The 56,226-nt window shown below is 68.9% G+C and carries 52 protein-coding genes (1 of these 52 only partly in view); 14 read left to right on the forward strand and 38 right to left on the reverse strand.

Annotated elements, in window-relative coordinates; translation table 11 throughout:
- The 7 genes from ACWDOP_RS09405 to hppD form a co-directional block, all read right to left on the reverse strand.
- Positions 1 to 369: GTP-binding protein (locus ACWDOP_RS09405; RefSeq protein WP_456344691.1), on the reverse strand; the 369-nt coding region annotated here is incomplete at its 3' end.
- A 119-nt stretch (positions 370 to 488) separates the two neighbouring features.
- Positions 489 to 2,594: an elongation factor G gene (gene fusA, locus ACWDOP_RS09410; RefSeq protein ID WP_456344692.1), complete on the reverse strand. Its 2,106-nt coding sequence runs from the start codon at positions 2,592 to 2,594 to the stop codon at positions 489 to 491.
- Positions 2,595 to 2,757: 163 nt separating this feature from the next.
- Positions 2,758 to 3,228 (reverse strand): 30S ribosomal protein S7, encoded by a 471-nt coding sequence (gene rpsG / locus ACWDOP_RS09415; RefSeq protein WP_030525248.1) that lies wholly within the window; start codon positions 3,226 to 3,228, stop codon positions 2,758 to 2,760.
- Position 3,229: 1 nt separating this feature from the next.
- The gene (rpsL, locus tag ACWDOP_RS09420; protein ID WP_019049359.1) at positions 3,230 to 3,604 is read right to left on the reverse strand and encodes a 30S ribosomal protein S12; all 375 of its coding nucleotides are present in this window, start codon (positions 3,602 to 3,604) and stop codon (positions 3,230 to 3,232) included.
- A 310-nt stretch (positions 3,605 to 3,914) separates the two neighbouring features.
- A complete protein-coding gene (locus ACWDOP_RS09425) occupies positions 3,915 to 4,493 on the reverse strand; it encodes a DUF3558 domain-containing protein (RefSeq protein WP_454201650.1) in 579 nt (192 codons plus the stop codon).
- An 11-nt stretch (positions 4,494 to 4,504) separates the two neighbouring features.
- Entirely contained in the window at positions 4,505 to 5,035 is a 531-nt protein-coding gene (locus ACWDOP_RS09430) for a DUF3558 domain-containing protein (RefSeq protein WP_454201649.1), read from the reverse strand.
- Positions 5,036 to 5,136: 101 nt separating this feature from the next.
- Positions 5,137 to 6,345, reverse strand: a complete 1,209-nt coding sequence (gene hppD, locus ACWDOP_RS09435; protein WP_456344693.1) for a 4-hydroxyphenylpyruvate dioxygenase — start codon at positions 6,343 to 6,345, stop codon at positions 5,137 to 5,139.
- Between the two features lie 139 nt (positions 6,346 to 6,484).
- On the opposite strand from hppD, the gene ACWDOP_RS09440 reads away from it, so the two are divergent.
- On the forward strand, positions 6,485 to 7,003 hold the full coding sequence (locus ACWDOP_RS09440) for an Lrp/AsnC family transcriptional regulator (RefSeq protein WP_454201647.1): 519 nt from the start codon (positions 6,485 to 6,487) through the stop codon (positions 7,001 to 7,003).
- A 102-nt stretch (positions 7,004 to 7,105) separates the two neighbouring features.
- Here ACWDOP_RS09440 and ACWDOP_RS09445 read toward each other — a convergent pair whose 3' ends face one another.
- The 9 genes from ACWDOP_RS09445 to ACWDOP_RS09485 all read right to left on the reverse strand — a co-directional run bounded on the left by ACWDOP_RS09445 (position 7,106) and on the right by ACWDOP_RS09485 (position 17,934).
- On the reverse strand, positions 7,106 to 7,750 hold the full coding sequence (locus tag ACWDOP_RS09445; protein WP_456344694.1) for a GntR family transcriptional regulator: 645 nt from the start codon (positions 7,748 to 7,750) through the stop codon (positions 7,106 to 7,108).
- A gap of 26 nt (positions 7,751 to 7,776) precedes the next feature.
- Positions 7,777 to 8,763, reverse strand: a complete 987-nt coding sequence (locus ACWDOP_RS09450) for an isopenicillin N synthase family dioxygenase (RefSeq protein WP_456344695.1) — start codon at positions 8,761 to 8,763, stop codon at positions 7,777 to 7,779.
- 24 nt (positions 8,764 to 8,787) lie between these two features.
- Complete coding sequence (locus tag ACWDOP_RS09455) at positions 8,788 to 9,951, reverse strand: nitrate ABC transporter substrate-binding protein (RefSeq protein ID WP_456344696.1); 1,164 nt, start codon at positions 9,949 to 9,951, stop codon at positions 8,788 to 8,790.
- A gap of 57 nt (positions 9,952 to 10,008) precedes the next feature.
- Positions 10,009 to 10,851, reverse strand: a complete 843-nt coding sequence (locus ACWDOP_RS09460) for an ABC transporter permease (RefSeq protein ID WP_456344697.1) — start codon at positions 10,849 to 10,851, stop codon at positions 10,009 to 10,011.
- The gene (locus ACWDOP_RS09465) at positions 10,851 to 11,633 is read right to left on the reverse strand and encodes an ABC transporter ATP-binding protein (RefSeq protein WP_454201837.1); all 783 of its coding nucleotides are present in this window, start codon (positions 11,631 to 11,633) and stop codon (positions 10,851 to 10,853) included. Before ACWDOP_RS09465 ends, ACWDOP_RS09460 begins: the two co-directional genes overlap by 1 nt.
- Positions 11,634 to 11,753: 120 nt before the next feature.
- Positions 11,754 to 13,217, reverse strand: coding sequence for an amidohydrolase family protein (locus ACWDOP_RS09470; protein ID WP_456344698.1), 1,464 nt, complete (start codon positions 13,215 to 13,217; stop codon positions 11,754 to 11,756).
- 450 nt (positions 13,218 to 13,667) lie between these two features.
- Positions 13,668 to 14,780, reverse strand: coding sequence for a winged helix DNA-binding domain-containing protein (locus ACWDOP_RS09475; protein ID WP_456344699.1), 1,113 nt, complete (start codon positions 14,778 to 14,780; stop codon positions 13,668 to 13,670).
- 50 nt (positions 14,781 to 14,830) lie between these two features.
- A complete protein-coding gene (locus ACWDOP_RS09480) occupies positions 14,831 to 15,805 on the reverse strand; it encodes an NADPH:quinone oxidoreductase family protein (protein ID WP_456344700.1) in 975 nt (324 codons plus the stop codon).
- 194 nt (positions 15,806 to 15,999) lie between these two features.
- Positions 16,000 to 17,934: a protein kinase domain-containing protein gene (locus tag ACWDOP_RS09485; protein WP_456344701.1), complete on the reverse strand. Its 1,935-nt coding sequence runs from the start codon at positions 17,932 to 17,934 to the stop codon at positions 16,000 to 16,002.
- A gap of 160 nt (positions 17,935 to 18,094) precedes the next feature.
- On the opposite strand from ACWDOP_RS09485, the gene ACWDOP_RS09490 reads away from it, so the two are divergent.
- Positions 18,095 to 18,868 (forward strand): acyl-[acyl-carrier-protein] thioesterase, encoded by a 774-nt coding sequence (locus ACWDOP_RS09490; protein WP_454201638.1) that lies wholly within the window; start codon positions 18,095 to 18,097, stop codon positions 18,866 to 18,868.
- Positions 18,869 to 19,030: 162 nt separating this feature from the next.
- On the forward strand, positions 19,031 to 19,576 hold the full coding sequence (locus tag ACWDOP_RS09495) for a hypothetical protein (protein ID WP_456344702.1): 546 nt from the start codon (positions 19,031 to 19,033) through the stop codon (positions 19,574 to 19,576).
- A 95-nt stretch (positions 19,577 to 19,671) separates the two neighbouring features.
- On the opposite strand, the gene ACWDOP_RS09500 is transcribed toward ACWDOP_RS09495, so the two are convergent.
- Positions 19,672 to 21,342: an FAD-dependent oxidoreductase gene (locus ACWDOP_RS09500; protein WP_454201636.1), complete on the reverse strand. Its 1,671-nt coding sequence runs from the start codon at positions 21,340 to 21,342 to the stop codon at positions 19,672 to 19,674.
- A gap of 228 nt (positions 21,343 to 21,570) precedes the next feature.
- Here ACWDOP_RS09500 and ACWDOP_RS09505 point away from each other — a divergent pair, with 228 nt between their 5' ends.
- Positions 21,571 to 22,062 carry a SixA phosphatase family protein gene (locus ACWDOP_RS09505; protein ID WP_456344703.1) on the forward strand — a complete coding sequence of 164 codons (492 nt, stop codon included), beginning with the start codon at positions 21,571 to 21,573 and terminating at the stop codon, positions 22,060 to 22,062.
- 92 nt (positions 22,063 to 22,154) lie between these two features.
- On the opposite strand, the gene ACWDOP_RS09510 is transcribed toward ACWDOP_RS09505, so the two are convergent.
- A complete protein-coding gene (locus ACWDOP_RS09510) occupies positions 22,155 to 22,355 on the reverse strand; it encodes a hypothetical protein (protein WP_354987532.1) in 201 nt (66 codons plus the stop codon).
- Positions 22,356 to 22,526: 171 nt separating this feature from the next.
- On the opposite strand from ACWDOP_RS09510, the gene ACWDOP_RS09515 reads away from it, so the two are divergent.
- Together ACWDOP_RS09515 and ACWDOP_RS09520 are read left to right on the forward strand one after the other, a co-directional pair.
- A complete protein-coding gene (locus ACWDOP_RS09515; RefSeq protein WP_454201634.1) occupies positions 22,527 to 22,976 on the forward strand; it encodes a MerR family transcriptional regulator in 450 nt (149 codons plus the stop codon).
- Positions 22,973 to 23,983, forward strand: coding sequence for an aldo/keto reductase (locus ACWDOP_RS09520; RefSeq protein WP_456344704.1), 1,011 nt, complete (start codon positions 22,973 to 22,975; stop codon positions 23,981 to 23,983). The genes ACWDOP_RS09515 and ACWDOP_RS09520 overlap by 4 nt, the downstream gene beginning before the upstream one ends.
- Positions 23,984 to 24,145: 162 nt before the next feature.
- Here ACWDOP_RS09520 and ACWDOP_RS09525 read toward each other — a convergent pair whose 3' ends face one another.
- Positions 24,146 to 24,766, reverse strand: a complete 621-nt coding sequence (locus ACWDOP_RS09525; protein WP_456344705.1) for a GTP cyclohydrolase II — start codon at positions 24,764 to 24,766, stop codon at positions 24,146 to 24,148.
- A 142-nt stretch (positions 24,767 to 24,908) separates the two neighbouring features.
- Here ACWDOP_RS09525 and ACWDOP_RS09530 point away from each other — a divergent pair, with 142 nt between their 5' ends.
- Genes ACWDOP_RS09530 through ACWDOP_RS09540 form a run of 3 tightly spaced genes read left to right on the forward strand, consistent with a single transcriptional unit; the run spans position 24,909 to position 26,692 of the window.
- On the forward strand, positions 24,909 to 25,379 hold the full coding sequence (locus ACWDOP_RS09530) for a carboxymuconolactone decarboxylase family protein (RefSeq protein ID WP_456344834.1): 471 nt from the start codon (positions 24,909 to 24,911) through the stop codon (positions 25,377 to 25,379).
- Positions 25,380 to 25,382: 3 nt separating this feature from the next.
- Positions 25,383 to 25,694, forward strand: coding sequence for a GNAT family N-acetyltransferase (locus ACWDOP_RS09535; protein ID WP_354987537.1), 312 nt, complete (start codon positions 25,383 to 25,385; stop codon positions 25,692 to 25,694).
- Positions 25,691 to 26,692, forward strand: coding sequence for a pirin family protein (locus tag ACWDOP_RS09540; RefSeq protein ID WP_456344706.1), 1,002 nt, complete (start codon positions 25,691 to 25,693; stop codon positions 26,690 to 26,692). Before ACWDOP_RS09535 ends, ACWDOP_RS09540 begins: the two co-directional genes overlap by 4 nt.
- A gap of 68 nt (positions 26,693 to 26,760) precedes the next feature.
- Here the strand turns inward: ACWDOP_RS09540 and ACWDOP_RS09545 are convergent, their stop codons facing one another.
- A complete protein-coding gene (locus ACWDOP_RS09545; RefSeq protein WP_454201630.1) occupies positions 26,761 to 27,603 on the reverse strand; it encodes a helix-turn-helix transcriptional regulator in 843 nt (280 codons plus the stop codon).
- Between the two features lie 102 nt (positions 27,604 to 27,705).
- Between ACWDOP_RS09545 and ACWDOP_RS09550 the strand changes: the two genes are divergently transcribed.
- Positions 27,706 to 28,713: an aldo/keto reductase gene (locus tag ACWDOP_RS09550; protein WP_456344707.1), complete on the forward strand. Its 1,008-nt coding sequence runs from the start codon at positions 27,706 to 27,708 to the stop codon at positions 28,711 to 28,713.
- A 195-nt stretch (positions 28,714 to 28,908) separates the two neighbouring features.
- Here ACWDOP_RS09550 and ACWDOP_RS09555 read toward each other — a convergent pair whose 3' ends face one another.
- The 3 genes from ACWDOP_RS09555 to ACWDOP_RS09565 form a co-directional block, all read right to left on the reverse strand.
- Positions 28,909 to 29,379: a PaaI family thioesterase gene (locus tag ACWDOP_RS09555; protein ID WP_456344708.1), complete on the reverse strand. Its 471-nt coding sequence runs from the start codon at positions 29,377 to 29,379 to the stop codon at positions 28,909 to 28,911.
- A 119-nt stretch (positions 29,380 to 29,498) separates the two neighbouring features.
- Positions 29,499 to 31,007 (reverse strand): malate dehydrogenase (quinone), encoded by a 1,509-nt coding sequence (gene mqo / locus ACWDOP_RS09560; protein ID WP_456344709.1) that lies wholly within the window; start codon positions 31,005 to 31,007, stop codon positions 29,499 to 29,501.
- A gap of 135 nt (positions 31,008 to 31,142) precedes the next feature.
- Positions 31,143 to 31,661: a hypothetical protein gene (locus ACWDOP_RS09565; RefSeq protein ID WP_456344710.1), complete on the reverse strand. Its 519-nt coding sequence runs from the start codon at positions 31,659 to 31,661 to the stop codon at positions 31,143 to 31,145.
- A gap of 146 nt (positions 31,662 to 31,807) precedes the next feature.
- Here ACWDOP_RS09565 and ACWDOP_RS09570 point away from each other — a divergent pair, with 146 nt between their 5' ends.
- Complete coding sequence (locus ACWDOP_RS09570) at positions 31,808 to 32,494, forward strand: TetR/AcrR family transcriptional regulator (protein ID WP_456344711.1); 687 nt, start codon at positions 31,808 to 31,810, stop codon at positions 32,492 to 32,494.
- A gap of 37 nt (positions 32,495 to 32,531) precedes the next feature.
- Here the strand turns inward: ACWDOP_RS09570 and ACWDOP_RS09575 are convergent, their stop codons facing one another.
- Complete coding sequence (locus ACWDOP_RS09575; protein WP_454201624.1) at positions 32,532 to 33,062, reverse strand: CGNR zinc finger domain-containing protein; 531 nt, start codon at positions 33,060 to 33,062, stop codon at positions 32,532 to 32,534.
- Between the two features lie 38 nt (positions 33,063 to 33,100).
- Between ACWDOP_RS09575 and ACWDOP_RS09580 the strand changes: the two genes are divergently transcribed.
- Complete coding sequence (locus ACWDOP_RS09580; protein ID WP_456344712.1) at positions 33,101 to 34,081, forward strand: EamA family transporter; 981 nt, start codon at positions 33,101 to 33,103, stop codon at positions 34,079 to 34,081.
- 283 nt (positions 34,082 to 34,364) lie between these two features.
- Here the strand turns inward: ACWDOP_RS09580 and ACWDOP_RS09585 are convergent, their stop codons facing one another.
- A complete protein-coding gene (locus tag ACWDOP_RS09585) occupies positions 34,365 to 35,531 on the reverse strand; it encodes an epoxide hydrolase family protein (protein ID WP_456344713.1) in 1,167 nt (388 codons plus the stop codon).
- 93 nt (positions 35,532 to 35,624) lie between these two features.
- On the opposite strand from ACWDOP_RS09585, the gene ACWDOP_RS09590 reads away from it, so the two are divergent.
- Together ACWDOP_RS09590 and ACWDOP_RS09595 are read left to right on the forward strand one after the other, a co-directional pair.
- A complete protein-coding gene (locus ACWDOP_RS09590; RefSeq protein WP_456344714.1) occupies positions 35,625 to 36,584 on the forward strand; it encodes a helix-turn-helix transcriptional regulator in 960 nt (319 codons plus the stop codon).
- A gap of 110 nt (positions 36,585 to 36,694) precedes the next feature.
- Positions 36,695 to 37,375, forward strand: coding sequence for a hypothetical protein (locus ACWDOP_RS09595; protein ID WP_456344715.1), 681 nt, complete (start codon positions 36,695 to 36,697; stop codon positions 37,373 to 37,375).
- A gap of 38 nt (positions 37,376 to 37,413) precedes the next feature.
- On the opposite strand, the gene ACWDOP_RS09600 is transcribed toward ACWDOP_RS09595, so the two are convergent.
- The 13 genes from ACWDOP_RS09600 to ACWDOP_RS09660 form a co-directional block, all read right to left on the reverse strand.
- Positions 37,414 to 37,668 (reverse strand): hypothetical protein, encoded by a 255-nt coding sequence (locus ACWDOP_RS09600; RefSeq protein ID WP_456344716.1) that lies wholly within the window; start codon positions 37,666 to 37,668, stop codon positions 37,414 to 37,416.
- A 551-nt stretch (positions 37,669 to 38,219) separates the two neighbouring features.
- Positions 38,220 to 42,173: a DNA-directed RNA polymerase subunit beta' gene (locus tag ACWDOP_RS09605; protein ID WP_454201618.1), complete on the reverse strand. Its 3,954-nt coding sequence runs from the start codon at positions 42,171 to 42,173 to the stop codon at positions 38,220 to 38,222.
- Between the two features lie 137 nt (positions 42,174 to 42,310).
- On the reverse strand, positions 42,311 to 45,796 hold the full coding sequence (gene rpoB, locus ACWDOP_RS09610) for a DNA-directed RNA polymerase subunit beta (RefSeq protein WP_454201617.1): 3,486 nt from the start codon (positions 45,794 to 45,796) through the stop codon (positions 42,311 to 42,313).
- A 723-nt stretch (positions 45,797 to 46,519) separates the two neighbouring features.
- On the reverse strand, positions 46,520 to 47,230 hold the full coding sequence (locus ACWDOP_RS09615) for a hypothetical protein (protein WP_456344717.1): 711 nt from the start codon (positions 47,228 to 47,230) through the stop codon (positions 46,520 to 46,522).
- An 11-nt stretch (positions 47,231 to 47,241) separates the two neighbouring features.
- Positions 47,242 to 48,030 (reverse strand): hypothetical protein, encoded by a 789-nt coding sequence (locus tag ACWDOP_RS09620; RefSeq protein WP_456344718.1) that lies wholly within the window; start codon positions 48,028 to 48,030, stop codon positions 47,242 to 47,244.
- A gap of 70 nt (positions 48,031 to 48,100) precedes the next feature.
- Positions 48,101 to 49,342, reverse strand: a complete 1,242-nt coding sequence (locus tag ACWDOP_RS09625; protein ID WP_456344719.1) for an MCE family protein — start codon at positions 49,340 to 49,342, stop codon at positions 48,101 to 48,103.
- The gene (locus tag ACWDOP_RS09630) at positions 49,339 to 50,586 is read right to left on the reverse strand and encodes an MCE family protein (RefSeq protein ID WP_456344720.1); all 1,248 of its coding nucleotides are present in this window, start codon (positions 50,584 to 50,586) and stop codon (positions 49,339 to 49,341) included. The genes ACWDOP_RS09625 and ACWDOP_RS09630 overlap by 4 nt, the downstream gene beginning before the upstream one ends.
- Entirely contained in the window at positions 50,583 to 51,839 is a 1,257-nt protein-coding gene (locus ACWDOP_RS09635; protein ID WP_456344721.1) for an MCE family protein, read from the reverse strand. The genes ACWDOP_RS09630 and ACWDOP_RS09635 overlap by 4 nt, the downstream gene beginning before the upstream one ends.
- Positions 51,840 to 51,841: 2 nt before the next feature.
- Positions 51,842 to 52,849, reverse strand: coding sequence for an MCE family protein (locus tag ACWDOP_RS09640; RefSeq protein ID WP_454201611.1), 1,008 nt, complete (start codon positions 52,847 to 52,849; stop codon positions 51,842 to 51,844).
- On the reverse strand, positions 52,849 to 53,937 hold the full coding sequence (locus ACWDOP_RS09645; RefSeq protein WP_456344722.1) for an MCE family protein: 1,089 nt from the start codon (positions 53,935 to 53,937) through the stop codon (positions 52,849 to 52,851). The genes ACWDOP_RS09640 and ACWDOP_RS09645 overlap by 1 nt, the downstream gene beginning before the upstream one ends.
- Entirely contained in the window at positions 53,934 to 55,286 is a 1,353-nt protein-coding gene (locus ACWDOP_RS09650; RefSeq protein WP_454201609.1) for an MCE family protein, read from the reverse strand. The genes ACWDOP_RS09645 and ACWDOP_RS09650 overlap by 4 nt, the downstream gene beginning before the upstream one ends.
- Positions 55,283 to 56,149, reverse strand: a complete 867-nt coding sequence (locus tag ACWDOP_RS09655; protein WP_454201608.1) for an MlaE family ABC transporter permease — start codon at positions 56,147 to 56,149, stop codon at positions 55,283 to 55,285. The genes ACWDOP_RS09650 and ACWDOP_RS09655 overlap by 4 nt, the downstream gene beginning before the upstream one ends.
- Before the next feature lie 3 nt (positions 56,150 to 56,152).
- On the reverse strand, positions 56,153 to 56,226 hold the end of the coding sequence (locus tag ACWDOP_RS09660) for an MlaE family ABC transporter permease (RefSeq protein WP_354987578.1). The gene runs 634 nt beyond the window's last position; 74 of the gene's 708 nt are visible here — the last part of the coding sequence; its start codon lies off the right edge, out of view — the gene reads right to left on this strand; it ends in the stop codon at positions 56,153 to 56,155.

The following is a 56,226-nucleotide window of genomic DNA, read 5'->3' on the forward strand; positions in this document are numbered from 1 at the left end:
CCTATCTGCTGCGCTGAGCCCGGGGATGTGATCGAGATGAGGTTCCTGCGTGCGCCCGCTCTGCTGCTCGGCGCGGTAGTGGCGGCAACCCTGCTTGATGTAGTCGGCGTGGCCGGGGGCGTCGACGTGGGCGTAGTGACGCTTCTCGGTCTGGTACTCGACGTGGGAGATGTTGATCGTGATACCACGAGCCTTCTCCTCCGGCGCCTTGTCGATCTGGTCGAACGCGAACGCAGCGTTCACGTCCGGGTAGGTGTCAGCCAGCACCTTGGTGATCGCCGCGGTCAGCGTGGTCTTGCCATGGTCGACGTGACCAATGGTGCCGATGTTGACGTGGGGCTTCGTCCGCTCGAACTTCGCCTTCGCCACTGTTGTCCTCCTGGACTAGTTAGTGCGTGCTTTTTTTGCAGCAGTGCGGTTTGTATTACAGGGGGTCGTTCGACGACCGATCGGGGCGGCTTCGGGAGAACCCGCCCCGGGGCAGCGAATTACTCGCCGGTCGCCTTGGCGATGATCTCCTTCGACACGTTGGCCGGAACCTCCGCGTACGAATTGAACACCATCGAGAAGTTCGCCCGGCCCTGGGTCTTGGACCGCAGGTCACCGATGTAACCGAACATCTCAGAGAGCGGAACCAGCGCCTTGACGACACGGGCACCACTGCGTTCCTCCATGGCCTGGATCTGGCCACGGCGGGAGTTCAGGTCGCCGATCACTTCGCCCATGTAATCCTCGGGCGTGGTGACCTCCACCGCCATGAGCGGCTCGAGGATCACCGGACCGGCCTTGCGAGCCGCTTCCTTGAGGGCCATGGCGCCCGCGATCTTGAACGCCATTTCCGAGGAGTCGACCTCGTGGTAGGCGCCGTCGAGCAGCGAGGCCTTCACGTTCACCAGCGGGAAGCCGGCGAGCACGCCGTACTGCATGGCGTCCTGGATGCCCGCGTCGACCGAGGGGATGTACTCACGCGGAACGCGGCCACCGGTGACCTTGTTCTCGAACTCGTAAGTAGCGCCGTCCTCGGCGTCGACCAGCGGCGCGAGAGCGATGATGACACGGGCGAACTGGCCCGAACCACCGGTCTGCTTCTTGTGGGTGTACTCGTACTTCTCCACCGTCTTGGTGAGGGTCTCACGGTAGGCCACCTGCGGCTTACCGATGTTCGCCTCGACCTTGAACTCGCGCTTCATGCGGTCGACGTAGATGTCGAGCTGGAGCTCGCCCATACCGCCGATGACGGTCTGGCCGGTCTCCTGATCCAGCTTCACGTTGAAGGTCGGATCCTCTTCGGCGAACTTCTGGATCGCGGTGCCCAGCTTCTCCTGGTCGGCCTTGGTCTTCGGCTCGATGGCCACCTCGATGACCGGATCCGGGAAGGTCATGGACTCCAGGACGATCTGGTTCTGCGGATCGCACAGGGTGTCACCCGTGGTGGTGTCCTTCAGACCGATGACCGCGTAGATGTGGCCGGCCACGGCCTCGGGAACCGGGTTCTCCTTGTTGGAGTGCATCTGGAACAGCTTGCCCAGACGCTCCTTCTTGCCCTTGGTCGCGTTCATGACCTGGGCGCCGGAGTCGACCTTGCCCGAGTACACGCGCACGTAGGTCAGCTTGCCGAAGAACGGGTGCGTGGCGATCTTGAACGCCAGCGCCGCGAACGGCTCGTCCGAAGACGGCTTGCGGGTGAGGACTTCCTCTTCCTTGTTGGGCACGTGGCCCTGCACGGACTCGACGTCCAGCGGGGTCGGAAGGTAGTCCACGACGGCGTCGAGCATGGGCTGAACGCCCTTGTTCTTGAACGCCGAACCACACAGCACCGGGTAGAGCTCGGAGCTGACGGTCATCTTGCGGATGGCGCCCTTGATCTCCTCGATCGAGAGCTCCTCACCACCGAAGAACTTCTCCAGCAGCGCCTCGTCCGACTCCGCGATGGTCTCGAGCAGTTCCTGGCGGTAGATCTCCGCGTTGTCCTTGAGATCCTCCGGGATCTCGATGACCTCGTAGGACTCGCCGAGCTTGGTCTCGCCCTTCCAGACCTTCGCGTTCATCTCGACCAGGTCGACGATGCCCTCGAAGGAGTCCTCGGCGCCGATCGGCAGCTGGATGACCAGCGGCTTGGCACCCAGGCGGTCCTTGATGGTCTGCACGGTGAAGTAGAAGTCCGCGCCGAGCTTGTCCATCTTGTTCACGAAACAGATGCGCGGCACGTCGTACTTGTCGGCCTGACGCCACACCTGCTCGGACTGCGGCTCGACGCCCTCTTTACCGTCGAACACCGCGACGGCGCCGTCGAGGACGCGGAGCGAACGCTCCACCTCGACGGTGAAGTCGACGTGCCCGGGGGTGTCGATGATGTTGATCTGGTTGTTGTTCCAGTAGCAGGTCGTCGCGGCCGACGTGATGGTGATGCCGCGTTCCTGCTCCTGCGCCATCCAGTCCATCGTGGCGGCGCCGTCGTGCACCTCACCGATCTTGTACGTGATGCCGGTGTAGAAGAGGATGCGTTCGGTCGTGGTCGTCTTACCCGCATCGATGTGGGCCATGATGCCGATGTTGCGGACCTTGTTCAGGTCTGTGAGCACTTCCTGTGCCACGGAAATCTTCCCCGCTCGTAGCTAGTTGGGATCTTCGGGAACGACCCTGGCTTCTCCAGCGGTCATCACTGTGTCAACGCCCGGCGCGGCAGGTGGGTGCCTACCGCGCCGAACTGCGACTCGATTCCCGGCACGTCCACGAACGGAGTAGCCGGGAGCCGAATCACCAGCGGTAGTGCGCGAACGCCCGGTTGGACTCGGCCATCTTGTGGGTGTCCTCGCGACGCTTCACCGAAGCGCCCAGACCGTTGCTGGCGTCGAGCAGCTCGTTCGCCAGACGCTCGATCATGGTCTTCTCACGACGCGCGCGGGAGTAGTTGACCAGCCAGCGCAGCGCGAGGGTGTTGGAGCGGCCCGGACGGACCTCGACCGGCACCTGGTAGGTGGCGCCACCGACGCGGCGGGGCTTCACCTCGAGGGCGGGCTTGACGTTGTCCAGCGCGCGCTTGAGGGTGACGACCGGATCGGTGCCGGTCTTCTCGCGCGCCTGCTCGAGGGCGCCGTAGACGATGCGCTCGGCGGTGGACTTCTTGCCGTCCAGCAGGATCTTGTTGACCAGCTGAGTGACCAGCGGGGACCCGTAGACCGGGTCGTTGATCAGCGGACGCTTGGGTGCGGGGCCCTTGCGTGGCATATCAGCTCTTCTCCTTCTTGGCGCCGTAACGGCTGCGAGCCTGCTTGCGGTTCTTCACGCCCTGGGTGTCGAGCGAGCCGCGGATGATCTTGTAGCGCACACCCGGGAGGTCCTTCACACGACCGCCGCGAACGAGCACCATCGAGTGCTCCTGCAGGTTGTGGCCCTCACCGGGGATGTACGCCGTGACCTCGACCGCGCTGGTCAGGCGAACACGCGCGACCTTACGCAGCGCGGAGTTCGGCTTCTTCGGGGTCGTGGTGTACACGCGAGTGCACACGCCACGACGCTGCGGGCTCCCCTTCAGGGCCGCAGTCTTGGTCTTGGAGACCTTGTCGCGGCGACCCTTGCGGACCAGCTGGTTGATGGTTGGCATAGACCGGCTTTCCTTTTAGTAACCAGGTGTCTGGAACTTCATGTCTGTAATTCGGTTGCGGCGCCGTTGTTCACGCCGCTGTCATTCGAGCTTTCCGCCCAGTTCCCACGGCATTTCCTTGCCACGAGGTCGGGCGTGTCATACGCAGCGTGTGCACCGAATTACGGGCACGCTGGAACGGTCAGCCGCTCTCGCTGGCCTACGTACTGCGCACAAACCTGCCCGAATGCTTCCGGGCACAGCGGTCCACGATACCCGCACCCTTTACAGGGGGCAAAAAGGGGTCCCCGCAGCGGGGCTGGTAGAGACGCTAACGAGCAAGGTTGAGGGTCAACTCGACCAGCTTGCGGGCCGCTTCGCAGGGATCCGGATGGCTCGAGCCCGGCCGGAAGTTCACCCACCACCCGACGATTCCGGTGTCCGCGGCCGGTGCGCTGACCCCGCAGGAATCGGCGTCGCCGGGACGGCGGGTCTCCAGTGATCGCCGGCCCTGCACCGAGATGTCGTTCGTCACATATCCGAGGCGGTCGTTGTTCGCCTTCTCGTTCTTGAGCGAACCCAGTTCGTACCAGCTGAGCGTCACCATGCCGCTGCCGGACGCGCCGCCGTCCAGATCCCACATGCAGACCGCGCCGTTGAAGGAGGGCTCGACGTAGGTGCCCTCCCCGACCGCCTTGCCGATGTCCTCGAGCGTGACCACGTCGCATTCGCGCAGCAGCTTGTCGAAGTTGGTGTTGAGCCGGCCGCCGCCGTCGTCGGTGGTGCCGCCCGCGGGCAGCGCGGTGCCGGGGATGGTCTTGCCGCAGCCACCGATCGCGGCCGTCACCGCGACGGCGGCGAGCAGGGCCGCCGCGGCGCGGGTGCGCCGCCGGGGGGACGGGGTCCGCATGGTCGTCGCTTTCATCCGAGCCGCTGCACTGTCAGTTCGGCCATGCGGCGGGTGCGGTCGCACGGGTTGCCCTGGTTGGCGCTGCCGAAGGCGCCGAAGGACATGGACCATTCGAAGAAGTCGTCGTCGAGCTGGATGGCCAGATCGCACACCCGATTGCTCGGGTCCAGGGCCTGGAAGCCCTTGCGGCCGCCGACCTCGATGGTCTCGGGCTCGCGGCCGACGCTGGCCACCCACGCCTTCTCGCGATCGATGGGGCTGCCGCGGTAGGAGGCGAAAGTCACGCTCGCCGAGCCGATCCCGCCGCCCTGCCAGTTGCATCCGGTCGAGTTCTTGAAGACCCGGGAGATGGCGCCCAGTCCCCCGATGTCGCGCACCTCGTCGTCGGTGAGGTGACCGCACTCGCCGACGAACGGGCCCAGCGTCGCCACCTTCGGGGGTGGTCGCAGCGGCCCGGTCGGGGCGTCCTCGTCGCTCCCCCCACACGCCGACAGCAGCAGCGCGAGGCTCAACCCCGTGACGATCGCCGACGTCATACGCATGCCCAGAACTCTACTGTGCGGCCGGGAGTCGAGCCCGTCACAGCGTTTGCCGCGCGTTCGAATTCCCGATGACACGGGCGGGAACGGAGTCCCGGTCCGGCTCACAGGTTTCCGCGGGACTCCTGTTCGCGCTCGATCGCCTGGAACAGGGCCTTGAAGTTGCCCTTGCCGAAGCCGAGCGAGCCGTGGCGCTCGATGAGCTCGAAGAAGACGGTGGGGCGGTCGGTGACGGGTTTGCAGAAGATCTGCAGCAGGTAGCCGTCCTCGTCGCGGTCGACCAGGATGCCGCGGGCGCGCAGTTCGGCGACGGGCACGCGGACGTGGCCGATGCGGGCGCGCAGTTCCGGGTCGTCGTAGTAGGTGCCGGGGGTGTCCAGGAATTCGATGCCCTCGCGGCGCAGGGCGTCGACGGCGCCGAGGATGTCGCCGGTGGCCAGGGCGATGTGCTGGACGCCGGGGCCGCGATAGAACTCGAGGTACTCGTCGATCTGGGAGCGTTTGCGGCTCGGCGCGGGTTCGTTGAGCGGGAATTTGACCCGGTGGTTGCCGCTGGCCACGACCTTGCTCATGAGGGCGGAGTAGTCGGTGGCGATGTCGTCGCCGACGAATTCGGCCATGTTCTCGAATCCCATGACGCGGCGGTAGAACTCGACCCAGTGGTCCATGCGGCCCAGTTCGACGTTGCCGACGACGTGGTCGATGGCCTGGAATATCCGCTTCGGCGCGCCGGGCCGGGGTTCGTGGGCCGAGCGGCGGGGAACGAAGCCCGGGAGGTAGGGGCCGTCGTAGCGGGAGCGGTCGACGAGGGTGTGCCGGGTGTCGCCGTAGGTGGCCAGGGCGGCCGAGCGCACGGTGCCGAAGTCGTCGGTGTCGTCGTGCGGTTCGGCCAGGACGGTGGCGCCGTGCGTGCGGGCCCAGGCGACACAGCGGTCGACGTCGGGGACCTCGAGGGCGATGTCGATGATGCCGTCGCCGTGCAGATCATGGTGTGCGACAAGGGAACTGGCGGGATCGACGGCGCCCTTGACGACGAATCTGGCGCCGCCGCTGCGCAGGACGAACGCTTTGTGGTCGCGATTGCCGGTCTCGGGCCCGGAGTACGCCTCGAGCCGCATGCCGAAGGCCGATTCCAGGAAGTGGGCGGTCTGGGTGGCGTTGCCGACCGCCCAGACCAGTGCGTCCCAGCCGATGACGGGGAAGGGATCGGCGGTGGCGTCGTGATCGACGAGTCCGACGAGCCGGCGCAGCTCGTCGTCCTCGGCGGGGTCGGAGGGTTCGGCGGGCCACGTCGGAGCAACCTCGATGGTCATTCTGTAAGGGAACGGCGCGGGGCCCCAGCTGGGCAATATCGGCGATTCCGAATAGACACCCTGGCGAATTGCGCCACCATCGCCCGCTCGGTGCTGGACAATTTGAATAGCAGCATCACTCCCGAGCGGAGGTCCCGTCATGGCTCGCACGCCCGCCAAGTTGGATGAACTCGATCTGGCCATCCTCGCCGCCATGCACGAGTACCAGAAGGCCGGAATTCTGGAACTGTCGCGGCGCACCCGGGTCGCGCGGGCCACGGTGCAGTCGCGGATCGCACGGATGGAGGAGGCGGGGGTCATCTCCTCCTACGACCCGCACGTGGATGTCACGGCGGCGGGGTTCGACGTGCAGGCGTTCGTGACGCTGGAGATCGCGCAGGGTCAGCTGGACGCGGTGGCCGCGGATCTGGAGGCGATACCCGGGGTGCTGGAGGCGTACGCCACGACCGGGTCCGGGGATGTGCTGTGCCGGATCGGCGCGGATTCGCACGCGGGGTTGCAGCACGTGCTGCTGAGTATCGACCGCAGTGCGACGGTGGTGCGCTCGCACAGTGTGATCGTGCTGTCGACGGTGGTGGCCCAGCGCACGCTGCCGCTGTTGCGGACGCTGAGCCCGTCCACCTCGAGCAAGGCGCCGGCGTACCGCAACGCGCACTGAGTCCGCGGGCTGATCGAGGCTCGTCGTCGCGGCCGTTGCCGGTCGGCCGCGGCAAAAGGACGCATCCCCGCGGGGCGGTACGCGAGGGTCGGGCGGGTGCCGTCAATCGCGGCCCATGCGGGTGATCAATCCGCAGACGTGGGCCTCGGCCGCGGCGCGGGCGTCGGGTGCGTGGCCGGACTCGAGGGCGTCCAGGATGCGGCGGTGCTCGCGCAGGGCGATGCTGCGGTTGCGGGGGTGCCGCCACAGATCGCCGCGATAGAGGTGGGCCTGGGCGTCCAGGCGCGCGAGTTCGTCTGCGAGCGTGCGGTTTCCGGAACGCTCACGGATGAAGGTGTGGAACTCGAGGTCGAGTTCGGAGTCGCGGGCGGGGTCCGCGGGCTCGCGCAGGTGATCTTCCTGGGTGGCGAGCAGGGCGGTGAGCTTGCTCAGATCGGCTTCGGTGAGGCGGGTCGCGGCCGTGGCGGCGGCCAGGCCGTCCAGCACGGTGCGCACGGCCAGCACGTCGCGGATCTGGGTGTCGTCCATGCTCGCGACGCGGGCGCCCGCGTGCGGGACATTGACCGCGAGGCCCTCGTAGATGAGCTGCTGCACCGCTTCGCGAACGGGGCTGCGGCTCACCCCGAGGCGCGCGGACAGGGCGAGCACGCTCAGCGGGGCGCCGGGTGCGAGTTCGCCGGACAGCACGAGCCCGCGGAGCTGCCGGTGCACGGACGGGCCGAGCAGCTCGCTGTCCGGTTCGCTCATGGTGGTCCTTTCTGATCGGTTCGAAATTACCCGCGCGGGCGGTAGTTGGCCCGCACGCGCTCGGCGAGGAAGTCGGCGGCGGTGACGGGCGGGTAGGCCCCACGCGGACCCTGGATGACGGCGTCACGGTCGGCCTGGGCGAAGTAGGCGATGCTGTAGCGCTCGCCCTGGTACTCGTCGGGGCCCGGACCGCGGACGCGGTGGAAGTTCGACGGCAGCAGGTCATCGCTCCAGCGGGTGAGCATGTCGCCGATGTTGCAGGTGATCAGGCTCGACGACGGGGTGATGGAGGTCCACTGCTGTTCGTCCATCTCGCGGCCGGGGCAGACCTGCAGCCCGCCCTGGCCGTCGCGCTGGAACAGCAGTGTGAGGCAGTCGAAGTCGGTGTGCGCGCCGGCGCGCCAGCGGCCGGGGACGTGGCGCAGTTCGGGCGGGACGGCGAAGTAGTGCAGCAGGCGCAGGGTGGATTGGTAGTGCGGGGAGGCGGGATCGTGTGCGGCGGTGAAGTAGTCGCGGTCGAAGCCGAGGCGGTCGGCGAAGCAGGACAGCACCCGCATGGCCACGGTCCAGCAGGCGTGCTCGAAATCCAGTACGGCGCTGGTGAATCCGGTCAGCTCGGCGGCGGTGGGCCAGCGGCCGTCCATGTGCGGGCGGGTGACCTGGTAGGACTCCTTCTGGTCGGGGACGCCGATGGAGGGGCGCACCTGACTCATGCTCTCCCAGCCCGCGTTGTCGGCCTTCACCAGCGGGTACTGCGCCTTCACGGGTTCGGGCAGCGCGAAGAACCTTGCGGTGCAGTCGAATACGGAGTCGATCTGCTCCTGTGGGATGCCGTGGCCGGACAGCTGGAAGAAGCCGATCTCGGTGGCGGCGGTCCAGAGCTGGTCGGTGATCTCGGCGCGGCGGTCCTCGAAGTCGGTGAGGTCGATGACGCGGATCTCGCGGGCGGCTTCGGCGCCGAGCCCGCCCATGCGCATCTCGCGGGCGACCTCGGTGGTTTCCTGGCTGGTCATGGTGTCCTTTCCGATCGAAGTGGGTCAGCTCGCGGAGATGGCGGGGTCGAGGAATTCCTTGGTGACGAGGGCGCGGGCGGTGAGGCCGTCGGGTACCTGGGCGCCGCCGCGGCGCAGGATGGGCGCGAATTCGTCGATGACGCGTTGCACCCGAGCCTCGTCGAAACTGCCTATGACACCGTCGGTCTCGTTGCCGATCAGGCCGTTGTCGATGAGGACGCGGGAGCCGAAGGCGGCCAGTTCCGCGCTGTAGGGCGAGAAGTTGGCGCTCTGGGCGACCACGTCCACCACCACGTCGTTCACCGGGCCCGGGTCGGCGCGGAAGCGTTCGGTGGCGCGCTGGATCATGGGCACCAGGCGCTGCAGGCACGGGCGCAGTTCGTTCAGTTTGTCGGCGCGCACGTTCACCGTGCGGGCGTAGCCCTCGTAGCCGACGTCGCGCAGCAGCTGGTAGGCGACCGGCTTGTTCCAGGCGCGCACCTCGTGTTCGTAGACGTAGGGCTCGGAGTTGGCGAAGCCCTGCTGGGCGAAGGAGGGGTCCGACACGAAGCGCGAGGGGCCGTTGTCATAGGAGGTGTCGATCTGGTTCGCCTGCAGCAGGCCGCGCGAGACCAGCCACTCGGGGTACAGCTGGCCCTGCGAGACCACCACGGGCGCATCGGTTTTGCCGATGTCGGCGATGCCGCGCCAGCCGGGGCGGGTGGCCGGGTCCCACATGAGCATCTGCGGGCTGTAGCGCAGCAGGGTGGTGACAGCGACGATGGGCTGGGCGGCGGCCGCGGCGATGGCGTGCTCGGAGTGGGTCAGGCCCAGGGTGATCGAGGAGTCGACGTACATCTGCGAGGGCACCGTCTGGAAGCCGATGGCCGGGCCGCCCGCGCGCAGTTCGAGGTCGACGCCGGTGTCCTTGCCGTCCACCACGAGTGGGCCGGTGACCTTGTTGGCGTCGGAGTCGACGCGGTAGCCGGGGCCGAGCAGGCCGAAGAGCGGGCCGGAATCGGTTTCGGGTTCCCATTGCAGCTGGACCGCGACGGTGGCGGGGCAGATGCCGGCCAGCTGCTGTTCGGCGGGTGCGGGCGGGAGTTGCACTGCGGCGGTGTCGGATTCGCTGTCGGAGCAGGCGGCGCCGGTGGCCACCACGAGCAGTGCCAGCGCGGTTGTCCCCAGGCGGCGTAGACGGTTGGGCATTGGTTCTCCACGGGGTGTCGAGATGTGGGACGGAAAAGCGGTGTGAGGCGGGCGGATTCAGCGGCCCGAGGCGTGCCAGCGGCCGACGGTGAGGCGCTGCGCGGCGGTGAAGAGGGCGAAGACCAGCACGCCGAAGAGCGCGGCCAGCAGCAGGGCGGCGAGCAGATCCTCCGACTGGAGGCGGGAGCGGTAGTTGTCGAGCAGGGTGCCGATGCCGGGTTTGCCCTTGGCGAAGAACATGTCGCCGATGATCGCGCCGGTCACCGCGAGTCCGGCGGCGGTGCGCAGGCTGGCCATGATCGAGGGCAGGGCGGCGGGCAGTTCCAGGGAGACCAGGCGCCGCAGTCGGCTCGCGCGGCCGAGGGTGAACAGTTCGCGCAGGTTACGGTCGACCGATTGGATGCCGAACAGGGTCATAGCGATGATGGGATGCACCGCGATCAGGACGCACACCATGGTGCGGGCGGTGAGGCCGTAGCCGAACCAGAGGCCGATGAGCGGGACCACGGCCAGCACCGGAACGGCTTGCAGGACAACGGCGTACGGGTACACCACGCGTTCGACGACCTTGGCCTGGCTCATCAGCACCCCGATCGCGATGCCGATCACCGCGGCGAAGAACAGGCCGGTCACCGCGACCCGGGCGGTGACCGCCAGGGCGCGCAGCATGACCTCCAATTTCGCGGAATCGCTGAGGGATTCGGCGAAGACGGCGTGCGGGGGCGGGAGCAGGAAGCGGCGGTCCGGGGCCAGCAGCACCAGCGAGACCAGGTACCAGGCGGACAGGGCCAGGCCGGCGGAGAGCAGCGGCGCCAGCAGGCGGCGGAGCACGCGCGGGACGGGGACGCGCCGCGGCAGCCGGGGGCGCGCCGGGGCGGCGGAAACGGCGAGACCGACCATCAGCAGGCTTCTTTCAGGGAACGGGACACGTGGGAGACCAGCTCGGTGTAGGCGGGTTCGAAGCGCAGGTCGCGCTCGCGCGGGTAGGGCAGGTCGATGTCGATGACCTCGTGCACGCGTCCGGGGCGGGCGGACATGACCACCACGCGGCCGGCCAGGAAGACCGCCTCGGAGACCGAGTGCGTGATGAACAGGGCGCTGAAGGCGTTGTCGCGGTACAGGCGCAGCAGTTCCTCCTGCATGCTCAGCCGGGTGATCTCGTCGAGGGCGCCGAAGGGTTCGTCGAGCAGCATGACGCGGGGTTCCAGGGCGAGCGCGCGAGCCAGTGAGACCCGCATGCGCATGCCGCCGGAGAGCTGACCGGGGAGTTTGCCCGCGAAATCGGCCAGGCCGACCGCGGCGAGGGCGCGGGTGGCGCGCTCGCGGCGGGTGGCGCGGTCGATGCCGCCGAGCTCGGCGGCGAGTTCGACGTTGCGCAGGACCCGGCGCCACGGCAGCAGGGTGGCCTCCTGGAAGATGAAGCCGACCGAATCGGACTGCACCGCAACGGTTCCCGCGCTGGGCTGTTCCAAGCCCGCGGCCAGCCGGAGCAGGGTGGACTTGCCGCAGCCGGAAGGCCCTACGACGGCGACGAATTCACCGCGCCGGACCTCGAGGTCGATGTCGGTGAGTGCCACCACGTCACCCGAACCCGCTCCGGGATAGCGCTTTCCGATGCCCGCGAAGGAAATCTCCGCCTCCGGTCGCGTTCCGGCCGGAGCGCCGATCGGATTGCGCACCATGTCCCGCAAGACCATCGCACTCACCTTCTCTCACTTGTACTGCGTGCATCTTGTGCGTGAGATCAGTGTTGTCGATATGAATTACATGCAATCGTGTCGCTGTTTCGAATTGATTAACTGTTACTGCATGTCATTGAGGAGCTTGACGAGTTCCTGCTCGTCGACGCGGGTGCTGCGGCCGTCGCGGATCACGGCCTCCCCCGCCACCCAGACCGTGTCGACCACGCGCGGGGACGCGGTGGTGAGCAGGGACGCGCCGGGGTCGCGAACGGGCAGGCAGGCGAAGTCGCGGTCGAAGCGGACGAGGGTGAGGTCGGCGGGGTCGCCCACGGCCACACCGGAATGCGTCGCCGGATCGCCGAGCGCGCGGGCCGCGCCGCGGGTGGCCATGCGCATCATGTCGTGGACGTTCAGCAGGTCGGCGCGGCGGTGCGCGACCCGTTGCAGGTACGCGCCCATGCGCAGGGCGAGCAGCATGTCCTGGGTGTCGTTGCTGGCCGCGCCGTCCACGCCGAGACCGACGCCGATGCCGGCGGCGAGCAGGTCGGGAATCGGGGCCACGCCGCTGCCCAGGCGCATGTTGCTGAGCGGGTTGTAGGAGACCGAGACGCCGCGTTCGGCGAAGACCGCGCGGCCGTGCGCGTCCAGGCGGCAGCAGTGCACGGCGAGGGTGCGTTCGCCGAGCAGGCCGCCCGCGTCCAGGTAGTCCACCGCCGAGACGCCCGCGTGCAGGCGGCACATGTCCTCGTCGGTGTCGGTCTCGAGCAGGTGGATGGAGATGGTCTTGCCGGTGCGATCGGAGAAGTCGCGGACCGCCGCCATGCCCTCGGGGGTGAGGCAGCGGGGGTTCGGCACGGCCAGGGCGGTGGTGACGCGCCCGCCGCCCCAGCGCCGGTCGAGTTCGCCGATGTGGTCGAGCGCCTCCGGAAGTGGTTGCAGCAGGCGCGGATCCATCCCCCACTTGCGGGTGGCGTCGGCCCGGTCGGCGACGCCGCGCCCGAACACGACCCGGATGCCGAGTTCGTCCAGGGCGCGCAGGGCCGCGTCGTGCACGGCCTCGGAGCCGCTGGGCCACATGTGCTCGACCACGGTGGCGACGCCGCTCCGCAGCAGCTCCAGCCCGCCCGCCAGGGCCGCGAGGTAGGTCTGCTCGGGGGTGGCGGCGACCGTGAATTCGCCCACGCAGTGCAGCCATTCGAGCAGCGGCAGCCCCTCCCCCGCCCCGCGCAGGATCGACTGCTGCAGGTGGGTGTGGGTGTTGACGAACCCGGGCACGAGATACGCGCCGCCGCCGTCGATTCGGGGAGGCGCTTCACCCGCACCGAAGACCGCCGGCGCAGCGTGCTCGCCGGGGCTGCGGGACAAGTCGTAGGCCGGATCAACGCGCCGGGATGGTGTCTCATCGCCGCCGCCGGTCGGTGCGGCGCTCTCGCCGGCGGCGCGTCCCGCGCCGGGGCCGATGGCGATGATCCGCCCGTCGCGGATGACGACGTCCTGCCCCGAAACCCATTGCGGCCCCGCGGCGGTCGCGGCGTAGACGGTGACGTCCCCGATGACGGCGGACATGGAAAGACGGCTGCCCATGCGGCATTCCTCCAGGAAATGCGGCTGGTTAGCCCGCCGGTTGTCGACGGTGCGCGCGCGTCCGTTGCAGCCATGAACGCCGTGCCCGCGAGCCTAGCGAGGTCGTGTTTCGCCGGGGTTACCATGCCGATCCGGATCGGGCGCGCCGAATCGGCCCGAGTGCCCGCCGCCCGGCCCCTCCCGCGCCGCGCGTTGTGCACAGGCGTCCACAGTTGGGGAACGTTGTGCACAACGTGTGCGCTCGCGTTCCGGTGGCCGGGCGAGCTCGGTGCCCCGGGAGCGGCGGAGCTGCCGGGCGGTCAGAACTCCGTGGACGCGAGGCGTCTGGGCCTTCGGCTCCCGCGGTGTCGCCACTCCGGAAGGGTCAGGGCACCCGCGAATCAGTAGGCGTCCGAGCCCGCGAGAATTCGGAATCGCCCGGGCGGACGCCGATCCGGGCGACCCCGGCCGTCACGGCTTGAGTGTTGCGTCCGGGGTCAGGATCTCGACGCTGGGGGTGCGGTCGGGTTCGGCGAAGGCGAGCAGGGCGGCGGCCTCGGCCTCTACCTCGGCGCGTTGGGTGGGGGTCCAGGGTGAGCGGGGGACGACGCGCAGGCGGGCGACGTTGGCGGTGGTGAAGATCTTGTAGATGCCCTGGAGGAAGCCGTCGATCAGGACCGGGGAGACCTGGTTGGCGGCCTCGCGCAGGGGCGGGGGCGCGCCGTCGGGGATCACGCGGGAGCGATCCTGGTGGGAGAGCAGGAGATTGTCGTACCAGCCGAGCAGGCGGACGGGGGCCGGGGTGTCCGGGTCGGTGAGTTCGGCGTCGGCGGCGTCGTAGAGGGTGCGGCCGCGGTCGTCGGTGTAGGTACGCACGCGGTCGCCCAGCCGGGTCACGGCGGGTGCGATGCCGGTGAGTTTGGACCAGGTCTGCATGTCCATGGTGGTGGCCGGGCCGAAGGCGCGCAGGTAGCGCAGCAGGAGTTCCTCGAGCGGGTAGTCCGGGTCCGGGGGCGCGCCGAGCCAGGGTTCGATGCGGGACCAGACCGGGCGGCTGCTGTCCTTCCAGCGGCCGCGCGGCGGAGTCTGCAGAACGGGCAGCTGGTAGAGCCAGGTTTGCAGCACCGCGCTCGCGTTGCGGTCCGGGTAGCGGGCCAGGGCCTCGGCGCGCATGTCGGCCGCCGACATGGGTTCCTGCCCGAGCACCTGTTCGCCGTGCGCGCGCACCTCGTCGGGATCGAGGCCGACCATGGCGCCGAAGTTGAATCCCTTACGGAACGGGATCTTTTCGAGCTCGGGCTGGATGTGCGGTGCGATCCGCAGCGCGTCCGGCGGCGTGACCAGGTGAATGGTGCCGCGCATCAGGGTGATTCGGACCAGCGAGCGATCCTCGAGCCCGGCCGAGACCGTGGCCGGGTCGAAATCGGCCGTGCGCGACCACAGTGCGAGGAACGGCGGCAGTGTGTCCTGGGCCTGCAATCCGACGAGGTGATCGCACAGCTGCGGCGCGCCGAGCGGGGCGCGCTCGAGCAGATGCTGGCGCGCCAGCAGCGTGCGATTCAGAATCCGGTTGGACAGCTTCACAATTGCCGCACGTTACGGGACCGCGGCGCCGGTGTCGTGCCCACGCACCATCAGCGGACGGTGATGACGACCTTGCCGGTGGCGGTGCGCTTGTCCAGGGCGGAGACGGCCTCGGCGGTGTGCGCCATGGTGTAGAGCGCGGGCTCCGGCGGCGCGATCTTGCCGTTGGCGAGCAGCGGCGCGACCTCGGCCCACTGCTCGCGCAGGTAGCCGGGATGGGTCATGACCCATTCGCCCCAGGCCGCGCCGACGACCTCGACGTTCTTGAGCAGCAGGCGGTTCACCTTGACCGTGGGGATGTCGCCCGCGGTGAAGCCGACCACGAGCACGCGACCGCCCGAGGCCAGGGAGCGGATGCTGTCGGTGAAGCGGTCGCCGCCGACCGGATCGAGCACGATGTCGACGCCGCGCCCGCCGGTGATCTCCTTGACCGCCGCCAGCCACCCGTCGGTCAGCACCACGTCGGTGGCGCCGTTTGCCCGGGCGACCTCGGCCTTCTCCTCGGTGCTCACCACCGCGATGACCCGGCCCGCGCCGAGCGCCTGCGCCATCCGCAGCGTGGAGGTGCCGATACCGCCGGCCGCGCCGTGCACCAGCACGGTCTCGCCCTCGGCGAGCCTGCCGCGCTTGGTCAGGCAGAAGTGCACGGTGAGGTCGTTGAACAGCACGCCGGCACCGGCCTCCAGGGAGACGTTGTCGGGCAGTTCGAACACCATGTCGACCGGCGCGACCGCGACCTCGGCGACGGCGTTGCCGAGCAGGGTCAGCGCCACCACCCGGTCGCCCGCCTTCACATGCGCGCCCTCGGGGGCCTCGCGCACGATGCCCGCCACCTCGCAGCCCACGATGTAGGGCAGCTGCGGCTTCATCTGGTACAGACCGCGGGTCATGAGCACGTCCGGGAAGGCGATGCCCGCGGCGTGCACGTCGATGACGACCCCGCCCGGATAGCCCGCGGGCTCGGGCATGTCGAGGACCTCGATGGTCTCCGGGCCTTCCAGCCTGCTCACCACGGCTGCGCGCATACCGATCAACTCCGATCAATCCCACTTGCGGGTACTCACCCGAACCTAACCGATATCCGGCCCGGCACAACAGCGGGCGAGCCGGGTTCGCTCGCCGCCCCGGTCCGGCCCGGGCCACGTAGGCCACCCCGGACGGAATATCGCCCACATCGCCGCCCGGCGCGCGTGACGAGGACCCTCCGCGTGCCGGGCGCTCAGCCTCGGTAGGCGTATTCGACCATCGCCTCGTTCGCGAGGGTCGCGCCGTCGCGGGTGATGGTCAGGGCCGTGGCGGTCACGCGGTAGCGGGTGCCGTCGACCTGGTTGACGACCGTGTAGCCGCCGGTGCCGTCGGGGACCGGGTCGTCGAGGGTGATGCCCGCGCCGTCGCTGATCCGCACGCCCCTGTAGTAGAAGCGGCCGGCGCCGGTGCGGCACACCACGACTCGGGACGACGCGGTGCGGCCGACCGCCATCGCGGGATCGTCGGCGTTGCAGCGGGCGCCGGCGGCGGTGAATCCCTGTGCGTCCGTGCCGGATACGGAACCGTTGAAGGGGGCGAGCGTCGTGGGCACCACCGCGGTCGGCCGTCCCGGCGTGCCCTGCCCGGGCTGGGCGATCTCCGACGTGCCGCCGGAACCGCCGGGGCCATCTCCGTTGCCGGACAACAGGAGCCAGCCGACGGCCGCGAGCAGCAGCACGACCACCGCGGCCAGCATGCCGACGACCAGGGGCATCGAGCCGCGTTCGCGCGGCGGCAAAGGCAGTGGCGCGGAGGGGTGTTCGGGTCGCGCGAGCGGGGTCGGCCCGGAGTATCCGGACGCCCGGTGCAGCGTGACGTCGTACTCCCCCGGCGTCCCGGCGGCCGGCGGATAACCCGCTGTCTGCGCCCGGGTACCGGAGAAGTGTGCCGACCGGGTGTCGGTACGCAGTGCGGGCGGCATCGGGGTTTCACCGGCCGGCCCCGCGTAATCGCCGGGCGGCGTGCGCGATTCACCGGGCAGCCCGGTTCGATCGCCGGGCGTTCGCGACGCTCCGAACTGCGCGGCGCCACCGGCCGGGTTGGCTCCCGGCGGTACGGGGCGGGCCGGGCCCGGCCGTGGTCCGTGGTCGCCTGCCCCGGGAGCCGGCTCGATGCCGGGCCGGGCCGTGAAGCCGCGGGCGGCCGGAGTTCCGCCCTGGCCGGGGTAGGACGGGTGGCCCGGCGCGCCGGGGCCGGGGGGCCGCGGAGTGGCCGGGGTGGCAAACGGACCGGACGGGTCCTGCACCCGGGTGGACCGCGGGCCGGGCGGGGTGGCACGGGTCGTATCGGCCGGGTCGGCGCGGAGCAGGGCCGCGCGGGCGGCGCGGGCCAGCTGACCGGCGGTGGCGTAGCGGTCGGGGACGTCCTTGGCCATGCCGGTGGCGATGACGCGGTCGAAGGAGGCGGGGACGCCGGGGCGGTGGCTGGGGCGCGGCGGCGGGGTCAGCATGTGGGCGCGGATCGTGGCCAGGTTGCTGTCGGTCGTGAACGGGATTTCGCCGGTGAGGCTTTCGTACAGCACGCAGGCCAGGGCGTAGACGTCGGCGGAGGTGGTCACCGCGGCATCGTGTTCGAAGCGTTCGGGGGCCATGTAGGCGAAGGAGCCGATGGCGCTGCCGGTCACGGTGAGCTGGGCGTCGGACTCGGTGTGCGCGATACCGAAATCGACCAGGTAGGCGAACAATTCACCGGTCAGCAGGATGTTGGCGGGTTTGATGTCCCGATGCACCAGCCCGCTCTCGTGGGCGGCGTCCAGGGCGGCGGCGATCTGCTCCACCACCGCGACGGCCTGCTCGGGGGTGAGCGGGCCCCGCTCGTGCAGATGCGCCTTGAGGTCGCGCCCGCGCACCAGGCGCATGTCGATGTACAGCACGCCGTCGACTTCGCCCCAGTCGTGCACGGGGATGACGTGCGGCTCCTGCAGGCGTGCGGCGGTGCGGGATTCGCGGCGGAAGCGTTCCACATAGGTGGGTGAACCGGCGAGCTCGACGGCGAGCAGTTTCAGGGCAACGACGCGGTCGCGGACGGTGTCGTAGGCCTCGTAGACCTCGCCCATTCCGCCCACACCGAGCAGCCGTCGCAACTCGTACTGTCCGAACCGCGTACCGGCCCTAGCGCCTGCGGGCACCGGCGTCGCCTCCCCTGCCGTGGATCTACACCAGCAAAGGCTACGGGGCCGCGCGCACACCTGCCATGCCCTGCGTAAAGTCATGTCTCAGCAAGCACCGCACGAAACGCGGCACGCCCGGGTTCACGGAATCCGCGGCGATGCAGCGCGAGGAGCACCAGTGTCACACGATCAGCCGCTCGCCCCGCTTCCCCAGGAGGGCATGGGCTTCGCCTCGGCGTGGCCCGTCCGGGCCGGCGACGTGGATCCCTACCAGCGGTTGCGGTACGACGCCGTGGCCCGCTATCTGCAGGACATCGCCTGGGAGGAAATGCATTCCGGGTTCTTCCATCGCACCGATCCGGCCTGGATCGTGCGGCGCACGGTGGTGGACGTGGTGCGCCCGATCCACTGGCCGGACCGGATCGAGCTGCGGCGCTGGTGTTCGGCCATGTCGACGCGCTGGACCAATATGCGGGTGCGGATCACCAGCGAGAACGGCGGTCTCATCGAGACCGAGGGCTTCTGGATCAATATCAACGAATTCACCAACATGCCCACCCGCATCAGCGACGAGGGCCTGGCCGAGCTGGCCCGCACGACCCAGGAGCACCGCCTGCGCTGGCGGCCGTGGCTGGTCGACCACACCCCGCCCGAGTCGGACACCGATATGCCGTTCCCGGTGCGCGCCACCGACATCGACCAGTACAACCACGTGAACAACGCCGCGTACTGGCAGGCCGTCGAGCAGTATCTGGTGGATTACCCGAAGCTGGTGGCCGGGCCGCATCGCGCGGTGATCGAGTACATCGCGCCGGTGCTGGCGCGCCAGCACATCAGCGTGCGCTCGCGGTACGAGCCGGGCGACCGGACCGGGCATCCGGTGCTGCGGCTGTGGTTCGTGGTGGGCGGGGTGACCACCACGACGGTGCGGATCGGCCCGCTGCCGAGCTGACGGGCCGGCGATCGTGGACCCGGGCGGCGATCGGGGTGATCGGGTGACGTCCCGCCCGGCATATTCGGGACATACCCACCGAAAGTCCCGGTAGCCAAGGGTTTGCCTGACACACTCTGCGGCGAGCCGATCGCATCCGGTGATCGGGAACAGGAGATCGCCATGCGCATCGCCCACCTGGCCCTGCTAGCGGCCGCCCCCGCACTCGTCGCCACGCTCGCCGCCTGCTCCTCGTCGGACGATTCCGCGGACGACCGAGCCACCGGCACCCCGACGACCATCACGACGACGACCACCGCGCCCGCGAGCGCGACCAAACTGGTCGGCCCGTCCGCCGCCCCGCTGCCGCCGCCGAGCCCCACCCATCCGCCCGTGACGACCGTCCCGCCGGTGACCACGACCGAGCCCGTACCCACCACGGCGCCGGTGACCACGACCTCCCCCGTGCCGAGCCCGGTGATCGACGACGTGAACTGCGGACCGGTGACCGACGCGGGCGGCGGCACCCGCCACGTGATCGCCGTGGGCACCGAGGCGGGCCGGGTCGGCTGCACCGAGGCGATCACCGTGGCGACCGAGTACGTCCAGACCATCAGCGACACCGACGTGGCCACGATCGACGGCTGGAGCTGCAACGCCCAGCCCGATCCCGCCGTCCCGTCGATGTGCGCCAAGGACGGCCTGGTCATCGCCCTGCGCGCGAACTAGGGACAGAGTTCCCCTGCGGCGCAGCGAGATCGCGACAGCACTGTGGCCCACCGGAAAACCGGTGGGCCACAGTCGTGTTCGTGCCTGGTCGGGCGTCAGCCCTTGGCGGCCTTGAGGAGATCCTCGAGGCTGGTGAACTTCACGCGGGGGCGGCCGGCGGCCTTGCCCGCGGTGCGCTCGGCCGCGTCGATGGCCTTCCAGCCGTCCCGGCCGATGGCCTCGGGCTGGCGTTCGGCAAGCAGCGCGTCCAGGGCGGCGCGATCCGCCTGGGGCGCGGCCAGTTTGCCCGCCGAGAAGTCCTCGATGAGCTGATCCACGGTCTCCTGCGAATCGACCCGGTTGGAGCCGATGACGCCGCGCGGGCCGCGCTTGATCCAGCCGGAGACGTAGATGCCCTGCAGCGGCTCACCGTCGGCGCCGACGACCCGGCCGTGGTCGTTGGGGACCACGCCGTTGCTCTCGTCGAACGGGATGTCGGCGATCGCCTTGCCCTTGTAGCCGATCGAGCGCAGCACCAGCGAGGCGTCCAGGCTGCCGGTGCGCTCGGACGCGTAGGCGACCGGGCGGCCGTTCTCCTCGACCAACTCGTTGTGCACGTACTCGAGGCCCTCGACCTTGCCGTCGCCGGTGACGGCGGTCGGCGAGACCAGGTACCGGAACACGATCCGCTTGCGGCCCGGGGTGGGCGCGAGGGCGGCGTACTCCTGCGCGAGGGTGTACTTGAGCTGCAGCGAGGGCTCGACCTCGGGATCGTCCAGCTCGGCCTGGCTCGACGGATCGAGTTCCAGTTCAGCCGGATCGACGATGATGTCGACGTTCTTCAGGTGCGCCAGCGCCAGGAACTCCGGCGAGGTGTACGCGGCCTGCAGCGGCCCGCGACGGCCGAGCACGACCACCTCCTGGATGTTGCTGCGGCGCAGCGCGTCCAGGGCGTGATCGGCGATGTCGGTCTTGGCCAGCACGTCCGGATCGACGGTGAGCACACGCGCCACGTCCAGGGCCACGTTGCCGTTGCCGACGATGACGGCCCGCTCGCCCGAGAGGTCGAATTCGCGATCCGCGAAATCCGGGTGCCCGTTGTACCAGGCCACGAACTCGGTGGCCGAGTGCGAACCGGGCAGGTCCTCGCCGGGCACGTTCAGGCGGCGGTCGGTGGACGCGCCGTGCGCGTAGATCACCGCGTGGTGATGGGCGACCAGCTCGTCGTGGCTGATGTGCTTGCCGATCTCCACGTTCAGCCGGTACTGCAGCGCGTCGCGCCGGAACGCCGACTCGAACAGGCCCGCTACCGATTTGGTGCCCGGGTGGTCGGGCGCCACGCCCGCGCGCACCAGGCCGTACGGGGTGGGCAGCCGGTCGAACAGCTCCACCTCCACGTCGGCGCGGCGCAGCAGTTCCTCGGCCGCGTAGCAGGCGGCCGGGCCCGCGCCGACGATCGCGACGCGCAGGGTGCCGCGATCCTTGGGCGCGCGGGACGGCGGCACCAGGGGCTCGAAGTTCGACTCCAGCGGATGCCGGACGAAGTAGGAAGCGTTGATGTCACGGAACCGGGCCAGCGACGCGCTCAGATCGTCTTCCGAGAAGATCGCGTCGACCGGGCAGGCGTCCACACACGCACCACAGTCGATACAGGTATCGGGGTCGATATAGAGCTGTTCGGTCGAAGCGAACTCACGTTGCTCGGGAGTGGGACGAATGCAATCGACCGGACACTCGGGAACGCAGCTGGCGTCGTTGCAACAACGCTGCGTGATCACATAGGCCATATCTCGCAGATCCTCGAAACAGTCGCGTGGTGCTACTCCGCTCGGGGTTCGAGCAGGGCGGGTAGAACACGTTCTAATATATGCGGGGGTTGAGCGCCAGTCCGCACTAGGTGTGACGCCTCCCCTAGTGTGCCTCGAGTGTGAGTCCCGTCTCTCGCCGGGAGCGAGATCCGGTGTTCCGGGCACGTCTCGACCGGTGTCGGCCCGGCTGGGCTTACCGTTGTGGCCATGGCACGGACCCTCATCCTGATGCGCCACGGCAAATCCGGCTACCCGGACGGCGTGGCGGACCATGATCGGCCGCTCGCGCCGCGCGGGCTGCGCGAGGCGGCGCTGGCCGGCGACTGGCTGCGCGAGACGCAGCCGCGCATCGACGCGGTGTTCTGTTCGACCGCGGTGCGCACGCGCGAGACCCTGACGGCCACCGGGATCGACGCGCCGGTGACGTTCGAGGAGTCCATCTACGAGGCGTCCCCGCACACGCTGATCGAGCTGGCGCAGCTCGCCGATCCGGCGATCGAGACGCTGCTGATCGTCGGGCACTCGCCCGGAATGCCGTGGACGGCATGGGAGTTGGCGAGCAATCGCGATTCCGCGGCCGCGGAGGAGCTGAGCCGGAAGTTCCCCACGTCCGCGCTGGCGGTGCTGGAATTCGACCGCGACTGGACAGCCATCGACCCCGGCACGGGTGAGCTGGTGCGCTTCCACATCGCGCGCTGACGTACCGCGGGATCACGCGCCGGGCCGCACGCAGCGGCCGTATGCCGCGACGGCACGGCCACCCGGCGGCGGCGACCGCCGTGCCGTGCGTACTACTTCAGCAGCTTGCCGCGCACCACGACCACGCCGCCGAACACGAGTAGTAGCAGGAGCGCCGGGAAGAACCCCAGCAGCGCCCACACCACACCGAGGACCACCACCACCGGCAGCGCCGCGATGGCGGCGATGACCGGCTGCTCCTTGACGGTCGCCAGCGCCGATCGCGCGCGGACCCGATCAATCTCTTTGGACATGCTCCCCAGAGTAGGCGCGGAATCCATCCACAGCCGTGCACAGGAAAACCTCGCACCCCCGAGCGCGCCGACGGGTCGCCGCCGCGCGGAAATCTCGGCAGAATCGGGCTTGCTTGGAGTGCACTCCAGGTGGCTAGCGTGATCGTTGTTCCTCAGTGAAAGGCGAGACCGGTGAACGCACCAGCGTGGGAGAGCCCCGACTACGAGCGACCGCGGTACTCCATCGGAGAGGTCTCCGAGCGGTGCGGTCTCACCCGGGACACCCTGCGCTGGTACGAGCGCATCGGCCTGATGGATTACGTGGGCCGCGACCACACCGGGCAGCGCCGCTTCAGCGCGCGCGACCTGGATTGGCTGGCCCTCATCGGGAAGCTGCGGCGCACCGGAATGCCGGTGGCGGACATGGTGTCCTACGCCGAGCTGGTGCGCGCCGGGGATCACACCTTCCCGCAGCGCCTGGACATGTTCCGGCGCACTCGGGCCGAGGTGCTCGACCGCATCGAGGAACTTCGACAGACCGTGGCCGTCCTCGACTGCAAGATCGCTCTCTACGAGGGCAATCCCGGAGCCGACTGGCGGACCGTGACGACAACGCGCGCTAGCGAAGGGAAACCGGCATGACCGACACACAGTTGCTGCCCACCACCGCCCTCGGCGATACCCGGGTCGGTGCGCAGGGCTACGGCGCGATGGGCATCAGCGAGTTCTACGGGCCCACCGACGCCGCCGAGGCGCGGGCCACCCTGGAACGCGCCCTGGAGCTCGGCGTGACCTTGTTCGACACCGCCGACATCTACGGCAGCGGGCACAACGAGGAATTCCTCAGCGATTTCGTCCGCGCCAACCGCGAGCGGATCACGCTGGCAACGAAATTCGGCATCGTCCGCAAGGCGGACGACCCTGCCTATCGCGGTGTCGACAACTCCCCCGACTACATTCGCCGGGCCGTCGACGCGAGCCTGCGGCGACTCGGCATCGACGTGATCGATCTGTACTACATGCACCGCAAACAGGACGGCGTGCCGGTGGCCGACACCGTGGGCGTGCTGGCGGAATTGGTTGCGGCGGGCAAGGTCCGGCAGCTCGGGCTGTCCGAGGTGACCGGCGCCGAACTGCGCGAGGGATACGCGGTGCACCCCATCGCCGCCGTGCAGTCCGAGTGGTCGCTGTTCTCCCGCGACGTGGAGAACACCGTGGTGCCCGCGGCCGCCGAGCTCGGGGTCACGTTCGTGCCCTACTCGCCGCTCGGGCGCGGGTTCCTCACGGGCGGGGTGTCCACCAACGGCGCACTGCCGCAAGGGGATATCCGCCGGAACTTCCCGCGCCTGGCCGGCGAGAACGCCGAGCGCAACTTCGAGCTGCTGGCCCCGCTGCGGGCCATCGCCGAGGCGAAGGGCGTCAGCCCCGCCCAGGTCGCGCTGGCCTGGGTACACGCCCGCGCGCAGGTGCACGGGCTCCCCGTCGTGCCGATCCCGGGCACCCGCAGCCGCGCCCGCGTGGCGGAGAACGTGGGCGCGGCGGCCGTCGCCCTCAGCGCCGACGACCTGGCGGCGCTGGAGCCGATCGCGGGTCAGGTGGCGGGAGATCGCTACGCGGACATGAGCTTCACCTCCGCCGGTCGCGAATAGCACTGCGGCAGAGACTCTCCGCCATCAAGGAACAGTTGCCGCACGGGGTTCCCGGCACGGCATCGCAGTGCGGCCGCAACGCGGATCAAGCCCGCCCCCTGCCGTTTCCGGGGGCGGGCTCCAGGTGTTGTCGCCGATCGCGCGGGCGGCCCGGGCGGGCGTTCAGCCCGCCAGGCTGATGGTGTGGCCGGTGTGCTCCACCTTGGCGCGCAGGTAGCGCAGGTTGTCCGGGGTCTCGTGCACGCCGGTGGGGACCGTCTCGCGCACCCGCGCGCCCAGGGCGCGCAGCTGACGGGCCTTCTCGGGATTGTTGGTGAGCAGATCCAGTTCGGTGACGCCGAGCGCGGCGAGCATCTGGGCGGCGGCGGTGTAGTCGCGGGCGTCCTCGGGCAGGCCCAGGGCCGCGTTGGCCTCGTAGGTGTTCAGGCCCTGATCCTGTAGCGCGTAGGCGTCGAGCTTGTTGTACAGCCCGATATCGCGCCCTTCCTGGCGCAGGTACAGCAGGATGCCGCCGTGCTCGGCGATCAGCTGCACGGCCTCGCGCAGTTGCGGGCCGCAGTCACAGCGGGCGGACCCGAACACGTCGCCGGTGAGGCATTCCGAATGCAGTCGCACCAGCGGGGTGCCCACGGGTTCGCCGAGGATGAGTGCCAGATGTTCGCGCTCGTCGTCCAGGCCCCGGAAGGTGACCGCCTCGGCGGTGGTGGCGTAGCCGTCGGCGAAGGTCAGCGGTATGCGCACACGCGTACGGACCTGCGCGTCGCCGGTCGAGAAGGGGCTCATATGCGCTCCGGGCTGAGAGTGATCATTCCGTTCGGTGCGCAACCGCGCCGCGACCGGCGATATTCCACGCCACGCGCAATTACCGGACCGGAGGGCACGGTTCAGCTTCTCGGCTTACGATGCGTCCACTATGCAGTCCCCTGTGCTTCACGACCGCGTCTGGCTGGACAAGCAGACGCCCGAGGTCTATCACGCGTTGAACAGCGTCGCGGTGGCGGTCCGCAATGCCGCCGCGGCGGTCGAATTGGGGCGGGCGGTGATGGAACTGGTGAATGTGCGTGTTTCTCAGCTCAACGGCTGCGCGTACTGCCTCGACGTCCATTCCCGGGCCGCGCTCGACGCGGGGGTGACCCCGCAGCAATTGGCGGTGTTACCCGCGTGGCAGCGGAGTCCGCACCTCTACACCGAGCAGGAACGAGCCGCGCTCGCGATCGCCGAAACCGTGACTTCGCTACCGGCCGAGAAAATCGTCGACGATGAGTATGCTGCTGCGCGGCAACATTTGTCGGATGACCAGATGTCTGTCCTCATCTGGGCCGCGACCACGATCGGCGCGTTCAATCGCGTGTCGATTCTGAGCAAACATCCGGTGCGGGTGCGGAAGGAGAACTGAACAATGAGCGAACAGGCTGTGGCGGCCGCCGTCGTCCGTAATGAATCACAACACCGATACGAGGTGTGGTACGGGAGCTCGCTCGCCGGGTTCACCGAATATCGCGAGCGTGACGACGACACCGTCTTCATTCACACCGAGATCGACCCCGCTTTCGGCGGGAAGGGGCTCGGCAGCGTGCTGGCCCACGACGCCATCGAGGATGTGATCGCGCGCGGGCGGGTCATCGTGCCGCGCTGCCCGTTCATCAAGGCGTGGCTGGACAAGCATCCGGAGTACGACGCGCACGTCGTCGGCAAGGGCATCAAGCGATGAGTGACCTGGAGCCGAATCCGGAGGCCGCGCTGTGCGAGGCGTCCGGGCGGCCGGGTCCGCGCGCGGAATTGTTTCCCGCGCGCGAGGTGCCGCTGGGCGGGGTGCGCGGGGTCACCGTGTTCCGGACGCTGCCGCAGCGGGACCTGCCCACCGTCGGCGCGTGGTGCTTCCTGGACAATTTCGGCTCCGGTTCCGCCGCCAATCCGGCGGGACACGATATCGACCCGCATCCGCACATCGGATTGCAAACGGTCACCTGGCCCTTGGACGGCCGCATCCGGCACCGGGATTCGGTGGGATCGGATGTGGAGATCCAGCCCGGCCAGTTGAACATCATGACCTCCGGGCGCGGCATCGCGCATTCGGAGTACCGGGTGCCCGGCCACGAGTCCGGCGCGGGACTGCAGCTGTGGATCGCGCTCCCGGACGAGAGCCGCTGGGTGGCACCGCATTTCGAGCAGCATCGAGATCTGCCCGAGTTCGAGCTGAGCACCGATGGCCGACCCGGCGTGCTGGGTACGGTCCTGATCGGGACGCTCGGCGCGGTCGCTTCCCCGGCCAAGGCGTACACCCCGATCGTGGGCGCGGATCTGCGGGCGCGGGACGGGGCCGATGTGACCCTGCCCCTGAACCCCGCCTTCGAATACGCCGTCCTGGTGGTCGAGGGCGCGCTGACCGTCGAGGACAGCCGTGCCGAACCCGGCGGCCTGCTGTACCTGGGCAGTGATCGCACCGAACTGCGCCTGCACGAGACGACGGGCGCGCGACTGCTGCTCATCGGCGGCGAGCCCCTCGACGAGAACCTCGTGATGTGGTGGAACTTCGTGGCGCGCAGCCACGACGAGATCGAGGCGGCCCGGAACGACTGGGAGAAGCACGATCTGGAGCGTTTCCCGGACATCGCGGGTCACACCCCGGATCAGCGCATCCCCGCTCCCCCGCTCCCGGGCGGGCGGCTGCAACCGCGCAAGCGCCGCACCGGCGGGCACCACGACTGATCGTCACCCGCACAACGGCATTCGGCCCCGGACCCAGGTCCGGGGCCGAGTTCGGGCCGGTGAACGAATCAGGTTCGGGCGCTGAGGGTTTGGGTGCCGATCACGCGGAGCAGGTCGAGTTTCTGCTGGGTGTCGGTGCCCGGCTTGGGGTAGTAGACCAGGAGCTGGCGGGTGGAGCTCGGGGTGAGCAGGGGCTCGCAGACCAGTTCCAGGACACCGACTTCGGGGTGGCTCATGCGTTTCACGTAGCCGCCCGGATCGCGGATCTCGTGTTCGTGCCACAGGGCCTCGAACTCGGGGCTCGCGGCGCGCAGGCGGGCGACCAGGTCGGTGATGTCGGCGTCGCCGGAGCGGCGGGCGGCGGTCTCGCGGAGTCCGGCCACGTGGTGGCGGGCCATCGCTTCGTGATCCTCCGCCGGGAAGCGGTCGCGCTCGGCGAGCATGGTGAACCAGCGCCACGGCAGGCAGCGATCCGGGCCCCGGCGGTGCGAGAAATCCCCGGCGAGCAGGGTGTGCATCCGGTTCTGCACCAGGATCTCGCCGAGATCGGAGATGACGCAGGCCGGGGTGTCGTCGAGTTTCGCCAGCACGTGCAGGATGCCGGGACCGACGTGGGTGTCCCCGCCGCGCGCGGGCGGCTGCTGCCCGGCCAGGTGATAGAGGTGGTCGCGCTCGCTATCGGTCAGGCGCAGGGCGCGCGCCAGCGCGGACAGCACCTGGGTGGACGGCCGCGGGCCGCGAGCCTGTTCCAGGCGCGTGTAGTAGTCGGTCGACATGCCCGCGAGCAGGGCCACCTCGTCGCGGCGCAGTCCGGGGGTGCGGCGGCGCAGCCCCGGCGGCAGGCCCACGGCGGCCGGTTGCAGGGCTTCGCGCCGGCGGCGCAGGAAGTCGGCGAGCTCTTCGCGATTCACCCTCACCACTGTCCTCCCGTCGCGCCCCCGCAGCCAGGGACCGGCTATCCCCCGATAGGCCGTCTCTGCCGGTCCCCGGCCTGACGGCGCAGAGTTCGTCCTATGACCAAGCACATCGACACCGTCCGGCTCGGCAGCACCGGGCCCACCGTCTCCCGCCTCGGCCTCGGCGCCATGGGCATGTCCGGCATGTACGGGGCCAGCGACGACGCGATCTCCATCGCGACCGTGCACGCCGCCCTGGACTCGGGCGCGAATCTGATCGACACCGGCGACTTCTACGGCGCGGGCCACAACGAGCAGCTGTTGCGCACCGCGCTGGCGGACCGCAAGCGCGAGGACTACGCGCTCAGCGTGAAGTTCGGCGCCCTGCGCGCACCCGACGGCGGCTTCGGCGGCGTGGACACCCGGCCCGAGGCTCTCCGCAACTTCCTCACATACTCGCTGCAGCGCCTCGGCGTGGAGTACATCGACATCTACCGCCCCGCGCGGCTGGACCCGAACGTGCCCATCGAGGAGACCGTCGGAGCCATCGCGGAGCTGATCGAGGCCGGGTACGTGCGGCACATCGGACTGTCCGAGGTCGGCGCGCAGACGCTGCGCCGGGCCGCCGCCGTGCATCCCATCGCCGACCTGCAGATCGAGTACTCGCTCATCTCGCGCGGGATCGAGTCCGAGATCCTGCCCGCCGCAAGGGAACTCGGCGTGGGCATCACCGCCTACGGCGTCCTCTCGCGCGGGCTGCTGAGCGATTCGCTGCGCACCGGCGCCCCGCTGGCCGCCGACGACTTCCGGGCGCACAGCCCGCGCTTCCAGGGCGAGAACCTGGACGCGAACCTGCGCCTGGTCGCCGAACTCGCCGCCGTCGCCGAACGGCACGGGGTGAGCGTCGCCCAGTTGGCCATCGCCTGGGTGCTCGCGCAGGGCTCCGACATCGTGCCGGTGATCGGCGCGCGCCGGCCCGAGCGCTGGGCCGAAGCCCTGGGCGCACTGGACATTCGGCTCACCGCCGCCGAGCTGTCCGCCATCGAGGACGCGGCGCCGGCCGATCGAGTAGCCGGAGACCGTTACGCCGCAGCGCAATTGGCCATGCTGGACAGCGAGCGCTGACGTCGTCCGCGCCCCCGGAGCGGACCCTGCGCCCTGCGGACCCGGCGGCGCGCAGGGCGGCAATCCCGGCGACCGACTCGACAAGGTGGGCTGGCGACCAGGGGGCTACCTGCCTGGTACGACCGCGCCCGCGCACCCATCAACACGGCCGCAGTTCGCTGCCTGGGCCGGGCGCACCAGACAGCAGAGTGCGAACTACTTGCGGCGCGGGCGGATCACGGCGGTGAAAGCCGCCGAAGCCACCGCTTTTCCGGTCGCGTCGGTGATGGTCACCGGGACGACGAGTTCGATCTCCACGCCCGCGGCGATGTCGGCGCGGGTCCGCGCGATCGACTCCGCGCTCAGCTCCGACGTGGCCAGGAACGGACCGGCCTCGCCCTTGGCGCGGGCCAGGTACTCGATCTTCCCGTCCCGGGCGACGATGAAGGTGTCGCCCATCAGATCCACGATCCCGGAGATGGACGCGCCCATCGCGGCGGTCTCGGCCATGCCGAACAGCAGCGCCGCGTGGATGTCGCCGTTGTGATTGAGGTGCTCGGGCTTGGGAGCCATGCTCACCACATTGCGGCCGGCGGCGAACTCCACCCCGTCGATGCCGGTGAACTGGATGAAACCCAGCTTCTTGAAGCCGGCCATCACCAGATCACCCATGGTGGCGCTGTCCATCGCATCTCCTGTCGACCGCGAAAAATGAAACGTGTTCCATTTTCATACCGCGCGCGGCGGAGCTTGTCCACGGTCGGCGCGTACGGTGGCAGGTTGCTGCCGACCCGCGGGCGGCGGTGTCAGTCGCGCAGCGGGGCCGTCAGGCCCAGGATCTCGGCGGTGCGGGACGTCGTGTGCCGCGCCAGGCCCGGATCACCGGCCAAACTCGAGCCCAGCGTGGGAATGAGTTCGCGCAGCCCCGGCGCCCAATACCGCTGGTACGACGGGAAACACCGGGCCAGCACCTCCAGCAGAATCGCCGGGGCGGTCGCGGCGCCGGGCTCGGCGCCCAGCACGGCGGCGATCGAACCATCGTGCGCAGCAACGACTTCGGTCCCGAACTCCAGCACGCCGCCGCGACCGGGAACCTGCTTGACGAGCTGCGCGCGCTGCCCGGCGGTGATCATGGTCCAGTCCTCCGGAGCCGCCTCGGGCGCGAATTCGCGCAGCGCGGCCAGCTTCTTCTTCCGGGTGCCGGCGAGCTGTTTGGTGAGCAGCCACAGCAGCGGCAGATTGCCCGCGACCGTCGAGGCCAGCGGACCGATGTTGTCCGGGCGCAGCGCGGCCGGCGCGTCCAGGATCGAGCCGTTCGTCAGGAATCTGGGATTGGCCCCGGCGTAGGGACCGAACAGCAGGGCGCGCTCACCGTCGATGATCCGGGTGTCCAAGTGCGGGGTGGCCATCGGCGGCGCGCCGGCCGGGGCCCTGCCGTAAACCTTGGCGTCGTGCGCGGCGATGACCTCGGGATTGTCGCAGCGCAGGAAACGCCCGCTCACCGGCAGCACGCCGTAACCGCGCGCTTCGGGAATTCCGGCCTTGCGCAGTAGTTTCAGCGCCCAGCCGCCGCCACCGGCGAAGACGAAACGCGCGTCGACCTTGTGCGTGACGCGGTCGTTGTCGGTGTGCTGATGAATCCGCAACTGCCAGGAACCGTCGTTGTTCCGGCGCATGCCGCGCACTTCGCATCGCGGATTGATGGAAACGCCCACACTTTTCAGATAGGTGAAGAGCTGTCCGGCGAGGGCGCCGAAGTTCACGTCGCTGCCGGTCACGTCCCGGGTGGCGGCGATCGGCTCGCCCGGGTCCCGGGATCTCCCGAGCAGCGGGGCCCACTCGCCGATCACGGCGGGATCGTCGCTGAATCTCATCGAGCCGAAAAGCGCGTTCTCGGAGAGAGTTTCGAATCTGCGCCGGAGGAAATCGACATCCTGTTTGCCGTGCACCAGGGTCATGTGCGGCACCGGATTGATGAAAGTCTCGGGCTTGCCCAGGATTCCGGCCTCCACCAGCGCGGCCCACAGCTGCCTGCTCTGCTGGAACTGCTCGTTGACCGTGAGCGCCGGGGTGATATCGATGGAGCCGTCCGGCCGTTCGGCGGTGTAATTCGACTCGCACAGCCCGGAGTGGCCGGTTCCCGCGTTGTGCCACGGGGCCGAGGCCTCGCCCGCCAATTCGGGTAGTCGCTCGTACACCGCGATGGTCCAGGTCGGTTCCAAATGCTTGAGCAGCAGTCCGAGCGTCGCGCTCATGATTCCGCCGCCGACCAGTACCACGTCGTAGGGCCGTAGCGACGCGTGCGTTGTCGTCATTACCCGCTGGACCCCCATAGGACTCGAAGAACGTAGGCACGCTAACACCGGATGCGCATTCCCGCGCAGGGGCGGGAGGCGGATGACGCGCAATCCCCCGGGGCGCGCATCGAATTCGGTAGCGTCGGTGGCCGTTCAGATCAGGGCGGTGAGGATCAGACCGAGCGCGGCGCCGCCGAAGACGAGCACGTGGCGCACGTTCTGCAGGGTCCAGGTCCAGTCCGGGAAGCCGGCCTCGGCCTCCTTCAGCAGGGCGGGGACGTCGATCCGGGCCAGCATCGGATCGCCCTTCTTCGCGAAGGCCGCGCGCACCGACTGCACGGCGGTGAGGTTGCTGTAGAGGATCACGCCGTTGCCGAGCAGCACCAGCGTCAGCAGGATCCAGTTGAGCGGGCGGGCCAGGTCCGCGCCGGCGACGTTGAGCCCGGCCAGCCCGATCATGATCGCCGCGATGCTGATCGGCGCCGCGCTCTCGTGGCCGCTGGCGTCGAAGCGCATGCCGTTCTCCCGCAGCACGCTGGTGCGCACCCCCTGGCGGGCCAGTTCGGCCTCGGCGCGGGCCATGGCGGGCTTGCCGTAGCGACTGCGCACGATCGGCATGCTCACGAAGGCGGCGGCGATGGCGAGGGCGCTGGTGGCGATGACGGCGTTCATGTTTCGGCCTCCTGCTTCGCGGCCCGCGGTCTCGGCGGGTCCGACTTGAACTAAGTACAGGAGAACCATAGCCGGGCACTTGAACTAAGTGCAAGAGATTTCTTGAACTTTGTGAAAGTGCCTGGTGAGTGCCTAGAGTCGAGGGCATGCCGCGCGAAACGCTCACCCGCGAACAGATCATCGGGACCGCCATCGACCTGCTCGACGAACAGGGCCTGGACGGACTGAACATGCGCGAACTGGGCAAACGGCTCGACGCCGCCGCCACCGCCATGTACTGGCACGTCAAGAACAAGGACAACCTGGTGCGCCTGGCCACCGACGAGGTGTGGGCCGAGATCGACCTCCCCGACCTCGACGCCCTCGACTGGCGCACCGCCGCCGAGGCCCTGGCCACCGGCATGTACACGATGCTGAACCGGCACCCGTGGATCGTGCAGGCGCAGGCCGGATATCTGCTCTACGGACCCGCCAAATCTCGCCACGACGAACACGTGCTCGCGGTGTACGAACGCGCCGGCTTCGACGACGACGCGGCCGACCGCGCCGCCGCGACCGTGTTCATGTTCGTGCTCGGCAACGCGGTCGGCGCGGCGGCGAACATCTCGATCGAACGGCGGCTCGGGCGCAACGGCGGCGACCCGGAAGCCAAACTGGGCGAAGCGCTTTCCGAGGCCACTGCGGTCGCGATGGAGTTCCCGCGGTTGCGCGCCCGCATCGAGCGGCAGGCCGCCACCGACTACAACGCCGCGCCGGACAGCAGCTTCGAATTCGGGCTGGCCGCGCTGCTACAGGGGTTGCAGGATCAGCTGGGCGAGCGCGAGACGCTGTAGCGCTGCACGATCCGATATCGATCGCTCGCCCGCGCGATCACTTCTTTCGAGCGCGATACGCCGCGACGGCGTTGCGGTTGCCGCAGGCCACGCTGCAGTAGCGGCGGGATCTGTTGCGGGACAAGTCGAGAACGATGCCGTCGCAGGTGTCGTCGGCGCACAGGGACAGGCGGCTGAGCTCGTCGGCGCGGATCAGGTCGATCATCGCCATCGCGGTCTCCACGGCGATGCGCACGTCCAGCGGCGCCTCGGGCGGGACCGCGTGCACGTGGTAATCCAGGGCATCGTGGCGCACCAGGCGCGGCACCGCGCGATGGCGGGCCAGGATCTCGTTCACCAGGGTCACCGCGGTGTCGCGGTCGGCGGTCAGCAGGGCGCGCATCGGGGCGCGCTGGGCCCGGACCGCGGCCAGTTCGCGCTCGTCGCCCGTGCGCACGCCGGTGTAGCCGTGCCGGTCGAAGAACTCCGCGAGCTGCTCGGTATCGGTCATGGTGTCCGGCGCCTCGGCCGAATTCACCAGCTCGACCGCGGCGGCCATGGACGCCACTGTGTCATGAGCAAAAGACATGTTGACACATTACCGCACGCCGCTTAGCGTCATTAGTCATGGCGACGTTGACTCATGACACCGCGGTACCGAGCCGACTTCGGAACGGCCTGCTGCTCGCGGCATTGTCCGCCGCCTCCTTCGGACTCTCGGGCAGCCTCGGCCGCGGCATGATGAACGCGGGGTGGAGCCCGGCCTCGACGGTGATCGTGCGCGTGCTGCTCGGCGCGCTGGTGCTGCTGCCGGTGGCGCTGGTGCAGTTGCGCGGGCGCTGGGAACTGCTGCGGCAGAACGCCCCGCTGCTTTTCATGTACGGGCTGGCCGCCGTCGCCGGTGCGCAGCTGGCGTACTTCAACGCCGTCGCGCACATGGAGGTCGGCGTCGCCCTGCTCATCGAATACACCGCGCCCATCGCGGTGGTGCTGTGGCTGTGGTTGCGGCACCGCCAGCGGCCCGGGCGCGCAACGGTTCTCGGCGCGGGCATCGGCATCGCCGGACTGCTGCTGGTGCTGGATCTGCGCTCCGGGGCCGACACCAGCTGGATCGGAATCCTCTGGGCCCTGGGCGCGATGGCCGGCGCGGCAGTGTATTTCGTGCTCTCGGGCCAGAGCGGCGAGGCGCTGCCCGGCGCGGTGCTGGCCACCGGCGGGCTGCTCATCGGCGGCCTCGGCATCCTCGCCGCCGGGCTGCTCGGCATCGTCCCCCTGCGCACCACCACCAACCCCGTGGCCTTCGACGACTTCACCACCCCCTGGTGGACGCCCCTGCTCGCCCTCGGCGTGATCACGGCCGCCCTGGCCTACCTGTCCGGGATCGCCGCCACCCGCCTGCTCGGCTCCCGCCTGGCCTCCTTCGCCGCCCTCACCGAGGTCGTGGCCGCCATCGGCTTCGCCTGGCTGCTGCTGGGCGAGACCCCCGGCCCGATCCAGTTGCTCGGCGGCGCACTGATTCTCGCGGGCGTGGTGGTGGTTCGCCTCGGCGAGCCCGCCACCCGGCCCACGGTCGCCACCTCGGCCACCGCCTCGGCGACCACGGCCTGACCCGCCGGAGGTCCGACGGGGCCGACTCGGGCGGAGTGCGCGACAGCCCGTGCAGCGAAGCGCGATCGACCGGACCGAGCACACCCACCGGCCGGATCCCGTGGCCCGCTACGGCCCGCCTGCGCCCGGCCACCTCGATGCCGGCCGGCGGCGGAGCTCGGCGGTCCGCCGGCCCGGCAGGTCTCTCCAGACACCCGCGTCCACCGGACCGGCCTCGGCTCGATCCGGTGGACCTGTAACCGCCTCGGCCCGAGGGGAACTCGCGGTCCGCTGCCCGCCGCGATCAGGCGGCGGGGCCGGCCGTGACCGGGCGGGCGGCGACCAGTGCGAAGAAGGCGCGGATATCGGCGACGTGGGCGGCCGGGACCTCCATGGCCACGAAGTGGTTGCCCGGGTTGCCCTCGGGCCAGTGAACGATGTCGTTGTGCTCGTCGGCCAGGCGGCGCATCAGGGGCATGCCGCCGCCGTACTGACCCGTCGGGACCAGGTTCTGGCCCTTGGGCATCGCGAAACCGCCGTCGACCAGGCCGTCGTACATCGGCCACGACGAGGTGGCCGCGGTATTGGTGAACCAGTACAGGGCGGCGTTGGTCAGCAGGTGGTCGCGCTTCATGACGTCCTCGGGGTGATCGGCCATCGGGCTGAACTCGTGGAACTTCTGCATCAGCCAGCCGAGCAGGCCGGCCGGGGAGTCGGTCCACGCGTGCGCGAGGGACTGGGGCGCGGCGCGCAGCAGGGAGTGATGGTCGGTGCCGCCGGTCATCCAGCCCTGCATCATGTCCCACTCGGCCAGCTCGCTCGGCGACATGCCCGGCACGTCGGCCGCGGTGGGCATCCCGAGGCCACCGTCGACGTGCACGCCGATCACATGATCCGGTGCGACGAGGGCGATTTCGGGGGCGACGTACGCGCCCAGATCGCCGCCCTGGGTGCCGTAGCGGTCGTAACCGAGCCGGTCCATCAGGGTCGCGAACATCGTCGCCACCCGGCGCACCGTCATACCGGTCTCGGTGGGCGCTTGCGAGAACCCGAACCCGGGCACCGAGGGCACCACCACGTGGAAGGCCGGGGCCGGATCCAGGCCGTGCGCGCGGGGATTGGTCAGCGGGCCGATGACCTCGGTGAACTCCACGAACGAATTCGGCCAGCCGTGGGTGAGCAGCAGCGGGACCGCGTGCGGCTCCGGCGAGCGCACGTGCAGGAAGTGCACGTCCAGGCCGTCGATCTCGGTCAGGAACTGGGGGAAGGCGTTCAGCTCGGCTTCGATTGCCCGCCAATCGAATTCGGTGCGCCAGTACTCGGCCAGCTCGCGCAGGTAGGCGACCGGCACACCGCGCTCCCAGTCCGCGCCCGGCACCTGCGGCGACCAGCGGGTGCGGGCGAGCCGGTCGCGCAGATCCTCCAGATCGGCCTGCGCGATGTCGATGCGGAAGGGGCGAATGGCGGTCATGAGAACTCCTCGGTGTCGTCTTTTCGAGCCGAGAACCACGTTAGGAAGCATCTAGGTCACGGTGCGGCCTAGTTCTGCGGGACCATGGGAACCATGAACGACACACCCGGACGACTGCTGCGCATGCTGTCACTGCTGCAGACCCCGCGCGAATGGCCGGGCAGCGAACTGGCCGAGCGGCTCGGCGTCAGCGACCGCACCGTGCGGCGCGATATCGATCGGCTGCGCGACCTCGGATACCCGGTCGAGGCCACGCTCGGGGTCACCGGCGGCTACCGGCTGGCCGCCGGGGCCGCGCTGCCGCCGCTGCTGCTCGAGGACGACGAGGCCGTGGCCATCGCCGTCGGGCTGCGGGCGGCCGCGGGCCAGGCGGTGACGGGCATCGAGGAATCCTCGGTCCGGGCGCTGGCCAAACTCGAACAGGTGCTGCCCGCGAAACTGCGCCGCCGCGTCCAGGTGCTCGGCACGGCCACCGCGGTGTTCACCGGCAACGGGCCCACCGCCGATCCCGAGGTGCTGACCCCGCTGGCCGCCACCATCACCAATCGCGAACGGGTCCGCTTCGCCTACCGCGACGCCGCCGGAACCGAATCCCGTCGCAACGTCGAACCCATCGGGCTGACCACCGTGCACCACCGCTGGTACCTGGTCGCCTACGACCTGGATCGCGACGCCTGGCGCAGTTTTCGCGTCGACCGCATCACCGCGCCGCAACCCACCGCCGCCCGCTTCACCCCGCGCGAGCTGCCCGCCGAGGACGCGGCGGCCTACGTCGCCGGCGCGCGAACCGACTGGGGCACAACGCCGTTCCGGATCGACATCACCGTTCACGCTCCGGCGTACCGGGTTTCGGGACGGCTCGGCGACAATCCGGGCGAGGTGATCGCGATCGACGCCGAATCGTGCCGGCTCACCGGTGAGCGCGACGACGACCCCGAATGGCTGGCCTCCCGGCTCATCGCCCTGGGCTTCGAGTTCGAGGTGCGCGACTCACCGGAACTGGCGGCGCACTTGGACGCCGCCAAGCGGCGGATCACGCGGGCCCTGGGCTGACGATCCAGCCCGTCACATATGCGACGACGGGGTTCCTATCCCCCGCGCCGCCCGGTACGGTCGTTGCGCAAGATCGCCACAACCCGTTTCGCAGCGCTAGGGGCACCACCATGGGCAAGACCGGATTCATCGCGCCGACATTGGTCTGCCTCGCGGCGACGGTGCTCGCGAGCGCGCCCGCGACGGCCGATCCGGCGCCGGAGTCGGCGGGGCTCGGCGTCAGCGGCACCGACCACGGCGTGGACTACCGCGTGGAGTTGTCGCCGGACAAGCGCGCCGCCGTGAGCACGCTTGCCGCCGGCCGCTTCCTGGCCACCTGGGACGGGCAGGCAATCGTCGCCACCGACCCCGACGGGCTCGAATTGGCCACCGTCCCACTGACATACGAGATCTCCGGAAAGAGCCTGGAGTTCGCGCCGGTCATCGACGAGGACGGCCGCCGCCTCACCCTGACACCCAAGCTCGCCTCCCCGGTGGCGCTGCGCGACATCAACGCCCAGCAGCACTTCTTCGACACCGTGCAGGCCCACCTGCCCGCCGTCGCCACCGGCGCGGCCATCGGCGGCGCGATCGGGTTCCTGATCGGATTCCCCGCCGGCCTCTTCGTCTTCGACATCATCACCGTCCCGATCCTGACGGTGGTCGGCGCCCTGCTCGGCGGCGCGATCGGCCTCCAGCAGGCCGGCGGTCAGCCCGCCGTCGACGCGGCCCTGGCCTACGCCAACTCCCTGGTCCCCGGCGCCTCGCAGGCCCTGGCCCCCGCCTTCGACGCGCTGCCGCCGCCCCGCTGACACAGGCAGCACCGCGGATCGCCGGCATGCGCGGCAGCTCAGCGCATGAAGGTCAGCGACTCGACCGGCGCGCTCCCGCTCAGGTAGTACCAGTCGCCGTTCTGGTTGCCCGCCAACTGAAATCGCAGAATATGACCGGCGGCCCGACCGTCCACAATCGTCCACAGGGTGTTGGGCAGTCCGGTCGCGGTGCTGACGCTCCCGTCGGACCACGTGAACCGCGCCTGCGACCGCGCCCCGAACCCGACCCACGGCAGGTCCGCGTCGAACCGCCCCGACACGACCCCCGGCAACAGCGGACTGACACAGTCCCACACCTCGGCCGTCCGCCGAACCCCCTGCCCTGAACTCCCACTCCCCGGCACCAACTGCCCCGTCAGCATGCTCCCCCGGTAGCACCCGCCCAGCCCCTCCGCGACCGGCGCCGCACCCCCGGCCCCGGCCGCCCCCACCACCAGCCCGGCGGCACACAGCATTACGGGAAATACACGACGACCACGGACCATCGGAAACCCCTTCGCGCAGCACCGACCCAGAGCCTCACGCTATCACTCGAGATCAGGTACGGTCCCCCGTTGCCGAACCGATCCCGGACCACCACGGCACGCGGCGAACCGGATCCGAGAACCGGCCGCACCACGGCCTCATCGCGACGGATCGGGAACAGCGACATCGGCCTGAGGCCGGAGACAGCAGCCGGAACTCACTTCGAGGCCGACGGCAACCCGTCCGGGTTGCACCGCCACCGTGCACAGCTCAGCCGCCGCCCCGAACGGCGAGTGAGCCAAAGCAAACGGCCCCCGCTCCGAAGAGCGGGGGCCGAATGTCGTTCCTGGACTAGGACTTAGCGGTAATCGCTGAAGCCGTAGTCGTCCAGCGGAACCGCGGCACCGGTCGTGGTGCCGAAGCCGTCCGGGGTGTAGTAGGTGTCGTCGTAGGACGGCACCGCGTACGCGGCCTGACGGGCCTCCTCGGTGGGCTGGACCTGGATGTTGCGGTAGCGGTTGATGCCGGTACCGGCCGGGATCAGCTTGCCGATGATCACGTTCTCCTTCAAGCCGATCAGCTTGTCGGAGCGGCAGTTGATGGCGGCGTCCGTCAGCACGCGGGTGGTCTCCTGGAAGGAGGCCGCCGAGAGCCACGAATCGGTCGCCAGCGACGCCTTGGTGATACCCATCAGGACCGGGCGGCCCGACGCCGGCTCGCCGCCTTCGGCGACGACGCGACGGTTCGAGGACTCGAACTCGGCCCGCTCGACGAGCGAACCGGGCAGGAACTCGGTCGCACCCGAATCGATGATGGTCACGCGGCGCAGCATCTGCCGCACGATGACCTCGATGTGCTTGTCGTGGATCGACACACCCTGCGAGCGGTAGACCTCCTGGACCTCGTGGACCAGGTGGATCTGCACCTGACGGGGGCCCATCACGCGCAGCACCTCGTGCGGATCCGCCGAGCCCTCCAGCAGCTGCTGGCCGACCTCGACATGATCGCCATCGGCGAGCAGGCGCTCCGAGCCGTCCTCGTGCTTGAACACGCGCAGACGCTGACGCTTCGACAGCTTGTCGTACAGGACCTCGTCCGACCCGTCGTCCGGGATGATCGTGATCTTGTAGAAGCGGTCGTCGTCCTCGAGCCGCACGCGACCCGAGACCTCCGCGATCGGCGCCTTGCCCTTGGGCACACGAGCCTCGAAGAGCTCCTGCACACGGGGCAGACCGCCGGTGATGTCATCGCCCGCGACACCACCCTGGTGGAAGGTACGCATGGTCAGCTGGGTACCGGGCTCACCGATGGACTGCGCGGCGACGATACCGACGGCCTCACCGATGTCGACCAGCTTGCCGGTCGCCATCGAACGGCCGTAGCAGGTCGCGCACACGCCGGTGCCGGTGGTGCAGGTCAGCACGGAGCGGACCTTCACCTCGGTGATGCCGGCCTCGAGCAGCGCGTCCAGCGCCGGGTCACCGAGATCGTGACCCTTCTCGATGACGACGTTGCCGTTGGCGTCCAGCGCGTCGGTCGCGAGGGTACGAGCGTAGGTGCTCGTCTCCACGTGCGCGTCCCGGATCAGCGAGCCGTCGGCCTGCTTCTCCGCGATCGGCACCACGATGCCGCGCTCGGTGCCACAGTCGGTCTCGCGCACGATGACGTCCTGCGACACGTCGACCAGACGACGGGTCAGGTAGCCCGAGTCCGCGGTACGAAGCGCGGTGTCGGCCAGACCCTTTCGAGCGCCGTGCGTGTTGATGAAGTACTCCAGAACCGTCAGGCCCTCACGGAAGGAGGACTTGATCGGCTGCGGGATGAACTCACCCTTCGGGTTCGTCACCAGGCCCTTCATACCCGCGAGGGTACGGGTCTGGGTGAAGTTACCCGTCGCGCCCGAGTCGACGATCGTGATGATCGGGTTGTCGGCCGGGTAGTGCTCACGCAGCGCGCGACCGACCTCTTCGGTCGCTTCCTGCCAGATCTTGACCAGGGCGTTGTTGCGCTCCTGGTGGTCGAGAGCACCGCGCTGGTACTTCTTCTCGATCTGGTTGGCCTGCTCGTCGTAGCGCGCCATGATGTCCGCCTTGTTCGGCGGCACGAGCACGTCCGACATCGAGACGGTGACGCCCGAACGCGTGGCCCAGTAGAAGCCCGCGTCCTTCAGCTTGTCGACCGTCTGCGCGACCACGATCATCGGGTAACGCTCGGCGAGATCGTTGATGATCGCCGCCTGACGCTTCTTCGGCATCGGCTCGTCGATGAACGCGTAGTCCGCCGGGAGCAGATCGTTGAAGATGACGCGGCCCAGCGTGGTCTTGACCGTCCACGCGTCGCCCCGCTGCCAGCCGTTCGGGAACAGCTCGGCCTCGGTGTCCTTCGGCGGACGCTGCTCGGTCAGGCGCACCTTGATCAGCGAACGCACGGTGAGCTCACCGCGGTCCACCGCCATCTGCGCCTCGGCCGGCGAGGAGTACACGCCGAACTCGGCGGAATCCTTTGTCGCGGCCTGGTATTCGCCCTTGCCACCCTCTTCGAGGCGGGTCAGGTAGAACAGGCCGGTGACCATGTCCAGACGCGGCATGGCGAGCGGACGACCCGAGGCGGGCGACAGGATGTTGTTCGAGGACAGCATCAGGATGCGAGCCTCGGCCTGCGCCTCCGCGGACAGCGGCAGGTGCACGGCCATCTGGTCACCGTCGAAGTCGGCGTTGAACGCCTCACACACGAGCGGGTGCAGCTGGATGGCCTTGCCCTCGACCAGCAGCGGCTCGAAGGCCTGGATACCCAGGCGGTGCAGGGTGGGCGCGCGGTTCAGCAGCACCGGGTGCTCGGAGATGACCTCTTCGAGGACGTCCCACACCTGGGCACGCTGACGCTCGACCATCCGCTTGGCGGACTTGATGTTCTGCGCGTGGTTGAGATCGACCAGACGCTTCATGACGAACGGCTTGAACAGCTCGAGCGCCATCAGCTTCGGCAGACCGCACTGGTGCAGCTTGAGCTGCGGACCGACCACGATGACCGAACGGCCCGAGTAGTCCACGCGCTTACCGAGCAGGTTCTGACGGAAACGACCCTGCTTGCCCTTGAGCAGATCGCTCAGGGACTTCAGCGGGCGGTTACCCGGACCGGTGACCGGACGGCCGCGACGGCCGTTGTCGAACAGCGCGTCGACCGACTCCTGCAGCATGCGCTTCTCGTTGTTCACGATGATCTCGGGCGCACCCAGATCGATCAGTCGCTTCAAACGGTTGTTGCGGTTGATCACGCGGCGGTACAGGTCGTTCAGGTCGGAGGTCGCGAAGCGGCCACCGTCGAGCTGAACCATCGGGCGCAGCTCCGGCGGGATCACCGGGACGGCGTCCAGCACCATGCCCATGGGCGAGTTGCCGTTCATCTGGAACGCGGCGACGACCTTGAGACGCTTCAGCGCGCGAAGCTTCTTCTGGCCCTTGCCCGTCCGGATGATCTCACGCAGGTTCTCGGCCTCGGCCGGGATGTCGAACTGCTCCATGAGCTTCTGGATCGCCTCGGCGCCCATGTGGCCCGTGAAGTACTCGCCGTACTCGTCCTGCAGCTCGCGGTACAGCATCTCGTCCACGATGAGCTGCTTGACCGACAGCTTGGTGAACGTGGTCCAGACCTCGTCGAGCCGGTCCAGCTCGCGCTGGGCGCGGTCGCGCAGCTGACGCATCTCGCGCTCGCCGCCGTCCTTGACCTTGCGGCGCACATCGGACTTGGCGCCCTCGGCCTCGAGCTCGGCCAGGTCGGCCTCGAGCTTCTGGGCGCGGGCCTCCAGGTCGACGTCGCGCTGATCGGCGACGACCTTCTTGCGGCTGTCCATCTCCGCTTCGAGCGTGGAGAGCTCGTTGTGGCGAGCCTCCTCGTTCACCTCGGTGATGACGTAGGCGGCGAAGTAGATGATCTTCTCGAGATCCTTCGGCGCCAGGTCGAGCAGGTAACCCAGGCGCGAAGGCACGCCCTTGAAGTACCAGATGTGGGTGACCGGCGCGGCCAGCTCGATGTGGCCCATCCGCTCACGGCGCACCTTGGCGCGAGTGACCTCGACGCCACAGCGCTCACAGATGATGCCCTTGAAGCGGACGCGCTTGTACTTACCGCAGTAGCACTCCCAGTCCCGCGTGGGACCGAAGATCTTCTCGCAGAAGAGGCCGTCCTTCTCGGGCTTCAGCGTGCGGTAGTTGATGGTCTCCGGCTTCTTCACCTCGCCGAACGACCACTGACGAATGTCTTCGGCGGAAGCCAGGCCGATCCGGAGTTCATCGAAGAAGTTGACGTCTAGCACGTAACTTCCTTTCCCCTGTACGGGTTGAGTATGAGCAAAAGTCGCTATATCCATCTCGTGGCGACCGTGTGCGGGTCGCTCGAAAAGGTCCGCCCGGGTGGGTGATTCAACGAATTACCCACCCGGACCGATCGCTCTTACTGCGCCAGGTCGTCGACCGTCGCAGCCTCGTTGCGGGACAGGTTGATACCCAGGTTCGCCGCGGCGCGCTCCAGGTCCTCATCATCGCCGTCGCGCATCTCGATCGCGGCGCCGTCCGAGGACAGCACCTCGACGTTCAGGCACAGCGACTGCAGTTCCTTGAGCAGAACCTTGAACGACTCCGGGATACCCGGCTCCGGGATGTTCTCGCCCTTGACGATCGCCTCGTACACCTTCACGCGGCCGACCACGTCGTCCGACTTGATGGTGAGCAGTTCCTGCAGCGTGTAGGCGGCGCCGTACGCCTGCATGGCCCAGCACTCCATCTCACCGAAGCGCTGACCACCGAACTGAGCCTTACCACCGAGGGGCTGCTGCGTGATCATCGAGTACGGACCCGTCGAACGCGCGTGGATCTTGTCGTCCACCAGGTGGTGCAGCTTCAGGATGTACATGTAGCCGACCGAGACCGGGTACGGGAACGGCTCGCCGGAGCGGCCGTCGAGCAGCACCGCCTTGCCGTTGTCGTCGATCATCTTCTCGCCGTCGCGGTTCGGCAGCGTCGAGGCCAGCAGACCCGTCAGCTCCTCCTCGCGCGCACCGTCGAACACGGGCGTGGCGATATTGGTGTCGGCTTCCTGACCCAGCATCTCCTCGGGCAGACGGCGGGCCCAGTCGGGCTCACCCTCGACCTGCCAGCCGGTCTTGGCGATGTAACCCAGATGGGTTTCCAGCACCTGGCCGATGTTCATACGACGCGGCACACCGTGGGTGTTCAGGATGATGTCGACCGGCGTGCCGTCCGGCAGGAAGGGCATATCTTCCTGCGGCAGGATCTTGCCGATGACGCCCTTGTTGCCGTGCCGGCCGGCGAGCTTGTCGCCGTCCTGGATCTTGCGCTTCTGCGCCACGTACACGCGGACCAGCTCGTTGACGCCCGGGGGCAGATCGTCGTCGTCGTCACGCGAGAACACGCGCACGCCGATGACCTTGCCGGACTCACCGTGGGGCACCTTCAGCGAGGTGTCGCGAACCTCACGAGCCTTCTCACCGAAGATGGCGCGCAGCAGGCGCTCCTCGGGGGTCAGCTCGGTCTCGCCCTTCGGGGTGACCTTGCCGACCAGGATGTCGCCGTCGCGGACCTCGGCGCCGATGCGGACGATGCCGCGCTCGTCGAGATCTGCCAGGACCTCGTCGGAGACGTTCGGGATGTCCCGGGTGATCTCCTCGGCGCCCAGCTTGGTGTCGCGCGCGTCGATCTCGTGCTCCTCGATGTGAATCGAGGTGAGCACGTCATCCTCCACAAGGCGCTGCGACAGGATGATCGCGTCCTCGTAGTTGTGGCCCTCCCACGGCATGATCGCCACGAGCAGGTTCTTGCCCAGGGCCATCTCACCGTTCTGGGTGCAGGGGCCGTCGGCGAGCACGTGCCCGGCCTCGACCCGCAGCCCCTCGTCCACGATCGGACGCTGGTTGGCACAGGTGCCCTGGTTCGAACGCTCGAACTTGCGCATGCGGTACGAGCGGCGGGTGCCGTCGTCGTGCATGACGGTGATGAAGTCGGCCGAAACCTCTTCCACCACACCGGCCTTCTGGTTCACGACCACGTCGCCGGCGTCGACCGCGGCGCGCAGCTCCATACCGGTGCCGACCAGCGGCGACTCGGAACGGACCAGCGGCACGGCCTGACGCTGCATGTTCGCGCCCATGAGGGCACGGTTGGCGTCGTCGTGCTCGAGGAACGGAATCATGGCCGTCGCGACCGACACCATCTGGCGCGGCGAGACATCCATGAAGTCGACCGCGGACGCGTCGACGTATTCCATCTCCTCGTTGCCGTGGCGAGCGAGCACGCGCTCCTCGAGGAAGCGGCCGTCCGCGTCGACCGGCGAGTTCGCCTGGGCGCGGATGTGGCGGTCTTCCTCGTCGGCGGTGAGGTACTTGACCTCATCGGTGACGCGGCCGTCGACGACCCGGCGGTACGGGGTCTCGATGAAGCCGAACGGGTTGACCCGCGCGTACACCGAGAGCGAACCGATCAGGCCGATGTTCGGGCCTTCCGGGGTCTCGATCGGGCACATGCGGCCGTAGTGCGACGGGTGGACGTCTCGAACTTCCAGACCGGCGCGCTCACGGGACAGACCACCCGGGCCCAGCGCCGACAGGCGGCGCTTGTGGGTCAGACCCGACAGCGGGTTGTTCTGGTCCATGAACTGCGACAGCTGGGAGGTTCCGAAGAACTCCTTGATCGCGGCCACGACGGGACGGATGTTGATCAGGGTCTGCGGCGTGATGGCCTCGACGTCCTGGGTGGTCATGCGCTCACGCACGACACGCTCCATACGCGAGAGGCCGACCCGGATCTGGTTCTGGATCAGCTCGCCCACGGTGCGCAGACGACGGTTGCCGAAGTGATCGATGTCATCGACCTCGACCGGAACCTCGCGGCCCTCCGGCGCGGTCATCATGCGATCGCCCTGGTGCAGACGGACCAGGTACTCGATCGTCGCGACGATGTCTTCCTTGGTCAGCACCGAACCCGTGACCGGCTTGTCGAGGTTCAGGCCCAGCTTCTTGTTGACCTTGTAGCGGCCGACGCGAGCCAGGTCGTAGCGCTTCTCCTTGAAGAACAGGTTCTCCAGCAGGGTCTGCGCGGACTCCTTGGTCGGCGGCTCGCCCGGACGCAGCTTGCGGTAGATGTCGAGGAGGGCCTCGTCCTGACCGGGGGTGCTGTCCTTCTCGAGGGTGGACATCATGATCTCGGAGAAGCCGAAGCGCTCGACGATCTCCTCGGCGGTCAGACCCAGCGCCTTGAGCAGCACGGTGACCGGCTGCCGGCGCTTGCGGTCGATACGCACACCGACGGTGTCGCGCTTGTCGACGTCGAACTCGAGCCACGCGCCACGCGACGGGATCACCCGGACGCTGTGCAGCGTCTTCTCGGTGCTCTTGTCGATGGTGTCGTCGAAGTACACGCCCGGCGAACGAACCAGCTGCGACACGACGACGCGCTCGGTGCCGTTGATGATGAACGTGCCCTTGTCGGTCATCATCGGGAAATCACCCATGAAGACCGTCTGAGACTTGATCTCACCGGTGTTGTTGTTGATGAACTCCGCGGTGACGAACAACGGCGCCGCGTAGGTCATGTCCTTGTCCTTGCACTCTTCGATGGAGGCCTTGACCTCTTCGAAGCGCGGGTCGGAGAACGACAGGGACATGGAACCGGAGAAGTCCTCGATCGGCGAGAGCTCCTCGAGCACCTCCTCGAGCCCACCGAACGGGTTGACGTCGCCACGGGCGATCGCCTTTTCCCGCCACACCGGTGAACCGATCAGCCAGGCGAACGAGTCGGTTTGTAGATCGAGAAGACCCGGAACCTCGAGGGGCTCACGAATCTTCGCGAAAGACACCCGCTTCGGGGCTCCGGGAATACCGGCCTTGGTCTGGGTGGAGACTGCCAAGATGCGTCCTTCCAGCACCTCACGCGCGTCGCGTGGTGGTCCGCGACCGTCGCTTGTCTGCTACGAATTCCGCTGGTGACTACCCGAACGAAACCCGAACAGCAAGCAGCGGAAGTAACACCGGAAGGTGGAACTTTCGACGATGCGATCGAGGTATGGACAGGAGGCAGCCAGCGCAACGTCCAAAACTACACCCAAACCTACGGGGGTGTCAAAGTACCACCCGTGGTGAAGCCCGGAGGGCTAACGCGCCGAAGCGTGTCGTGGCGGTGACCACACCGCATCCCTGCGACGGTTACACCGCATCTCCGCGATGGTCGAACCGCATTCCTGCGATCTTCGGCACCGCGTCCGCGCGGCGGGTGAGGCCGCGTTATGGAACAACAACTCCGTCACACCGTCGGCCGACTGGGCTCCGTTGTCCGCTGGCTGCGATCGCTCGAGCTCCACGTCGGCGTCTGATCCCCTGTGACAGCCGCCGCTGTTGTGAATAGCGTGACGGGTCGGACGAAACTCGTCAAGTGGCGCCAAAAGTTGACAAAACCCGAGTTCGCCTGCCCCAGTAGAAGATCGCCTCGTCAGGCGGCGACCCGGGTCGCGGATACCGCAGGTGGGGCGGGAAATTCCGAATTCGGCGACGCGCGGGCGCCGCGGGCGCGGGTACCGTCCGGCGGGCCGGAATCCGCCCCCGATCAGCGCAGATCCCGCGCACGAGCACGCGGGAAAGCGGGTGGGAACCGATCAGCTGTCGGCGATCTCCGAGGCCAGCCAGCGGCCGTCGACCTTCTGCATGCGCAGCACGATCGGGCCCGAGGCCAGCGGGGCCGGGACGCCGTCCTTGGTGGCGACGATGGCCAGGTTGACCAGCAGTTCGGCGCGATCGCCGGTCAGTAGCGTGACCCCGATGGGGTCGGGGGTGGCCTTGGTGTCGGTCCCGGTCTGCTTGATGGCGTCGATGCCGGTGTCGAGCAGTTTGTCTTTGTCGAACTCCGCGAGCATGGTGCCGGTCATCACGGCCCGGGCGTTGTCGCGGAACTTGTCGATGTCCTTGGCGTTGTAGCCGTAGATCGTGGACAGCGCGTGCTGGGCTGCCGCCTTGACCTCGTCGGTGGCGGTGTTGTCCACGTACGCCAGGTTGGCGTCGTCCACGCCGGGCCGCAGCGCGCCCACGACGGCGAAGGCGGCGAGCAGCACGGCCGCGCCGCCGCACAGCAGTGCGGTACGCCAGCTCCGGACCCCGCCGCCGGAGCGGGGCGTGCGGGGCCGCGCGGGCCGTTCCGGGGCCGGGGCGCGACGCTCGGCGGCGGCCGAGCGCGCGGCGGCCTTGCGGGCGGCGATACCGCCCGTGGTGCCGTGCCGCAGATCCTCGGCGGTGGTGCGGGCGCCCGCGGCGCGCTGGGCGGGCGGGCGGCGCTTGGGGCTGACGCGATTGACGGGGCGTTTGTTGGCCATGATCGCGTCTCCTAGTTGCCCGGCGGGGCGGGCTCGGTGGTGGGCGTCGTCTCCCCCGGGGCGGGCTGCTGCGCTCCCCCGCCGAGCGAGACGGGATCGGAGACGACCTGGACCTGATCGGCCTTCCACACGCCGTCGTCGAGCACCACGTCCACCGACCAGGTGTAGCGCAGCTTGGCGGCGGGTTTGCCCGGGCCGTTCTCGGTCACCTCGAGCACGACCAGGGCCGCGGCCCGGTCCCGCTCGGAGTTGAGTTCGGTGAGCGAACCGCCGACCACCTTGGAGGTCATGTTCACGTTCGATTCCAGGACCTGTTTCTTGATCTGGTCCTGGTTCGCGGTGGAGGCGTCGAGCAGCTCGCCCGTCATGGACGAACGGGCCAGCGACAGCGAACCGTCGACGTCGGCCAGGTTCATCGACGTGATATTGATCGCCGCCTGCTGGGCGGCGTCGAGCGCGTTGTCGCGAGCCTGCGCGCGCGGACGGTCCTGCATCAGCCCGCCGACGATCCAGGTGCCGCCGAACCAGGCGGCGGCCACCGCGGCCACGGCCAGCAGAGCGATCGACGCGAGCGTGACGACCCGGTGGGTGTCGAGGGAACGGGTCCCGGCGGGCGGCTCCGAATCCTCGGGCTCGGTCCGGGACCCGGCCTTCGGCTCGGCCTCGGGCGCCGCCTCGGCGTCGGGTGCGGGCGCCGGCTTCGCGAGGACGGGCGCCGGATCCGGGGTGGACTCGGCGACCGGCTCCGCGGCCGGCTCGCCTAGCTCCGCGTCCTGGTTGCTGTCCTTTTGCTGGCTCACGCCGACACCATACTTTCCACTGTGCGCGACGCGGCCCCGGCTGTGCGCGAACACGCGCCTCGGCGGTGCGTCACCGCTTCGGGGTGACGCCCATGAGCGTGGCCAGCTGGGTCGCGACGGGGTTCAGATTGAGCTTCTCGGGGTCGTACTTGGGCTTGTCGTCCCACGGCTGCGGGACACTGGGATCGGCCAGTTCGGCACGCTCGCCACCGCGAACCGCGGTCTCACTGCCTTGCGGCACAAGACATTTCGCGTTCGTGTTGAACGGGAAATCGTCCCGGCTGTCGTCGAAGTCCGGGTTCCGGTCCTTCATCTGGCGGATGATGTCCTGCGTGCCCTCGTACCCGACCGTGCACGCCGGCGGATTGTTCGTCTCGAGCACCAGGCCGAAGTGGGTGGTGCCGTCGCCGGGCGCGGTGGCCGAGGCGCCGATCGAGAGCAGCGGCAGCATCTGCAGCAGCGGCCCGAGCGCGTAGAACTTGGGCGACACGGCCAGCAGCATGACCCGCAGGTTCGTCAGGCTTGTGGTCAGCGCCGGGCCGCTCTCGGCCACCAGGCGCTGGATCTGATCGCCCGCATCGGTGCCGGTGCCGATCAGCCTGCGGATGTCGGGATCGCTCGAACGCAGTTGCGCGGCGAGCAGATCCAGGCCGTTGCTGAACTGGCGAATGCTGCCGGACTGCTCGGCCTGGGTACCCAGCGCGATCCGGGCGTCCCGGAGCAGGGCCAGGGTCTGCGGCAGCGCCTCGACACCGGTCTCGGTGAACTTGCCGAGCGAGTCGACCAGGATCTCCAGGTCGTCGCCCTTGCCGTCGAACGCCTTGCCGAGTTCGGTGACCGCGGTGCTCAGCGCCGCCAGGTCGGTGGTCTGCACGAAATGATCGACGCTGCCCAGCAATTCCTCGACCCGGATCGGCACCTGGGCGCCGTCGATGACCGAACCGTCCTCCAGGAACGGGCCGGCGGTGCTGCTGGGCATCAGGTCCACGTACTGCTCGCCGATGGCGGATCGATTGGCCACCACGGCTTTCGCGTTCACCGGGATCCGGGGCTTGCCCGAATCCATGTCCAGGACGACCTCGACGCCGTCCGGGGTGATGTCGAGCGAGCCGACCCGGCCCACGGGCACGCCGCGGTAGGTGACCTCGGCGCCCTTGGACAGGTTGCCGGTCTCGGGCATCTTCACCGTGACGTGGTAGAGCCCGAAGCCGAGCATGTTGTCCAGGCGCACGTACTTCGCGCCGACGAAGGCGACGCCGAGCACCGCGATCACGGCGAAGGCGATGAGCTGAAAACGCACCAGACGGGTCATCGCGGACCACCCACTCCCAGCTGATCGAGCAAGGCGCCGAGCGGCTCGGGCAGGGCGGGCAGCCCCGGCGGCACCACCGTCGGCGGCAGCGGCACCAGCGAGATGGTGGGCCAGCCGTCACGCGGGCCGTTGCCGTTGTAGTACGGGTTGCTCGGGTCCACGTTGACCTGCCGGCCCGCCGGCGGGATGTACACCGGATCCGGTTTGCCCACACCGAGATTCGACAGCAGCGTGCCGATCTCCAGGTCCACCGACAGCCAGGTGTTGACCTGACCGCCGAACGCGGACTTGATGGCCTCGTCCGGGAAGGGGTAGGTCGGGATGAGCGGGAAGGCGGTCACCAGGTCACCGGCGGATTTGCCGAGTTCCTGCAGCGTGGGCCGCAGCGAGTTCAGGTCCCGGATCAGATCGTCCTTGGAGTTGTCCAGGACGTCGAATCCGGCCTGGCCCAGCCGATCCAGCTGGGTGAGCAGCTGAATCAGTTGCGGCCGTTGCTCGTTCAGGATCTGGATGCCCTCGGGCAGTTCGTCCAGGATCTTGGCGATCTGCGCGGTCTGCTGCCCGACCCGGCTGGAGAGCACATCGAGCCCGTCCAGGGCGCGCGTGATGTCCTCGACCTGGTCGTTCAATCCGCCGATGAGCTTGTTCGCCTGTTCCAGCAGCGATCTCGTCTTGGCGTCGCGGCCGTCCAGGGCCTTGTTCAGCTCGACCACGATGGGCTGCAACTGCGCGACGCCGCCGCCGTTGAGCAGCAGTGACAGCGCGCCGAGCACCTGCTCCACCTCGGTGGCGGTGCGGGTCTGGGCGACGTCGATGACCGCGTTGTCGGTCAGCCGCGCGGACGCGGGATCGTGTGCAGGCGCGGACAGTTCGATGAACTTCTCGCCGAGCAGGTTGGACTGGCGCACCTCGGCCCGGGCGTTGGCGGGCAGGTCGACGTCGTTGTTCACGACCGCGCGCACGCTGGCGGTCCAGCCGTCGGGGGCGAGTTCGATGCGGTCGACCCGGCCCACCGCGACGCCGTCCACCTTCACGGTGGACTGCGGCACCAGGTCCAGCACGTCGGCGAAGCGGATGTCGATGTGCAGCGGGTTGTCCCCGACGTTCGGGCCGCCGGGCAGCGGGATGCTGTACGCGCCGTTGCCGCAGCCCGCCGCGACGACGGTCACAGCGCCGAGGGCGAGCGCCAGCGCGGCGGTGCGGCCGTGCCCAACGCCGGTGCGCGCGTTCCGTATTCGTCTCATCGCTGTCCACCTCCCTGCGAGGGCGGCAGCTGGTCGGACGGTACGCCGGGCACGCTGCCGGGCACCGGATTGCGCTGCACATTGTCGCCGCTGAGAATTCCGAACGGCAGCACCAGCGACGGCGTCTTCACGCCCGCGGTGAGCTGGTCGGTGATGATGCCGCAGTTGTCCAGGATCGGCCGCAGCTGCCGCGAGATCGCGTCGAACTGGGGATCGCCCGGCCGCAGCTTGCCCAGATCGAGCATCTTGCACAGCACGCCGAACGGGTTCTGCAGATCGTCGAAATTGGGGCGCATGTCGAGGGTTCCGGTCTCACCGTTGTGCACGTTGATGAGGTTGGAGAGCGCGGTCGGGATCAGCGGCAGCGCGGTCGCCAGGTCGTCGCGCTGATCGGCGAGGGTCTGGGTGAGGGTTGTCAGCGCCTGCGCGTTGGACTGCACCAGTTCCCGGTTGTCGTCGATGAACCGGGCCACGTCGCCGAGCGCGACCGACAGCAGGCTCAGCGCGTCGCCCAGGCTCTGGCGCTCGTCGGCCAGGAAGCCCGCGAGCGAGCCGAGCTGGACGTTGAACTCGCGCACCTGCGCGTCGTTCTCGGCCAGCATGCGCACGAATTCCTGCAGGTTCTTCACCGTGTCGAAGATGTCGGTGCGCGAATCGGAGAGCGTCTTGGCGGCCTTGGACAGCTGGGTGAAGCTGTTGCCGAGCGCCTCGCCGTTGCCGGAGAGGTTCTGCGCGGCGGAGCGCACGAGGTCGTTCACCGCGCCGTCCTTGTTGGCGCCGTTGGGCCCCAGGGCCTCGGACAGTTCGGTGATGCTCTTGTACAGCCGGTCGACCTCGACGGGGGTGGCGGTGCGGTCCTTGGGGATGGTGGCCTCGCGGCCCATCTTGGGTCCGCCCTGGTAGGCGGGCGCGAGCTGGATGTAGCGGTCCGAGACCACCGACGGGGTGATCTGGGCGGCCTTGGCGTCGGCGGGCACGTCGTACTTCCGGTCGACCGCCATGACGACCTTGACCTGCTCGCCCTGCGGGGTCACCTCTTTCACGGTGCCCACCGGCACGCCGAGGATCCGCACGTCCGAGCCCACGTAGATGCCGACGGACTTGTCGAAGTACGCGGTGATCACGGTGGTGTTGAGCTTGCCGAAGCCCCACCACGCCACCGCCGCGAGCGCCACGGCGACCGCGGCCACGAGGGCGATCAGTTTGGTCCTGGGGCTGCTGTCGCGCACCGCGGTCAGCGGATTGTTCGCCATCCTCAGCCTCCCATCTTGCGGATCGGCGCGCGATCGCCCGGAATCTCGGGCAGGGCGGGCGGAATCAGGTTGGTGATGACCGCGTCGAACCAGCGCCCGGTGCCGAGCACGTTGGCGTACAGGCCGTAGAAGGGCGCGGCCAGCTGCAGCGTCTTGGAGATGTTGGCCTGGTTGTCGTTGAGCAGGGTGATGGTCTGCTCGAGGTTGGTCAGCGCCGGGCCGATCTGCGCCTCGTTGTCCGCGACCAGCGCGCTCAGTTCGGCGGCGATGGTCTTCGCGCCGGCGAGCAGCTGCGAGATCGCCTGCTGGCGCACGTTCAGCTCGGCGAGCAGCTGCCCGCCGTTGCCGAGCAGCCGCTCGAATTCTGCGTTGCGGTCCGCCAGCAGCCGCGAGGTCTGCTTGGTGGCGCCGAACAGCTTGCGCAACTGGTCATCTCGCTTGGCCAGCGATTCCGAGAGCCGGGCTACGCCGTCGATGGAGGAGCGGATCTCGGCGGGGGTTCCGGAGAACGCCTCCGAGAGCACCCGCATGCTCTGGGCGAGCTGGGCGGTGTCGGTCTCCTCGAGGTCGGTGGCCGCGTCGCTGAAGGCGTCCACCACGTCGTACGGGGATACCGTGCGCGAGAGCGGGATCGCGTCGTCGGGGTCCGCGGTCTCGCTGCCCTTGGGCTCGACCGCGAGGTACTTCTGCCCGAGCAGGGTCTTGATCTGGATCGAGGCGGTGCTCTCGTTGCCGATCCAGGCGTCCTGGGTGCGGAAGTCGACCAGGACCCGGTCGCCGTCCAGGCGCACGTCCTGCACCTGGCCGACCTTGACGCCGGCGATGCGGACCTCGTTGCCCTTCTTGAGCCCGGCCGCCTCGGAGAACTCGGCGGTGTACTTCGTGCCGGCTCCGATGAGGGGCAGTTTGTCGAGGCTGAAGGCGGACACGGTCACCAGCAGCACCATGGCCAGGCCGAGGCCGCCCATGAAAACGGGGCTGCGCTTTCCGAGTACGACGCGGTCGTCCATCAGCGGCCTCCCTTTCCGTGGCAGCGCGGGGCCGGGTTGGTGTAGACCGGCTGGTTGATCGTCGGCATGTGCTGGATCGCCTCGGGGAGGTTCAGCTGCGGCGCGTCCGCGGTGCCCGGTCCGGCGACGATGTCGATGCCGCACAGGTAGAACTGGAACCACGAGCCGTAGGAGGCGGCCCGGCCCAGCTTCTCCATCTTGATCGGCAGGTTGGCCAGGCCCTCGTTGACCTCGTCGGACCGGCTGTTGAGGGTGCCGGTCAGTTCGTTCAGGCCCGCGATGGCGCCCTGCAGGTTCGGCCGCACCGGTACGAGCAGGTCGGCGGTGGCCGAGGTCAGGTTGCCGAGCGAGGTCAGCGCCGAGCCGATGACGCCGCGTTCGGCGTTGAGCCCGGTGATGAGCGCCTCGGTGTTGATGATCAGCTGGTTCAGCTGGTCGTCGCGGTTGTTGACCACCTCGAGCACGGCGTTGAGGTTGCGGACGACCTCGCCGATGACCGCGTCCTTGTCGGCGATCTTGTTGGTCAGCGCCGCGGTGTTGCCGACCAGTTCGGTGATGGTGCCGGACTCGCCCTGGAACACCTGAATGATGTTGTAGGACAGCTTGTTCACGTCGTCCGCGGTGAGCGTCTGGAACAGCGGCCGGAAACCGTTGAACAGTTCGGTCAGGTTCAGCGCGGGCCGGGTGCGCTCCAGCGGGATGGTGGCGCCCTTGTTGATCTTGCGACCCTGTTCGCCCGCACCCTGTTCCAGGGCGATGTAGCGCTGCCCCACCAGGTTCCGGTACTTGATCGTGGCGATGGTCGAGGCGGGCAGCGACGAGCGGTCCGACACCTCGAATTCGACGTTGGCCAGGGTCTTGTCGACGATCGACACCTTCGTCACCTTGCCGACCCGGACACCGGCGATACGCACCTCGTCGCCCTTGTTCAGCGACGTCACGTCGGTGAAGCGAGCGTTGAACCTGGTACCGCCGCCGCTGTAGTTGGCGATCGTCAGCGCCAGCACGCCGGTGGCCAGCACGGTCACCACGATGAAGGCGATGAGTTTGGCCAGCGTCGGGCCGAGGCCGCGCAGCACGTCCTTCATCGAATGCTCACCTCACTGCCGCGGAAGGCCGGGGCCGCGATCCGGGTGATCCAGCCGGGCACCTCGTCCGGCGAGACCCCGTGGGCCGCACCGTAGATCGCGCCCAGGGTCTGCTGCTCGGCGGGCGAACCGGCGATGCTCGGCGCGGCCGGGCCGTACACGCGGTACTGCGGCGAGGCCATCCGGCCGATGTTCTGGTCACCGGGATTGCGGCTGGGCGGCTGATACGAGCCGTCGTTGGCCGACCCGTTGGTGTACTGGCCCGGGTCCACGGTGAGCGGATACTCCGGGATGCACATCGCGCCGCGCGGATCGAACCAGCGCGGCTCGTCCTGGTTCGGGACGTAGCGCCCGCGCGGGTTGACGATCTCGACGGTCACCCGCGAACCCGGCAGGTCGGTGCCCTTGCCGAACAGCTCGTCGATGCGCGGCTTCATCTGCGCGAAGTTCGCCAGCGCGCAGGTGAACCCGGGCGAGTACTTGGCGAGATCCTCCAGCGCGGGCCGCGCGTCGGCGGCCACGTCGATGATGTTGTCCCGATTGGTGATCAGGAAGTCGGCCAGATCGGACGAGCTCGGCGTCAGCACCGCGAGCATGGTGTCGATCTGTGAACGCTGCTGCACGATCGTGGCATTGGTGGTGCGCAGATTGTCCAGCGCGGACACCAGCTGCGGGGCCGCGTCGGAATACGTGGCGGCCACCTCGGCGAAGCTGCGCAGATCCTCCTGCAGCGTGGGCAATTCGGTGTTCACCTCGGTGAAGATCTTGTCGAGCCGGTCGATCGTGCGGCCCAGCTCCTCGCCCCGGCCCTGCAGACCCTGCGAGATCGCGCCGAGGGTGGAGGCCAGGTACTGCGGCGGAATGGCCTGCAGCAGCGGCAGTACGTGATCGAGCAGCTGGCTCACCTCGACGGCGTGGCCGCTGGTGTCCTGGTGCAGGGTCATGCCCTCGGTGAGGTGTCCGCTGGGATCCTCGGGCCACACCAGCTCGACGTAGCGCTCGCCGAAGAGCGTCTTGGGGAGCAGGCGGGCGGTCACGTTGGCCGGAATCTTCTCGGCCATCCCCGGATCGATGGCCAGGTCGAGGGTGACCTGCTTGCCGTCGTAGTCGCTGGAGCGGACCTCGCCGACGTTGACCCCGCGCACCTTCACGTCCGCGTTGCGGGTCAGGGCGTTGCCGACGGTGTCGGTCAGCAGGTCCACGCGGACGGTGTCCACGAACTTCTTGGAGTAGATGGCGGTGGTGGTCCACAGGAACAGCGCGCAGAGCACGAAGAACAGCACACCGAGCGTGCGGGCGCGCAGCTTCGCCGTCGACCGCCAGAACCGCACTCTGTCGGGATTACTCATCCGGCCACCCGCACCGTCGTCGTCGTTCCCCAAATAGCAAGGCTCAAGAAGAAGTCCAGAATATTGATCAAGACGATGGCAGCACGCACGGCGCGCCCAACCGCCACACCGACTCCCGCCGGACCGCCGGTCGCGTTGAAGCCGTAGTAGCAGTGCACCAGGATGATGACGAAGGCGAAGACGAGCACCTTCAGGAACGAATAGACCACGTCTTCGGGTGGCAGGAACAGGCTGAAGTAGTGGTCGTAGGACCCGCTCGATTGCCCGTTGAAGTAGATCGATATCAGCCGGGACGCGACGTAGGTTCCGAGCAGGCCGACGATGTACAGCGGGATGACCGCCAGGAAGCCGGCGATCACGCGGGTGGTCACCAGGAACGGCACGCCCGGCACGGCCATGACCTCGAGCGCGTCGATCTCCTCGGAGATGCGCATGGCGCCGAGTTGCGCGGTGAAACCGCAACCGACGGTTGCCGACAGCGCGAGCGCCGCGACCAGCGGCGCCAGTTCACGGGTGTTGATGTAGCCGGTCAGGAACCCGGTGAGCACGCCCGAGCCGAGCGAATCGAGGGCCTTGAAACCCTGCAGGCCCACCACGACGCCGACCGAGGCCGACATGAAGACGATGACGCCGATGGTGCCGCCGATGATCGCCAGCGCGCCCGAGCCGAAGGTCACCTCGGCCAGCAGCCGCATGACTTCCTTGCGGTAGTGCACGGCGGTCCGCGGGATCCAGGCGATGGCGCGGGCGTAGAAGGACATCTGGTCCCCGGCCCGATCGACCACGGCCACCGGGGCTCTGAGCGCACCGGATACCCGGCGCGCCGACCGGGTGAGAACGGTGGAGCGCTGCGAAACGACCATGGGTCACGCGCCCTTTGCGGGAACGACCTGAAGATAGATCAGGGTGAGGATGAGGTTCAGGAAGAACAACACCAGGA

The sequence above is a fragment of the Nocardia sp. NPDC003693 genome (assembly GCF_053981095.1).

What these genes read in the sequence shown, in the direction of transcription:
- mqo (WP_456344709.1), bottom strand. Translation starts at nt 31,007, where the DNA reads ATGACGACAACGCACGCGTCGCTACGGCCCTACGACGTGGTACTGGTC.
- ACWDOP_RS09500 (WP_454201636.1), bottom strand. Translation starts at nt 21,342, where the DNA reads ATGGCCTATGTGATCACGCAGCGTTGTTGCAACGACGCCAGCTGCGTT.
- ACWDOP_RS09445 (WP_456344694.1), bottom strand. Translation starts at nt 7,750, where the DNA reads ATGAGCGAACCGGACAGCGAGCTGCTCGGCCCGTCCGTGCACCGGCAG.
- ACWDOP_RS09575 (WP_454201624.1), bottom strand. Translation starts at nt 33,062, where the DNA reads ATGTCTTTTGCTCATGACACAGTGGCGTCCATGGCCGCCGCGGTCGAG.
- ACWDOP_RS09470 (WP_456344698.1), bottom strand. Translation starts at nt 13,217, where the DNA reads ATGGGCAGCCGTCTTTCCATGTCCGCCGTCATCGGGGACGTCACCGTC.
- ACWDOP_RS09615 (WP_456344717.1), bottom strand. Translation starts at nt 47,230, where the DNA reads ATGGCCAACAAACGCCCCGTCAATCGCGTCAGCCCCAAGCGCCGCCCG.
- rpsG (WP_030525248.1), bottom strand. Translation starts at nt 3,228, where the DNA reads ATGCCACGCAAGGGCCCCGCACCCAAGCGTCCGCTGATCAACGACCCG.
- ACWDOP_RS09430 (WP_454201649.1), bottom strand. Translation starts at nt 5,035, where the DNA reads ATGCGTATGACGTCGGCGATCGTCACGGGGTTGAGCCTCGCGCTGCTG.
- ACWDOP_RS09585 (WP_456344713.1), bottom strand. Translation starts at nt 35,531, where the DNA reads ATGACCGCCATTCGCCCCTTCCGCATCGACATCGCGCAGGCCGATCTG.
- ACWDOP_RS09630 (WP_456344720.1), bottom strand. Translation starts at nt 50,586, where the DNA reads ATGAGACGAATACGGAACGCGCGCACCGGCGTTGGGCACGGCCGCACC.
- ACWDOP_RS09495 (WP_456344702.1), top strand. Translation starts at nt 19,031, where the DNA reads ATGCGCATCGCCCACCTGGCCCTGCTAGCGGCCGCCCCCGCACTCGTC.
- ACWDOP_RS09570 (WP_456344711.1), top strand. Translation starts at nt 31,808, where the DNA reads ATGCCGCGCGAAACGCTCACCCGCGAACAGATCATCGGGACCGCCATC.
- ACWDOP_RS09580 (WP_456344712.1), top strand. Translation starts at nt 33,101, where the DNA reads ATGGCGACGTTGACTCATGACACCGCGGTACCGAGCCGACTTCGGAAC.
- ACWDOP_RS09625 (WP_456344719.1), bottom strand. Translation starts at nt 49,342, where the DNA reads ATGACCCGTCTGGTGCGTTTTCAGCTCATCGCCTTCGCCGTGATCGCG.
- ACWDOP_RS09520 (WP_456344704.1), top strand. Translation starts at nt 22,973, where the DNA reads ATGACCGACACACAGTTGCTGCCCACCACCGCCCTCGGCGATACCCGG.
- ACWDOP_RS09635 (WP_456344721.1), bottom strand. Translation starts at nt 51,839, where the DNA reads ATGGCGAACAATCCGCTGACCGCGGTGCGCGACAGCAGCCCCAGGACC.
- hppD (WP_456344693.1), bottom strand. Translation starts at nt 6,345, where the DNA reads ATGACCATCGAGGTTGCTCCGACGTGGCCCGCCGAACCCTCCGACCCC.
- ACWDOP_RS09550 (WP_456344707.1), top strand. Translation starts at nt 27,706, where the DNA reads ATGACCAAGCACATCGACACCGTCCGGCTCGGCAGCACCGGGCCCACC.
- ACWDOP_RS09460 (WP_456344697.1), bottom strand. Translation starts at nt 10,851, where the DNA reads ATGGTCGGTCTCGCCGTTTCCGCCGCCCCGGCGCGCCCCCGGCTGCCG.
- ACWDOP_RS09540 (WP_456344706.1), top strand. Translation starts at nt 25,691, where the DNA reads ATGAGTGACCTGGAGCCGAATCCGGAGGCCGCGCTGTGCGAGGCGTCC.
- ACWDOP_RS09525 (WP_456344705.1), bottom strand. Translation starts at nt 24,766, where the DNA reads ATGAGCCCCTTCTCGACCGGCGACGCGCAGGTCCGTACGCGTGTGCGC.
- ACWDOP_RS09535 (WP_354987537.1), top strand. Translation starts at nt 25,383, where the DNA reads ATGAGCGAACAGGCTGTGGCGGCCGCCGTCGTCCGTAATGAATCACAA.
- ACWDOP_RS09555 (WP_456344708.1), bottom strand. Translation starts at nt 29,379, where the DNA reads ATGGACAGCGCCACCATGGGTGATCTGGTGATGGCCGGCTTCAAGAAG.
- ACWDOP_RS09505 (WP_456344703.1), top strand. Translation starts at nt 21,571, where the DNA reads ATGGCACGGACCCTCATCCTGATGCGCCACGGCAAATCCGGCTACCCG.
- ACWDOP_RS09650 (WP_454201609.1), bottom strand. Translation starts at nt 55,286, where the DNA reads ATGAGTAATCCCGACAGAGTGCGGTTCTGGCGGTCGACGGCGAAGCTG.
- ACWDOP_RS09590 (WP_456344714.1), top strand. Translation starts at nt 35,625, where the DNA reads ATGAACGACACACCCGGACGACTGCTGCGCATGCTGTCACTGCTGCAG.
- ACWDOP_RS09565 (WP_456344710.1), bottom strand. Translation starts at nt 31,661, where the DNA reads ATGAACGCCGTCATCGCCACCAGCGCCCTCGCCATCGCCGCCGCCTTC.
- ACWDOP_RS09450 (WP_456344695.1), bottom strand. Translation starts at nt 8,763, where the DNA reads ATGACCAGCCAGGAAACCACCGAGGTCGCCCGCGAGATGCGCATGGGC.
- ACWDOP_RS09655 (WP_454201608.1), bottom strand. Translation starts at nt 56,149, where the DNA reads ATGGTCGTTTCGCAGCGCTCCACCGTTCTCACCCGGTCGGCGCGCCGG.
- ACWDOP_RS09645 (WP_456344722.1), bottom strand. Translation starts at nt 53,937, where the DNA reads ATGAAGGACGTGCTGCGCGGCCTCGGCCCGACGCTGGCCAAACTCATC.
- rpsL (WP_019049359.1), bottom strand. Translation starts at nt 3,604, where the DNA reads ATGCCAACCATCAACCAGCTGGTCCGCAAGGGTCGCCGCGACAAGGTC.
- ACWDOP_RS09440 (WP_454201647.1), top strand. Translation starts at nt 6,485, where the DNA reads ATGGCTCGCACGCCCGCCAAGTTGGATGAACTCGATCTGGCCATCCTC.
- ACWDOP_RS09465 (WP_454201837.1), bottom strand. Translation starts at nt 11,633, where the DNA reads ATGGTGCGCAATCCGATCGGCGCTCCGGCCGGAACGCGACCGGAGGCG.
- ACWDOP_RS09480 (WP_456344700.1), bottom strand. Translation starts at nt 15,805, where the DNA reads ATGCGCGCAGCCGTGGTGAGCAGGCTGGAAGGCCCGGAGACCATCGAG.
- ACWDOP_RS09425 (WP_454201650.1), bottom strand. Translation starts at nt 4,493, where the DNA reads ATGCGGACCCCGTCCCCCCGGCGGCGCACCCGCGCCGCGGCGGCCCTG.
- ACWDOP_RS09510 (WP_354987532.1), bottom strand. Translation starts at nt 22,355, where the DNA reads ATGTCCAAAGAGATTGATCGGGTCCGCGCGCGATCGGCGCTGGCGACC.
- ACWDOP_RS09640 (WP_454201611.1), bottom strand. Translation starts at nt 52,849, where the DNA reads ATGGACGACCGCGTCGTACTCGGAAAGCGCAGCCCCGTTTTCATGGGC.
- ACWDOP_RS09455 (WP_456344696.1), bottom strand. Translation starts at nt 9,951, where the DNA reads ATGCCCAACCGTCTACGCCGCCTGGGGACAACCGCGCTGGCACTGCTC.
- ACWDOP_RS09595 (WP_456344715.1), top strand. Translation starts at nt 36,695, where the DNA reads ATGGGCAAGACCGGATTCATCGCGCCGACATTGGTCTGCCTCGCGGCG.